Below are 56,607 nucleotides of genomic sequence, written 5' to 3'. Positions count from 1 at the left end.
GCCGCGAGGGCCCGGTCAGTCCCGAGCGGCTCGGCCGAGCGACTGAAGCCGGTCCAACGCTCCCTGCAGAATAAAGGCTGCCGCCGCCGAATCGATCTTGCCGGCGCGCTTCTTGCGCGAGAAATCCATCTCGATCAGCGTCCGTTCCGCGGCGACCGTCGACAGTCGCTCGTCCCATAGCACGAAGGGCAGGTCGGACAAGGTCGCCATATTGCGCGCGAAGGCGCGCGATTTCTGCGCGCGCGGCCCTTCGGATCCGTCCATGTTGACGGGAAGGCCAAGCACGACCGCGCCGACATTGTCCTTCTCGAGCTGCGCAAGCAGCTGGGCGGCGTCGATCGAGAACTTCCTGCGCAGGATGACCGGGCGCGGATGAGCGAAGGACAGGCCCCGGTCCGACACCGCCACACCGATCGTCTTGTCGCCGAGATCGAGGCCGGCGAGCGTGCGGCCGCCCGCGAGCCGTGCCGGCAATTCCTCGATGCCGATGATGCTCAATGGCTCTCCCTGGTCTTCCGCTGCGCGGCTTTTTGATAGGCCGCTGGACTTTCAATTTGCCGTCGGCGTTCTATCCTTTGACAATGAGAAAAGGAACGCATTCATGAAACTGACCTGGTACGGCCATTCGGCATTCCGCATCGAGACCAAGGACGCCGCCATCCTCATCGACCCGTATCTGGTCGGCAATCCGTCCTGGAAGAGCGGTTGGGAGGGGCCGGCGGAGGGAGTGACGCATGTTCTCCTGACCCACGGCCACAACGACCATGTCAGCGGTTCGATCGAGGTGCTGAAGAAGAGCGGCGCCATGCTGATCGCCAATTTCGAGGTCTGCATGTATCTCGTCGGCCAGGGCGTCAGCGACAAGAAGATCAATCCCGGCAATATCGGCGGCACCGTCGATTGCGGTCCCTTCACCACCACTTTCGTCCAGGCGCTGCACTCTTCCTCGTTCGGCGGCCAGGGCGGCACCAACACCTATCTCGGCAATCCGGGCGGACTCGTGCTGCATTTCCCGCAGGACAAGACGCTCTACCACATGGGCGACACCGACATCTTTTCCGACATGGGGCTGATCAACGAGCTGCACGAGCCGAAGATCGGCATCGTGCCGATCGGCGACCGCTTCACCATGGGGGGCGCTGTAGCGGCCCTTGCCTGCCGCCGCTTTTTCAGCTTCGACACGGTCGTTCCCTGCCATTTCGGCACCTTTCCGATCATCGACCAGACCGCCGACAAGTTCGTGGCCGGCATGGAAGGATCCGGCGTCAAGGTGGCGTTGCCGGAGATCGGCAAGCCGATCACGATCTGAGCCGGGGCTCCCCTAAAGCGCGTCGCGATCTTTCAGATTCGCTCCATGCTCTGCGAGCTTTTGATTTTACGCATGTCTTTGTTCCGAAACCGGTTCCCACTTTCGGGAGACATGCTCCAGGCGGCGCCGGAGCTATCCGCAGTCGATTGGGTTCAACATGATCGATGTTGCGCCGCAAGCGCGGCGCCGCTATAGCCCGCACTGGTTTTCCCGAGGCGATAGATATGTCCGTTGATCTTCAGACCGTGAAGCGCGTCGCGCACCTTGCCCGCATTGCGGTGAGCGAGGAGGATGCCGAACGCATGACCGGCGAGCTGAACGCCATCCTCGGCTTCGTCGAGCAACTGAACGAGGTCGACGTGACCGGCGTCGAGCCAATGACCTCGGTCACGCCGATGGAGATGAAGAAGCGCCAGGACATCGTCGCCGACGGTAACAAGGCGGCCGACATTGTCGCCAACGCGCCGGCCACGGACGAGAACTTCTTCCTCGTTCCCAAGGTTGTGGAGTAGGCCACGATGGCCGTTGAGATCGCCGTCGAGACGCCCTTGCAGGACGACGTGCGTGCGCTCATCGCGGAGCTCAACGCAACGCTGCTCGAGCTGACGCCGCCTGAACATTGCTACCATCTGACCGTCGAGCAGATGGCCGGCAAGGACACTACCGTGTTCATTGCTCGCGAAAATGGCCTTGCCGTCGGCTGCGGCGCACTGAAACGCCACGACGGCGAGGTCGGCGAGGTCAAGCGCATGTACACGCGGCCCTCGCATCGCGGCCAGAAGATCGGCGCGCAGATCGTCCAACGGGTCGAGGCGCTGGCGCGGCAGGAGGGGCTGACACGCCTGGTTCTCGAAACCGGCGACCGCCATCCCGCCGCCTGGACCGTCTATGAGCGCGCCGGATTCTCGCGTTGCGGACCGGTGCTGGATTATCCCGACTCCACGTGGTCGGTGTTTTACGAAAAGAGCCTTGCCTGATGAGCGACCTCACACATCTCACCATTTCCGAGGCCCGCGCCAAGCTGCGCGGCAAGGAAATCTCTGCCGCCGAGATCACGGAAGCCTACCTCTCGGCGATCGAGCGCGCCAATCCAGTGCTCAATGCCTATGTCACCGTCACCGCCGACAAGGCGCGCGATATGGCCAAGGCGTCCGACGCCAAGCTTGCCCTGGGCGAGGGCGGGGCGCTCGAAGGCATTCCGCTCGGCATCAAGGACCTGTTCGCCACCGAAGGCGTTCACACCCAGGCCTGCAGCCACGTGCTGGACGGCTTCAAGCCGCGCTACGAATCGACCGTCACCGCCAATCTCTGGGCTGACGGCGCCGTCATGCTCGGCAAGCTCAACATGGACGAGTTCGCCATGGGCTCGTCCAACGAGACGTCCTATTACGGCCCGGTCATCAACCCCTGGCGGCGTTCGCGCCTCGACACTGTGGTAATGCCGACGACGCATCAGGGTGACGGCGGCTTCGTCTCGGCCGGCGGCGCAAAGACCGCGCGTACCTTGGACAATGCCCAACTAGTGCCCGGTGGCTCTTCTGGCGGATCGGCTTCGGCTGTCGCGGCCTTCCTCTGCGCCGGCGCCACCGCGACCGATACCGGCGGCTCGATCCGCCAGCCCGCCGCCTTCACCGGCACGGTCGGCATCAAGCCGACCTACGGCCGCTGCTCGCGCTGGGGCGTGGTTGCTTTCGCTTCCTCGCTCGACCAGGCCGGGCCGATTGCGCGCGACGTGCGCGACGCCGCGATCCTGTTGAAGTCGATGGCGTCGTCCGACCCGAAGGACACGACCTCGGTCGACCGGCCGGTGCCGGATTACGAAGCGGTGATCGGCAAGCCGATCAGGGGCATGAAGGTCGGCATTCCGAAGGAATACCGCGTCGACGGCATGCCGGAAGACATCGAGGCGCTGTGGCAGAAGGGTATTGCCTGGCTGAAGGACGCCGGCGCGGATATCGTGGACATCTCGCTGCCGCATACCAAATACGCGCTGCCGGCCTATTACATCGTGGCGCCCGCCGAAGCCTCGTCCAACCTCGCCCGCTATGACGGCGTGCGCTACGGGTTGCGCGTGCCCGGCAAGGACATCGTCGATATGTATGAGAAGACACGCGCCGCCGGTTTCGGCCGCGAGGTCAAGCGCCGCATCATGATCGGCACCTATGTGCTGTCGGCCGGTTATTACGACGCCTACTACCTGCAGGCGCAGAAGGTGCGCACGCTGATCAAGCGCGACTTCGAGAATGTCTTTGCCGCCGGCGTCGACGTCATCCTGACGCCTGCGACGCCGTCGGCCGCTTTCGGCGTCGCCGACGAGGACATGGCCTCCGATCCGGTGAAAATGTATCTCAACGACATCTTCACCGTGACTGTGAACATGGCCGGCCTGCCCGGCATTTCGGTGCCCGCCGGCCTCGACGGCAAGGGTCTGCCGCTCGGCCTGCAGCTCATAGGACGGCCGTTCGATGAGGAAACGCTGTTCCAGACCGCGCATGTCATCGAGCAGGCGGCGGGCAGGTTCCAGCCGGAAAAGTGGTGGTAGGATCATCCCTCATCTGAAAGGGGGTGAGGGATGTTCTACTATCGTTCCAAGATCCTCTGGTTCTTCATCCAGCCGCTCAACCTGGCGATCTTCCTGCTGCTTGCCGGCTTGCTGGCGGCGCTCTTCGGCCGCCGGCGGCTCGCTGCCAGCGGCAGTGTGCTCGCCTTCCTGATCCTTGCCCTTTCGGCCTGGACCTCGCTTGGCGCGATGATGCTCAATCCATTGGAAGAGCGCTTCCCCAAGCCGCCGATGCCGCAGAAGGTGGACGGCATCGTCGTGCTCGGCGGCGGCTTCGAGGGCGCCATCAACCTCGCGCGCGGCGGCTACGAGCTGAACAGCGGCGGCGACCGCATGGTAGAGACGGCGATCCTCGCCCGGCGCTTCCCACAAGCGAAGGTGGTCGTCTCCGGCGGCAATGGCGAGCTTTTCCTCGACGGCGAGGGCGATGCCGACACCGCGCCGCGGTTGCTCACCGCCCTGGGTGTTTCAGCGGATCGCCTGGTTCTCGAGAACAAGTCGCGCAACACCTATGAGAATGCCGTCTTCTCCCGGCGGCTGGTTGAACCGAAGCCCGCCGAGACATGGCTGCTGGTGACGTCTGCCTTCCATATGCCGCGCGCCAAGGCACTGTTCGACAAGGCGGGCTTCCCGACGGTTCCGTGGCCGGTTGACTACCGCACATCAGGCCGCGAAGGCATCGGCTTTTACCGCGACAACCCGGCCGACGCGCTGCAGGCGACGACAATGGCGATCCGCGAATGGATCGGGCTTTTCGCCTATTGGCTTTCAGGCCGCATCGATCAGCCTTTCCCGGCACCGGGCGGCTGACCGAGCACCGCTTGCCGCGCCGCCGAGAAGAACTGGCGCCGAACCAGCACGGCAAGCAGCACCAGCGTCGAAAGCACGAACACCACCGGGTCGACGAACCAGCCGAGATAGCCGATCGAGAAGAAGACGGCTCGCAGGCCGGAATTGAAGTGCTTACCGGCAAGCACGTTCATGCGGGTCGCGCGCCACACTGCCGCCTCGCTGACGGGATTGCGCGAGGCTGCGCCGTGCGGGATCGGCACGGCGCCGATGAGGATCGAGCAGTAGTTGAACAGCCGATAGGCCCAGCCGAACTTGAAGAAGGCGAAGGCGAGGATCAGCACCAGGCCGAACACCTTGGTCTGGAAGGCTTCGCGCGACGAGGCCGCGCCAAACGGCAGGTCGGCCAGCACCTGGAGCACGCGATCGGAAGCGCCGAGCAGGGCGAAGCAGCCGCCGAGCGCGATCAGCGAGCTCGAAGCGAAGAAGGCGGTGCCTTGCTGCAGGCCGTTCATGATGGCGGTGTCGACGATGCGCACCTCGCGCTCCGCCATGTTGCGCATCCAGGCCTCGCGCTGGGCGTTCATCGCGGTCGTCAGCGACACGCGGCTGACGAGCTTGCCGTCCGAGGCGAGCGTGTGCAGCACCCAGACGACCAGGAAGAAGGCCAGCGCCACCAGATCGGCCGCCGAAAGATGGATGGAATCGCCCATGCCTGCCTTTTACCACGGCCCGGGTGGCGCTTCGACGCATCTCGATGTCGCTGGCGGAGCAAACAAGGTCGGCTGACGCTGCGACGCGACACGCAAAACAGCGGAAACATCGTAGCAAATTCCTATATGTAGATTTTCGGCAGGCTTCAGGAGACGACAGCCCCGTGTTCCTTTCGGTTTTTGACCTGTTCAAGATCGGCATCGGCCCATCGAGCTCGCATACGATGGGGCCGATGACGGCCGCGCGCCGCTTCCTCGACGAGATCTTCGCCGGCGACTGGCCGCGCCCTGCCGGCGTCAAGGTCGATCGAATCGGCGCCAGCCTGCACGGCTCGCTCGCCTATACCGGCATCGGCCACGGCTCGGACCGCGCCGTCATCCTCGGCCTTGCCGGCGAGCTGCCGCAGACGGTCGATCCGGATGCGGCGGATGGCATCGTTGCCCGAATCGGAGCGGAGAAGCGAATTTCGCCGCCCGGACATCCGACCTATCGCTTCGATCCCGCCAGCGACCTCGTCCTCGACCGCAAAACGCCGCTGACCGGCCACGCCAACGGCATGGCGTTCTATGCCTATGACGCATCCGACAGGCTGCTGCTGAAGCGCATCTATTATTCGATCGGCGGCGGCTTCGTCGTTTCCGAGGAAGAATTGCAACGCATGAAGGCCAAGGGTTCCGTGACGACGGAAGGCAAGAAGGTGCCGTACCCCTTCAAGAACGCCGTCGAGATGCTGAAGATGGCGGCCAAGAGCGGGCTTTCGATCGCCGAGATGAAGCGCGCCAACGAGGAAAAGCACATGTCGCGCGAAGAGCTCGACGCCGGCCTCGACGCGATCTGGAGCGCCATGAAGGGCTGCATCGATCGTGGCCTATCGCAGGACGGCGTCATGCCGGGCGGGCTGAAAGTACGTCGCCGCGCGCGCCAGTTGCACGACAAGCTGCAGGAACAGTGGCAGCAGAACCGGCCCAATCCCTTGCTCGCCAATGACTGGCTGTCGATCTACGCCATGGCGGTCAACGAGGAGAACGCCGCCGGCGGACGCGTGGTGACGGCCCCGACCAACGGTGCCGCCGGAACGCTGCCGGCGGTGCTGCGCTACTGGCTGCATTTTCATCCGGAAGCCGACCAGCCGAGCATCCGCGACTTCCTGCTGACGGCTGCGGCCGTCGGCGGCATCATCAAGTCCAACGCCTCGATTTCCGGCGCCGAGGTCGGCTGCCAGGGCGAAGTGGGCTCCGCCTCGGCGATGGCGGCGGCGGGCCTTTGCGCCGTCATGGGCGGCACGCCGGAGCAGGTCGAGAATGCCGCCGAGATCGCGCTGGAGCACCATCTCGGCATGACCTGCGATCCGGTCGGCGGCCTCGTGCAGGTGCCGTGCATCGAGCGCAATGCGCTCGGCGCGGTCAAAGCGGTCACCGCCGCCTCGCTCGCCATCAAGGGCGACGGCACGCATTTCGTGCCGCTCGATGCTGCGATCGAAACCATGCGCCAGACCGGCCTCGACATGAACGAGAAGTACAAGGAAACCAGCCTCGGCGGGTTGGCCGTCAACGTCGTCGAGTGCTGAAGATGCTACGTTTTTCTCACCAGTGCATTCGGGTTGCCGAGGCAATCGAGACGGCCGCCCTGGCCTCATAATCGGGCAGGCATCGGCCTGTGCATAACCTCGCCCGGCGTTGAACGCCTTGGTGGCAATCGCTAGATTGCAGGCATGTCTCTCAATCTCATCAAGCTCTGTGTCGGCTGCGGCAGCGTCGAGGATCTGGAAGAGTGGATTGCCTTCCGTCTCGACGAGCGCCGCCGCGCCGGCGAGCCGGCCGAGCACTGGCACACCACGCGCATGGTGCCGACGCGCGGCGACGAGATCACCGACGGCGGCTCGCTTTATTGGGTGATCAAGGGCAACGTGCAGTGTCGGCAGCTGATCACCGAGATCCGGCCTTTCGTCGACGGCGAGGGCATCGGCCGCTGCCATCTGGTCCTCGATCCCGAAGTGGTGCGCACCGATTGGCAGCCGCGCCGCGCCTTCCAGGGCTGGCGCTATCTCAAGCCTTCCGACGCTCCGGCCGATCTCGGAAAGGGCAAGGCCGCTCTGGCCGAGATGCCGCCGAAACTGCGAATGGAGCTTGCCGAGCTCGGCCTGCTCTAACTCAGCACCGCACTGTCACTTGGCCACTGGCCTCTCTGCTCGTCCAATGTGGGACTTGCAAGCACGGCAACTGCACCCCATCCTGATTACAGGCGCAATCATCCGGATGATGCAAACCGATGGGCGTGATCATCGCGTTGGCGGCCCTGCTGCTGGTGCTTTTCGGCGCCGCCACAATCTTCGTGCGCGCCGACGCCGCCAGGATGGCGGACAATCTCAGGACGCTTGGACCTGCGCTGCTGGGCCTGATCGGCGCGGCGATGCTCGTGGTCGGCCGCAGCGGCATCGGCGGCCTGCTGATGGTAGCGGCGGCTGGCTGGTATGCCTGGATGAGGGCGAGACGGCCGCCGGCGAAAACTGTCGAGGCCAGGCGCCCGACCGTGCGCACCGCTGCTCTCGAAATGGACCTCGACAACGGCAGCGGCAAGCTCGATGGGTTCGTTCTGGCCGGCCGCTATGAAGGCAAGATGCTCGGCGCAATGGGGATCGCGGACCTGCAGCAGCTCTATGCCGAGCTGCGCCCCGACCCGGAGAGCCGCCAGCTCTTAGAGACGTATCTTGACGGCCGTTTTCCCGTCTGGCGCAAGGACGCGCAGCCGGACAGTGGCGAAGGGCTGGGTGTTGCGCCAGGTGCGGGCGCCATGACTAAGGAGGAGGCCTACAAGATCCTTGGTCTTGAAGCGGGGGCTGCCGCGGCGGATATCCGCAAGGCGCACCGCCGCCTGATGCAGCGCCTGAACGCCGATGTCGGCGGCACCTCTGTCCTGGCGGCGCGAATCAATGAAGCCAAGGACGTCTTGCTCTCCAATCACGACTAGTCTCCTTCGACGCTGAACCTTCCGGGAGATTTCAAAAGCCGCCTATTGCTGGACGGCGTAGCACGAGATTTTCTTTCGCTTCAGGGCATCGCAGGCCTTCCAGGCGGCGTCCTTCGACCCAAACCCGCCGAAGCGGGCGCGGTAGTAAGTGACGCCGCCCTTATCGAACGCGACCGTGAAGCCCTCGGCGTCCGCCAGGACCTTCGGGGCCTGCTTGCTCGTCTTGTCGAGGAGGGCCTGAGCTCCCGACTGCGTGGGCGAGGAGGCGACCTGCACCACCCATCCAGAAGGCACCGACGAGGTCTTGACCGGATCGACGGCCGGCGCAGCGGCCGGAGCCGGCTCGGCGTAGGCGGCGACGGTCTGGGATGTGGTTTCGGTCTGTGGCGGGGTCTCGGTCTGTGATGTTGTTTCCTGTGGCACGGGCGCCGGAGCCATGGCGGCCACCGCAACCGTCTTCACCTTCCTGACCTGGATCACCGGCTTGGTCTCCTCGGCGACCGGAGCGCTGTCGTCGGCCGAGGCGACGGCGGTATCGTCGACAGCCGGCTTTTCATCCGGGGTCGGGGCGTCATGCTTCGGCAGGAAGACCTTTGCCAAGGAGATCGGGCTATCGCCGCCCGCCTTGGCGATCAGATTGCCGCCGCCGCGGGTCGAGGTGCGCGGCAGATAGGTGTTGATCAGCGAGGCCATCTGGTTGTCGCGGCTGCGGCCGGAAGCGCCGCCCATCACCACGGCGACGAGACGACGGTCGCCATCGGCGACGGAGGAAACCAGGTTGTAGCCGGAAGCGCGCGTGTAGCCAGTCTTGATGCCGTCGACGCCCTTGATGCGGCCGAGCAGGCGGTTATGGCCGTTGATGCGTTGGCGGCCGTAAAGGAATGAGCGCTGCGAGAAATAGCCGTAATACTGCGGGAAATGCTCGCGGAGCGCGATGCCGAGCATCGCCATGTCATGCGCGGTGGTGAACTGACCGGGGTCCGGCAGGCCGTTGGCGTTGCGGAAGACGGTGCCGTTCATGCCGAGCTGGCGCGCCTTGGCCGTCATCATGCGGGCGAAATTGTCTTCACTGCCGCCGAGCAGTTCGCCCAGCGCGGCCGCCGAGTCGTTGGCCGACTTCGTCACCATCGACAGGATCGCGGTCTCGACCGACACCGAGCCGCCGGCGCGAACGCCGAGCTTGGTCGCCGGCATTGCCGCCGCATGGGCCGAAAACGGTACCGGCGTGTTCTTGCTGATCCTGCCCTTCGCCAGCGCCTCGAAGGTGAGGTAGAGCGTCATCATCTTGGTGAGCGAGGCGGGATAGCGCCGGCCGTTGGCGTCGGCGGAATAGAGAACCTTGCCGGTCTTGGCATCGACGACGATGGCCGCGGACTTCGCGGCAAAAGCCGAGGCGACATCGGCGGCGGCAATCGTCACCGCGAGCGCGGCGATCATGATTGCCTTGAAAGTGAATGAAGATCTGGAGACGAAGCCCGACAACGCCTGACGCACCGCTATTTACCCTGAATTTTCGTTGCCCCGGAGGCGGCTGAGGGAGTGCCTGCCTCACTTCCGGCCAAGCTATCGCGGTCAGCGTTACCAATCCGTTTATGGTAACCGCGCCGTTCACCATTTTCCGGCGATTTGAGCCTCTGTTTATTCGAATTTTAGCCGCTGCTGCTGTCCAGACCCCTTGCGGCTCAAGGGAGTCTTGACTTTTGTGCAGTGCACAATATATTGAGGTGCATTGCACAAGGGCGCCCGGGGCTAATGGGCGTTTCAAACCAAGGGAAGTGTGAAATGACCCAGACCTATGAGGACTTCACGAAATTCGGCAAGGAGTTTGCCGACACCGGGCTGAAGAGCTTCGCCTCGCTCACCAAGGGCGCGCAGGCGATCGCCACCGAGGCCGGCGAATACACCAAGAAGAGCTTCGAGGCCGGCAGCGCCGCCTTCGAGAAGCTGTTCTCGGCCAAGTCGATCGAGAAGGCCATCGAGATCCAGACCGACTACGCCAAGCAGAGCTACGAGAGCTTCGTGGCCGAGGCCAGCAAGATCGGCAACCTCTATGCCGAGCTCGCCAAGGAAGCCTACAAGCCCTTCGAATCGGTCGTCGCCAAGGCGAAGTAATTTCGTCGGATCACATCCGACACGGCCAGCCGGCCTGCAGAAAGGACCCGGTCGCGCAAGCGCGGCCGGGTTTTTTCATGCGCGGCCGCAACCGCCCGGGCTTTGCCGCATTCACGATTGAGAAATTCGCTGAAGTTTGGCCACCTAGCCATATTGTCAGCTAAACAGAAGGGCTTAAAATCGTTCATCGAAGACCTACATGTTGAACTCGCATGAGGATTCGAAAAGGCAGGACTACGTGACGATCGGTTTGACTGCCACGGCGGGCGTGGTGCGAATGCAAAGTGACGGCGACCGAAACGACCCCGGTCGCGGCACCGCGGTCATCACGCGCACCAAAACCAAGACCAAGAAGCCCAGCCTCTACAGGGTCCTCATCCTCAACGACGACTACACTCCAATGGAGTTCGTGGTTCACGTCCTGGAGCGCTTTTTCCAGAAGGATCGCGAGGCCGCCACACGCATCATGCTGCATGTTCACAATCATGGAGTGGGCGAGTGCGGGGTGTACACATTCGAGGTGGCCGAGACCAAAGTGTCTCAGGTCATGGATTTCGCCCGACAGAATCAGCATCCGCTGCAATGCGTGATGGAGAAGAAGTGAGGTAACATGCCGGCTTTCTCCCAAGGCCTGGAAAAGGCGCTACATCAGGCGCTGACATTCGCCAACGAACGACACCATGAATATGCAACGCTCGAACACCTGCTGCTCGCGCTGATCGACGACACCGAGGCGGCCGCCGTCATGCGCGCCTGCAATGTCGACCTCGACGAGCTCAAGCACACCGTCCTCACCTATATCGACACCGAGCTCGACAACCTCGTTACCGGTTACGACGAGGATTCCAAGCCGACCGCCGGGTTTCAGCGCGTCATCCAGCGCGCCGTCATCCATGTGCAGTCGTCCGGCCGCGAGGAGGTCTCCGGCGCCAACGTGCTCGTCGCCATCTTCGCCGAGCGCGAGAGCCACGCCGCCTATTTCCTGCAGGAACAGCAGATGACCCGCTACGACGCGGTCAACTACATCTCGCACGGCATTGCCAAGCGCCCCGGCGCTTCGGAGACGCGCACCCCGCGCGGCGCCGAGGACGAGCAGGGCGGCCAGAACGGCGCCGAGCCGCAGGAGGACGGCGGCAAGAAGAAGCCGCAGGACGCGCTGACGGCCTACTGCATCAACCTCAACAACAAGGCCAAGGCCGGCAAGATCGATCCGCTGATCGGCCGCGAGAGCGAGATCAACCGCACCATCCAGGTGCTGTGCCGCCGCTCCAAGAACAATCCGCTTTATGTCGGCGACCCCGGCGTCGGTAAGACGGCGATCGCCGAGGGTCTGGCCAAGCGCATCGTCGAAGGCGATGTGCCCGAAGTGCTGCAGGACGCCACCATCTTCGCGCTCGACATGGGCACGCTTCTCGCCGGCACCCGCTATCGCGGCGACTTCGAGGAACGGCTGAAGCAGGTGGTCAAGGAGCTCGAAGACTATCCCGGCGCGGTGCTGTTCATCGACGAGATCCACACCGTGATCGGGGCAGGGGCCACGTCCGGCGGCGCCATGGATGCGTCGAACCTTTTGAAGCCGGCGCTCTCGTCGGGCGCGATCCGCTGCATCGGCTCGACCACCTACAAGGAGTTCCGCCAGTTCTTCGAGAAGGACCGCGCGCTGGTGCGGCGCTTCCAGAAGATCGACGTCAACGAGCCGACCATCGCGGACGCCATCGAGATCATGAAGGGTCTGAAGCCCTATTTCGAGGAGTTCCACAAGGTCCGCTACACGAGCGAGGCGATCAAGGCCTCGGTCGAGCTGTCGGCCCGCTACATCAGCGACCGCAAGCTGCCGGACAAGGCGATCGATGTGATCGACGAGACCGGCGCCTCGCAGATGCTGGTGCCGGAAGCCAAGCGCAAGAAGACGATCGGCATCAAGGAGATCGAGGCGACGATTGCCACCATGGCGCGCATCCCGCCGAAGACGGTTTCGGCCGACGACGAGAAGGTGCTGCAGGGCCTCGATGTCGAGCTGAAGCGCGTCGTCTACGGTCAGGACACCGCGATCACCGCGCTGACCTCGGCGATCAAGCTGGCGCGCGCCGGCCTGCGCGAGCCGGAGAAGCCGATCGGCTCCTACCTGTTCTCGGGCCCGACCGGCGTCGGCAAGACGGAAGTCGCCAAGCAGCTTGCCGCCTCGCTCGGCGTCGAGCTGATCCGCTTCGACATGTCGGAATATATGGAACGCCACACCGTCTCGCGGCTGATCGGCGCGCCTCCCGGCTATGTCGGCTTCGACCAGGGCGGCCTGCTGACCGATGGTGTCGACCAGCATCCGCACTGCGTGCTCTTGCTCGACGAGGTCGAGAAGGCGCATCCGGACCTGTTCAACATCCTGTTGCAGGTGATGGACCACGGCAAGCTGACTGACCACAACGGCAAGCAGATCGACTTCCGCAATGTCATCTTGATCATGACCACCAATGCGGGCGCGTCGGACGCGCAGCGCGCGGCGATCGGCTTCGGCTCGACCAAGCGCGAGGGCGACGATGTCGAAGCGATCAACCGGCTGTTTACGCCGGAGTTCCGCAACCGTCTCGATGCGATCATCCCGTTCAGCTCGCTGCCGGTGCCGGTGATCCATCAGGTGGTGCAGAAGTTCGTCATGCAACTGGAGGCCCAGCTCTCCGAGCGTGGCGTCACCTTCGATCTGTCGTCGGATGCGATCGCCTGGCTGGCAGACAAGGGCTATGACGAGCGCATGGGCGCGCGTCCGCTCGGTCGCGTCATCCAGGAGCACATCAAGAAGCCGCTGGCCGACGAGGTGCTGTTCGGCAAGCTGAAGAAGGGCGGCACGGTGCGCGTCACCGTCGAGAGGAAGGAAACCGGCGAGACCGGCCTGAAGCTCGAATCGCTCGCCGACGAAGCTCCGGTGAAGCCGAAGAAGGAAGAGCCGGAAGACGCTCCGAAGTCGAGGAAGGCGGCGGCGAAGAAGCCCGCCGCCAAGAAGGCGGCGGCGCACAAGCCGGAGCCGAAGGGCAAGGACGGCGGCAAGCGCAGCCTGGTGCCGCAACTGCCCCGCAAAAGCTGATCGGCCCCTGCCTGGAATTGCAAAAAAGCCCCGGCAACGGGGCTTTTTCATTGGAAGAGAGATAGAGCCTGTTCCATCCCGATGAAATCGGGATGGGCTCTATCCCTTTGTTTGAGCATGATCTTTTCCGAAAACCGGATTCCACTTTTCGGGATCATGCTCTAGATTTGCTTTGCGCAATTGCGGACGGAAAACCGCCACGCACCTTTCCTGGAATTGCTTTGGCGCATGACTGCTGGACAAATCGTCATTCTCAACGGCGCGCCGCGATCCGGAAAGTCGAGCATCGCCGCCGCCATTCAGGAGATGTTCGATGGCGTTTGGGTCAATCTCGGCGTCGACGCCTATGCGCAAGTCACGCCGCCGCGATTGCGTCCGGGCATTGGCCTGCGCCCCGGCGGAGAGCGTCCCGACCTCGAGACCCATGTACCGCGTCTCTACGCCGCGCTCCACGAATCCATCGCTGCCAACAGCCGGCTGGGGCTGAGTGTCGTCGCCGATGTCGGTCACCACGATGCCTATTCGAGGCCGCTCGGCATCCTTTCCGAATGCGCCCGGCGCCTTGCAGGCCTGCCGGTGCTATTCGTCGGCGTTCGCTGCCCGATCGAAGTGATCATGCAAAGGCGCAACGCCGGTGCGGCGGACGGAACATATGTGACCGGATCGGACGAGGATCCGATGCCGCGGCCTGTGCGCCTGTGGCAGGGAGAGGTGCACAAGCCCGGCATCTACGACCTGGAAATCGACACGTCGCGGCTGAGCCCTGACGATTGCGCCGAAGCGATCCGGCAGCGGCTGATTACCGGACCGGAGCCGACGACCTTCGCCACGCTGGCGCAGTTGCAGGCCGGCTGAGCCCGCGGTGCGGATCAGCTTCCGAGCGCCGCCCGGATCTTGGCTGCGTTTTCGGCCAGCACCTCCGGCTTCTCCATCTGTCCGGAATGCGGCTTGAGCGGCACGCCCTCGAAGCGCGGGATGACGTGGACATGGAGGTGGAAGACGGTCTGCCCGGAAGCCGGCTCGTTGAACTGCATCAGGGTGACGCCGTCGGCGTTGAAGGCTTTCTTCACGGCCACCGCTATCTTCTGCACCACGGCAAACAGCGGACCGAAGGTTGCCGGGTCGGCGTCGAGGATATTGCGCGACGGCGCCCTCGGCATCACGAGCGTGTGGCCGACCCCCTGCGGCATCACATCCATGAAGGCAACAACCGCGTCGTCCTCATAGACTCGCTGCGACGGAATCTCGCCGCGCAGGATTTTGGCGAAGATGTTGCCGGGATCGTAGGCTTCGGCCATGGCGGGCACTCCGGATTGCACTCATCACCCGATGTAGCGAAGCCGCCTGTGAGCGGCAAGGTGCTCAAACGGATCGCTTGCGATATATGCCTCGGCGCGAAATGCGGGTCGGTCACCGCGTCTATGTCGACAAAAGGCAGGCCGCCGCGACGGTCCGGCGCCGAGCACGGAAGCGACGAAGGCCGAAAGATGCGCTCGGGCCTGCGTCAGCAATTGGAACTTGAAACCCGATGCGCCGCCCTCGAGCGGAAGACGATCAGGTAGCGGTCGGCCATGGCCGCAATGATCGCAGGATACGCCGACCTATTCCTTGAGATCCTTGCGGAAAGGCGTGTGCTCTTCGAGATACTCGCCCATCCGCTCCACCTCGCGTCGCTCGCGGCGCAGATAGTCGGCGACAGCATTGCGCAGGCCGGCGTGCGCAATGTAGTGCGCCGAATGCATGGTCACCGGCTGATAGCCGCGCGCCAGCTTGTGCTCGCCTTGCGCGCCCGCTTCCACCACCTTCAGCTTGCGCTCGATCGCGAAGTCGATCGCCTGGTGATAGCAAACCTCGAAATGCAAGAAAGGGTGGTCCTCGATGCAGCCCCAGTTGCGGCCATAGAGCGCGTCCGACCCGATGAAGTTGATGGCGCCCGCAATGTAGCGACCATTGCGTCTGGCCATCACCAGCAGGATATCGTCGGCCATGCGCTCGCCGATCAGCGAGAAGAACTGGCGGTTCAGGTAAGGACGACCCCATTTCCTGCCGCCGGTATCCATGTAGAAGGCGAAGAAATCGTCCCAGGCGCGTTCGGTGATATCCTTGCCGGTCAGCCAGTCGATGCTGATGCCGTCCGCCAACGCCTCGCGCCGCTCCTTCTTCATCGCCTTGCGCTTGCGCGAGGCAAGCGTGGCGAGGAAGTCGTCATAGCTGGAGAAGCCTTCGTTGAAGAAATGGAACTGCTGATCAGTGCGGTGCAGGAAACCCGCCGCCTCCAGCGTGGCGATATCGGTGTCGGTCGCGAAGGTGACATGCGCGGAGGAAACGCCAAGCTTGTCGGTCACCATCTTGAGACCGGCGGCGAGGCCGGCCTTAACCGCGCCGGCGTCCTCGCCTTTGCCGACCAGCAGGCGGGGGCCGGTAACCGGCGTGAACGGCACCGAGCATTGCAGCTTGGGGTAATAGCGTCCGCCGGCGCGTTCGAACGCGTCCGACCAGCCGTGATCGAAAACATACTCGCCCTGGCTGTGCGATTTGAGATAGCAGGGCACTGCACCCAGCAGCCTGCCTTGCGCATCCTCGAGCCTCAGGTGATGGCCCTGCCAGCCGGTGCGCCGCACGGCGCAGCCGGAGTCTTCAAGCGCGCTTAGAAAAGCGAATGAAACGAGCGGGTTGTAGCCGCTTTCTTCATCGCCGCGCGTGGTTCCGGCGAAGCCGTTCCATTCCTCGCAGGTGAACGCGCCTATGCCCGCCGCGACGCGGATCGCATAGGCCGCGTTCGTTTCCCGTCCATCCTCGTTTTCACCCTGATCCATGCGGCTTATTTAAGCGTCCTCAGGGCAGCTACAAGTCACGTTTCGGACACCGCCTCAGGCGACCTTGACCAGATCGGGCTCGAAGCCCTCGAAGGTCATCTGGTCGGCATATTTGAAGGTGAGGTCGACCGCGGGCTGATCCTGAACGGTCCAGGTGATGACCGGCATCTTGAGCTTTTCGCGCACGAAGCTGACGAACGGGTTGGGCAAATCGCCAGCGGCATAGGACGTGAAGGCAAGGTCATGCGCCAGCATGGCGAAATGCGCTTCGATCAGCTGGTTGTCCTTGCCATAGGCGGTCAGCCCGCCAGGGATGCCGGGCGCATCCTTGGCGAAGTCGCGGATCAGCCAGTGGTCGAACGACATGATCGCCACCTTGCCCTTGTAGCGCTTGAGCAGCCTGCCGACGCCCGCCACCAGCCCTTTGTCATGGCCGGGAATGCCTTTCAGCTCGACCACCAGCGGCACACGGCCGTCGATCAGGTCGAGCGCTTGCTGCAGCGTCGGCAGATGGTCCTTGGTGCCGCCTACCTTAAGCGCCGTGAGCTCGGCCGCGGTGCGCTGCCAGACGAAGCCGTTCTCGCCGGTCAGGCGCTTCAGATCGCCGTCATGAATGATCACCGGAACTCCGTCGGACGAGATGTGCACGTCGCATTCGATCGCGTAGCCGCGCTCGACCGCCGCCGCGAAGGCCGACAGCGTGTTCTCCCAGCGCGTCTTGTTCATATCATGAAGGCCGCGATGGGCGACCGGGCGGGCAATCAGCCAGGAAAGATCGGTCATGTCAGGCCCGTTCACTCGACTTCGAAGATCGCTTCGATTTCGACCGCGGCGTTGAGCGGCAGCGAGGTGGTGCCGACGGCGGAACGGGCATGCTTGCCGCGTTCGCCGAGCACGGCGACCAGGAAATCGGAAGCGCCGTTGGCGACCAGGTGCTGCTCGACAAAGTCCGGCGCCGAGGCGACGAAGACGGTGATCTTGACCAGCCGGCGGATTTTTTCGAGATCGCCGAGTGCTGCCTTGGCCTGCGCCAGGATGTTGATGGCGCAGAATTTCGCGCCTTCCTTGCCCGCAGCGGTGTCGATGTCACGGCCGAGTAGCCCGCTCGCCTGCAGCTTGCCGTCCTTGAGCGGCAGCTGGCCGGCGGTGAATAGCGTGTTGCCGGTCCGGCAGTAGGGCACATAGTTGGCGGCGGGTGCGGCGGCGCCCGGAAGGGTGACGCCGAGATCGCTTAGCCGCTTTTCGATTGTTTCGCTCATTGGTTTTCCCTATTGCTGGAAGGCGCCGCGTTGGCCGGGCCGAAATTGCTATTTTTGCCTCGCTTCCGCCATGACTTTTTTTAAGCTGGACCATCTTTCCCTGCGGCCTGCCATCGGCCGTGACGATCGGAGAACTTCATGCGCGTGACGCGCCTTTTCCTTACCGCCGCTCTCCTGTCGACGGCCATCCCGATGGCTCCGGCCTTTGCCGTGCCCGCGCTGCAGGCGCACCGCGCCGTCTATGACCTTACTCTCAACAAGGCGTCCGACCGCTCCGGCATCACCGGCATTTCCGGCCGGATGGTGTATGAGTTCAACGGCTCGCCCTGCGAAGGCTACACGGTCAAGTTCCGCTTCGTCACCCAGATCGTCACCAACGACAACACCAGGCTGACCGACCAGCAGACGACGACGTTCGAGGACGCCGAAGGCAAGACCTTCTCCTTCGTGACGAAATCCTTCGTCGACCAGAACCTTGACAAGGAGGTCAAGGGTATGGCGACCAGGGAGCCCAAGGGCCTCAAGGTCGACATCGACAAGCCCGAGAGGAGCACGCTGGAGCTCACCGCCACGCAGTTCCCCACGCAACATCTCGTCGAGCTGATTGGCAAGGCCGAAAAGGGCGAGAGCTTCTATCAGACCAATCTGTTCGACGGCTCCGAGGATGCCAACAAGGTGATGACGACCACCGTGGTCGTCGGCAAGAAGACCGAGGCCGACAAGTCGGACCCAGAGGCGCCGGCGCTCGCCAAGCTCGCCACCGAGAAATACTGGCCGGTCGACATCGCCTATTTCGACGATACCGACAAAAGCGGCGAGGAAGTGCCGGAATACCGGATCAGCTTCAAGCTGCATGAGAACGGCATCACCCGCGATCTCGTCATGGACTATGGCGACTTCTCGATGACCGGCAAGCTGGTGAACCTGTCGCTGTTCGACCAGGCCAAGCCTTGCCCGGCTTCGAAATAGTAGCGGGTTAACCACGACGCAGTCTGTCCGGGCAGCCTGACTTGAAGGCGCCGCAATCCAGTCCCAGCTTTCCCTGAGTTATTTCGGGGGAGATAGCTTGGGCAGGATCGACGTGTTCGTGGCGCCGCGACCCAATCCGGCGCTGATCAAGGCAATGACGGTCGTCAACCGGATCGTCATGCTGCACGGGGTTCCAGGCTTTCGCGACCTGCTGCCCTTCAATCGTCTCGCCGGCCTGCGCGGCGTTTCCAATGTCCGCCATATCGACTTTCCCGCCGCCGACCAGCGACGGCTGAAGGCCTGCTGCGGCGCGGGACAGGCGACATTCATCGCGCCCAACCATCCCGAATTCTTCACCGACTGGATGATCGATAAGGAGATCGTCTCGCGCGTCAGTCCGCTTGCCGCCTCATGGGCAACGCATGGCGTGGTGAACGGCCTCGGCCGGCTGATGCAGAAATTCTGGCTTGCCAACAACCTGATCGCGCAGATCCCCGGCAACAGTGAAGCCGCCAAGGCGCATTCGGTCGACTGGGCGCTCCAAGGCCATGGTGTGCTGCTCCACCCGGAAGGCGGCGTCGGCTGGCATGGCAATTATGTCGGGCCATTGCTTCCCGGCGCGGTGGAGATGGGTCTCGAGGCGCTGAAGCGCGGGCGCGAGACGAACAAGGATTTTAGGGCCTGGGTCGTTCCGGTCGTGTGGAAGCTCGCCTTCACCGGCAATATCGAGCGGGCGCTCGCCAAGGAATGCGCCTATGTCGAGAGAAGCCTCAAGATTGACAGCTCGGTCGCGAGTTCGCTGCCGGAACGCGTTTACCGCATCTATTCGATCTTGCTGTCCCGCGACGAGCAGGCCTGCGGCCTAACGGCAGAGGAGGGCGCTCCTTATGCCGTACGCCAGAAACGCATGCTGGCCGAGCTTGGCCATCGGCTTGCCGAAGGCATTGCGGCCGATGCCGGCCTCGACCTGGGCGAGATGCTGCGGCGCTCACGCCGCTGGCTGCGCGAGGCCAGCGCTGGTGCCGAGGAGCCGAAGCGCGTGCGAAAACTGGCGGAAACGATTCAGCGCATCCAGCGCGTCGGCCCTTGGGCCTTTGCCAATCAGGCGATCACGCAGGAGGAGATCGCCGAGCATCTGAAGCGCATCCGCAACGACTATTGCAAAGGCACATTGCGCGACACGTTCAATCGCTTCATCCCGCAGCCAGCGGGACCGCGCCGCGCTCATATCCGCGTGCCCGAGCCCCTGGGGCTCAATGCCTATGACGGTTCGGTCGACGAGGCGCTCGCCGTGCTGCGGTCACGCATGCAGGACGCCGTGACGAGGATCGTGACCGAAATCGAAGCCGCCGGCGGCTTCATTTCCTATCCGAATCCCTTCTATCATCGCTGACTTGAGGTTGGCCTGGAGACCGTAGACGGGCCGCCCATGTCGGTTGGAGTGCGGCAAGCCCGATGGCTGTCTATGTCGATGCGGCGATCTGGAAATGGGCCGGCCATCGCTGGTGCCATCTGCTCGCCGACGACACCGACGAGTTGCACCGCTTCGCCGCCGAGCTTGGCGTCAAGCGCTCGTCCTATCAGGGACCGCCCAAGACTTCGGCGCCGCATTATGACATAACCGGCTTCGAGCGCGACCGAGCCGTGCGGCTCGGCGCCATCGAATGCAGCCGCGAGGAGATCGTCGCGATCTTCCGCCGCGTGCGGGTGCCGAACGGGAAAATAAGACCATGACGCTAACGGCATTTGTGGCTTACTGCGGGGCGATAACGCTCGCCGCCGCCACGCCTGGCCCCGCCATGTTCACCGTCATCACCAATGGAGTCTCGCGTGGGTTCGTCCGCGCCTTGACGGCCGGCGTCGGCGTCGCCGCCGGCGACGCGGTGCTGGTGACGCTGGCGCTGTTGGGTCTCGTGGCACTGGCACAGACCTTCGAATGGGTATTCCTTGCGCTGAAATATGCGGGCGCCGCCTATCTGGTCTTTCTCGGCATCAGGATGTGGCGGTCGGCCGCTGCCCATGAAGACGGGGTGCGCACGGCCCAGGCAGGGCTCTTCCGATCGTTTTTCCTCGGGGCCTCGATCGCGCTCGGTAATCCAAAGGCGATCCTTTTCCATGCCTCGATTATGCCGCTGATCCTCGACCTCGACGCCATGACCTTTGCCGACGGGCTGCTGGTGGTCATGGTCGTGATCGGCGTCAACATCGTCACCATGGGGATCTACGCGGCACTTGCCGGGCGGGCTTCGGGCTGGTTCGGGAATCCGCGGCGTATGCGCTTGATGAATAGGTTCGCCGGCGGCGCGATGATCGGCACCGGTGCGCTGATCGTCGCACGCTGACCAGCAAGGCACCGGGGCGCTTGCCTTTATGGCGCTTCCCCTCTATATGCGCGCTCATTCCACACACGGACTTTGGTGTCTGCCCGGGAGAAATCCGGCTGAAACCTCCGGTGGCATCAGGACATCCGTCCGAAATGCCTGTGTCCGTGGAGGCCAACCGGAAAGGAACTAAGAATGGCTCTGCCTGATTTCAGCATGCGCCAGCTTTTGGAAGCTGGTGTTCACTTCGGCCACCAGACCCACCGCTGGAACCCGAAGATGGCGCCCTACATCTACGGCGCCCGCAACAACATCCACATCATCGACCTGTCGCAGACGGTGCCGCTGCTGCACCAGGCCCTTAAGCAGGTTTCCGACACCGTCGCCAGGGGCGGCCGCGTGCTGTTCGTCGGCACCAAGCGCCAAGCTTCGGACATCGTCGCCGACGCCGCGCAGCGTTCGGCCCAGTACTATGTCAACTCGCGTTGGCTGGGCGGCATGCTGACCAACTGGAAGACGATCTCGAACTCGATCCAGCGCCTGCGCAAGCTCGACGAGACGCTCGCCGGCGAGGCCCAGGGCCTCACCAAAAAGGAGCGCCTCAACCTCGACCGCGAGCGCGAGAAGCTCAACAAGGCGCTTGGCGGCATCAAGGACATGGGCTCGACGCCGGACCTGATGTTCGTCATCGACACCAACAAGGAAGCGATCGCCATCCTCGAGGCCAAGCGCCTGGGCATCCCGGTCGTCGCCATCATCGATTCGAACTGCGACCCGGACAAGATCGACTTCCCGATCCCCGGCAATGACGACGCGGCCCGCGCCATCCAGCTCTACTGCGATCTGATCGCCAAGGCTGCCATCGACGGCATCGCCCGTCAGCAGGGCGCGCTGGGCATGGATATCGGCGCGTCGACCGAGGCTCCGGTCGAACCGGCGCTCGACACCCCGGCTGCCGAGGCTCCGGAAGCTTGAGAAGCGAAGGCCGGTTGCGGCCTTCATCTTTCCAATAAGTTGGCGCGCTAAAGCGCTTTTGCCGGGCGCATCATCGGGATTCGATGGTGCGTCGGCGCATTTGAAACAAAGAGGCGACAATGAGCATTTCGGCTGCACAGGTCAAAGAACTCCGCGACTTGACCGGCGCGGGCATGATGGACTGCAAGGCGGCGTTGAACGAAACCAACGGCGACATGGAAGCGGCAGTCGACTGGCTGCGCAAGAAGGGTATCTCCAAGGCCGACAAGAAGGCAGGCCGCACCGCGGCCGAGGGCCTGATCGGCGTCGATTCCGGCGTTCGCGAAGCTGCCGTCGTCGAGGTCAATTCCGAGACCGACTTCGTCGCCCGCAATGCCGCCTTCCAGGAAATCGTCGCCAACGTCGCCAAGGTCGCGCTCGCCTACGGCACGACCGAGGCTGTTGCCGCGGCCAAGTATCCGGGCTCCGACAAGTCGGTCACCGACACCATCAAGGACGCGGTCGGCACCATCGGCGAGAACATGGGCTTCCGCCGTTCGGCGAAGCTCACCGTCCCGCATGGCGCGGTGGCGACCTATGTGCACAATGCCGTCGCCGACGGCCTCGGCAAGCTCGGCGTGCTCGTCGCGATCGAGACCACCGGCAATGAGCATGCAGCGAACGCGTTCGGCCGTCAGGTCGCCATGCATGTCGCGGCGACCAATCCAGTCGCGCTGACCGCCGAGGAAGTCGACCCGGCGCTGGTCGAGCGCGAGAAGGCGATCTTCTCCGATCAGGCGCGCCAGTCCGGCAAGCCGGAAGCGATCATCGAGAAGATGGTCGAGGGCCGCCTGCGCAAGTTCTACGAAGAGGTGGTGCTTCTGAAGCAGGCCTTCGTGCTCAATCCCGACATCACCGTCGAGAAGGCGCTGAAGGATGCCGAGAAGGAGATCGGCGCTCCGGCCAAGATCAGCGCTTACCTGCGCTTCGCGCTCGGCGAAGGCATCGAGAAGGAAACGACCGATTTCGCGGCGGAAGTCGCGGCCGCGGTCAAGAAATAGCCCGAAGCAACAAGTAAGGCTAAAGAGCTCAGGCAACTCGGCCGGGTGTCCGCATGGATGCCCGGCCGATCTCTTGAGCGGTATCGATAAAAGCCCGCAGCTTCGGCGCCATCAACGCCCGGCGTGGGAAGTAGAGGAAGAGGCCCGGCTCCTCGATCGCCGTCTTCGGCAGGATCTGGACGAGACGGCCAGCGGCAAGATCGGCACGCACCAGCGGCTCGAACACATAGGCGAGACCGACGCCTGCCAGCGCAAGATCGATCGCCGCAAGCGAATCGGTGACGACGGCCGTGCCGCGCGTCTCGACCACCATATCCCTGCCGTTTTCGTTCAAATCCCAGCGATAGAGCCCGCCCGAGCGGACGAGCCGGTAGCCGATGCAATTGTGGTTGCTAAGGTCGGCCACGTCGCGCGGCCGGCCGTGTTTTCCGATATAGGCGAGCGAGGCGACGACCACGGCCTTGAAAGGTGGCGTGAGCCTCACGGCGACCATGTCCTGCGCGATCATCTCGCCAAGCCTGATGCCGGCATCAAAACCCTCCCCGACGATATCGACCAGGGCCTGGTCGGCGAAGACCTCGACCGTTACGTCCGGATAGCGCTCGGCCATCGCCGCGACCACGGGTGTCACCGCCAAGGGGATCGCGATGTTGGAGGCGTTGATCCTGAGCAACCCTGAGGGCCGGCCCTTGACGCCGCGGATGCGGTCCATCCGCTCGGCGATGTCCTGAAGGGCAGGGGCGGCTGTCTCCACCAGGGCCTTGCCGGCTTCCGTCAGCGAGACGCTGCGCGTCGTGCGCGCAAATAGCGGCTGGCCGATGCGCTCCTCCACCAGCCGCACCGCATGGCTGACGGCCGACGGGCTCATGCCGAGCTCGGCAGCGGCAAGCGCGAAGCCGCCGCGCCTGGCAACAGCGACGATCACCGGCAGATGTGTGAGCAGATCTCGATCCATTCATGAATGATATCGCATGGTCCTTGCGAACAATGCAATCTTATCGATGCCGGCGCGGTGCTCCACATTAATCGCCAACACATCGGCGATGGGGCCGATGCTCGAGGAGAAGAAACGTGAATGCTTTGAGACATGTGACCTTCGCGGCAGGACTGGCATTGGCGCCGGTCGATGCCGGCGGGGCCGAACCAGCGGATTGGAAGGTGCTTGCTGATGAGCGAGCCGTCATCCGCATTGCCGATGCCATCGACCGCGCCGTCGATGCGCAGGATTGGAAGCTGGCGCGCAGCTATTTCGCCGACCGCGTCACCGTCGATTTCAGCACCCTTTCCGGGCAGCCACCGGCCACCATCGCCTCTGACGACCTGATCGGCACCTGGGCGGCGAACCTGAAGGGCAGCAAGACCAGCCTGCACCTGCGCACCAATCACCAGGTCGTCATCGAGGCCGATACGGCGACCGTCCGTTCCAACGGCTACGCCTGGAACCGGATGGAGGGCAATGGCGACCCGCTCTGGGAGGTCTGGGGCACCTATGAGCACCACCTCATCCGCTCCGGCGCCGGCTGGAAGGTCGATGGCTTCACCTTCCGCATGACGCATGAGCGCGGCAATCCGTGGGTCAAGACGACCCCCGGCCAATAAGCAGACAAGATCGGAGAACATCATGACCATGAGCTACTACACGCTCGGCAACAGCGGCCTGCGCGTCAGCCGGCTGGCGCTTGGCACCATGACCTTCGGCACTGAATGGGGCTGGGGCGCGGACCGGGATACCGCCCGCGCGATGTTCGATGCTTATGTCGAAGCCGGCGGCAATTTCTTCGACACCGCTGACCTCTACACCGGCGGCACTGCCGAAACCTGGCTCGGCGAGTTCGTTGCCGAGCGGGGCTTGCGCGACAAGGCGGTGATCGCCACCAAATTCACGATGAACAAGGAGCCCGGCAATCCGAATGCCGGTGGCAACGGCCGCAAGAACATCATGCGCGCCGTGGACGCTTCGCTGAAACGGCTCGGCACCGATTATATCGACCTCTATCTCATGCATGTGTGGGACAGGCTGACGCCGGCCGAGGAGGTGCTGCGCACGCTGGACGACCTGGTGCGCGCGGGCAAGGTGCGCCATATCGGCCTCTCCGACGTGCCGGCCTGGTATGCCGGCCGGGCGCAGGCGATCGCCGAATTGCGCGGCTATGAGCCGGTCTCGGCCCTGCAGCTCGAATATTCGCTGGCCGAACGCTCGATCGAGCATGAATTCGCGCCTTTCGCCGCACGGCATGGCGCCGGCATCATGGTGTGGAGCCCGCTGGCCAGCGGGCTGCTCAGCGGCAAATACCGCCCGACGCAGGCCGGCAATGCCGGCCGGCTCGACGGTTTCCGCAACACCACGCATCCGGGTTTCCAGAAATTCAGCGACCGCAACTGGGCGATCGTGACGGAGCTCGAAAAGGTGGCTTCCGAACTCGACCGCAGCATGGCCCAAGTGGCGCTGAATTGGGTGGCGACGCAGCCTGGTGTGGCCACAGTCATCCTAGGCGCGACGAAGCTCGCCCAGTTGCAGGACAATCTCGCGGTGCTCGACTTTTCAATCCCTGCCGAACTCCGCAAGCGACTCGATTCGGTGAGTCTCGCGCCGGCGCCGTTCCCGCATTCCTTTTTTGGACCCGAGATCCAGGTCAGGGTGGCCGGCGGCGTCGTGACCGGCGACAAGCCCTCCGGCTATTCGCTGCCGGTCCTGGTCGAAGGCGAGGCGGTGAGCATCAGCAGCAACTGATCGAAAAAGCCTGGAATTTTGCGCACGGGCGCGGCGTGACATCGCCGCGCCCTTCGTGTATCGGGTCGAACCACCGTGCCAGCGCCGCCAGGCGAAGCGGGGCGCCGTTCGCCTCCAGATTTGCCCGCGCCGAGATTTTCGAGGAACCAGATGACGGTGAAGCCCCTCTATCGACGTGTCTTGCTGAAGGCTTCGGGCGAAGCGCTGATGGGAGAACAGCATTTCGGCATCGACGTCTCGGTCGTCGACCGCATCGCCGCTGACATTGCCGAGGCGAGGGCGCTGGGCATCGAGGTCGGCGTTGTCATCGGCGGCGGCAACATCTTCCGCGGCGTGGCCGTGGCCTCCAAGGGCGGCGACCGCGTCACCGGAGACCACATGGGTATGCTCGCCACCGTCATCAACTCGCTGGCGCTGCGCACCTCGCTCAACAAGATCGGCGTCGACGCCGTGGTGCTTTCGGCCATCGCCATGCCCGAGCTCTGCGAGAGCTTCTCGCAGCGCCAGGCGACCGCCTATATGAACCAGGGCAAGGTGGTGATCTTCGCCGGCGGCACCGGCAATCCGTTCTTCACCACCGATTCGGCCGCTGCGCTGCGCGCCGCCGAGATCGGCGCCGACGCGCTCTTCAAGGGCACCCAGGTCGACGGCGTCTATTCGGCCGACCCAAAGAAGGATCCGAACGCGGTGCGTTTCGATCGCATAAGCCATGCCGAAGTCATCAAGCGCGGGCTTACGATCATGGACACGGCAGCGATTGCACTTGCGCGCGAAAACAACATTCCGATAATCGTCTATTCGATCCACGAAAAGGGTGGTTTCGGCGAAATCCTGAGAGGCGGCGGCCATTGCACGGTCGTCGCTGACAACTGATCGGATCAGAACCGGCTAAACTAGCGGTTCCGAATGGGAACCCGAACACAACAGTGAACCCGGCGAACGGGTCGAGGAGATGATCATGAGTGGCGAGTACGACGACCTCAAGCGGCGCATGGACGGGGCCATCGCGGCCTTCAAGCACGACCTCGCTTCGCTGCGCACCGGCCGCGCGTCCAGCAACCTGCTCGACGCAGTCCAGGTCCATGCCTATGGCACGACGATGCCGATCAATCAGGTGGCCAACGTAACGGTTCCGGAGCCGCGCATGATTTCGGTATCGGTCTGGGACAAGTCCATGGTCAGCGCCGTCGACCGCGCCATTCGCGAAGCCAATCTCGGCTTCAATCCGATTGTCGACGGCACCAATCTCAGGATTCCGCTACCCGAGCTCAACGAGCAGCGCCGCAAGGAACTGGTCAAGATCTCGCATGGCTATGCCGAGAATGCTCGCGTCGCGGTGCGCCATGTCCGCCGCGACGGGATGGATTTCCTAAAAAAGGCGGAAAAGGACGGTACACTCAGCGAAGACGATCATCGCAAGCGCTCCGACCAGGTTCAGAAGCTGACCGACGAGATGATTAGTACCATCGATCACCTGCTTTCCGATAAGGAAGCTGAAATCATGCAGGTTTAGGGTCGGTTCCTCCGGCCCGAAAGCGAGACCATGGCAACGCCCGCGCATGTCGCGATCATCATGGATGGAAACGGACGCTGGGCCAAGGCGCGCGGCTTGCCGCGGCTTGCCGGCCACCGCGCCGGTGTCGAGGCCTTGCGCAAGACGGTGCGCGCCGCGCCCGAGCTCGGCATCTCGTTCCTGACGGTCTATGCCTTCTCCTCGGAAAACTGGTCGCGGCCGAAATCCGAGGTTAGCGACCTGATGGGTTTGTTGAAACTCTTCATCCGCCGCGATCTCGCCGAATTGCACCAGAACGGCGTGCGGGTGAGGGTGATCGGCGACAGGGAAGGGCTGCAGCCGGACATCAGAGGCCTGCTGCAGGAAGCCGAATCGCTGACCGCCGGCAACGAGGCGCTGACGCTCGTCATCGCCTTCAACTATGGCGGCCGCGACGAGATCGTGCGCACCGCCCGCAAGCTCGCCGATGCCGTGGCGCGCGGCGAAATGACAAGCGACGCCATCACGATGGAGAGCTTTGCGGCCCATCTTGATACCGACGGCTTTCCCGATCCCGACCTGGTGATCCGCACCAGCGGCGAGCTCAGGCTGTCGAACTTCCTTTTGTGGCAGGCGGCCTATAGCGAGCTCGTGTTCCTGCCCTGCTTCTGGCCGGATTTTAGCCGAGAGCATCTGGCCGACGCCCTGCGAGACTTTGCAGGCCGTGAACGCCGCTTCGGCGGGCTCGCCGCCCGCGACGTCGCCTTGTAGCGCCGCCACAAATGAGCAACCTGCAGCAGCGCGTCATCTCGGCCATCGTGATGGCTGCGGTTACGCTTGCGCTCACCTGGCTCGGCGGGCTGCCGTTCCGCCTGTTCTGCGCGGCGATCGCAGCAGCGATCTTCTACGAATGGACGCGCATGTGCCGCTCTGCAGGCGGCGCTGCGTCCGGCTTTCTGCCGGAAGCGCTGGTCGCAGTTTTCATCGTCGCGTTGATAACCGGGCTGCCGGCGCTCTGGCTGTTGCTCCTGGTCGCAGTTCTTACCGCGATCGCGGCACCGGCCGCACGCATGCAAGGGGCCGAGCAATGGGAGGCGTCGGGACTGGCTTATGCTGCTCTGTCCGGCCTTTCGCTTGCCTATCTGCGCGATGACAACCATTCCGGCCTGATTGCCATCCTCTTTCTGTTCGCGGTAGTCTGGGCGACCGACATAGCGGCCTATTTCGTCGGCCGTGCGGTCGGCGGCCCGAAGCTCGCGCCATCCATCTCGCCCGGTAAGACGCAAAGCGGGGCGCTTGGCGGTGCCGTCGGCGGCGTTGTCGCCGGGTTGCTGCTGGCGATCGTGACCGGAGCCGGCAATCTCTTAATGCTTGGGCTTGTCGCATTGGCGCTCTCGGTCGTCTCCCAGATCGGCGATCTGTTCGAATCCTGGGTCAAGCGCCGGCATGGCTGCAAAGATTCGAGCAATCTGATTCCCGGCCATGGCGGCGTCATGGACAGAGTCGACGGGCTTGTCGCGGCAGCCTTCACCCTGTACGTCATTGGTTGGATTGCGGCGGGCGCCGACCATCCGGCAATGGGGCTGTTTCCGAACTGAGTGGCGTCGCCGCGGGCGAAAAACGAAGCGCGCCACGGATTCGCCCGGATTGATGCCACAGTCGCGGCCGAGTGTCGCGCTGGGCGAATTTGAGGGCATGACTTGAACGAGATTCTTCACTCTGTCTTCAGCACTCAAGGGTTTGTCCTTGGCACCCTCGTGCCGTTCCTGTTCGTGCTCACCGCCGTGGTGTTCGTGCATGAGATGGGCCACTATCTCATCGGCCGCTGGTGCGGCATCGGCGTGAAGGCCTTTTCCATCGGTTTCGGGCCCGAGCTCTTCGGTTTCAACGACCGCCACGGCACGCGCTGGAAGCTTTGCGCCATCCCGCTCGGCGGCTATGTGAAATTCGTCGGCGACATGAGCGCGACATCGAGCCAGCCGAGCGCCGAAGAGATCGAATCGCTGACCGAGGCCGAGCGCGAGGTCGCTTTCCACACCCAGCCGATCTGGAAGCGCGCGGCGACCGTCGTTGCCGGACCGCTGTTCAATTTCCTGCTGACGATCGCCGTCTTTGCGGTGCTGTTTTCGCTCTACGGCCGTCCGGTCATGGAGCCGATGGTGGCCGAAGTGGTTGCCGGCAGCCCGGCCGCCAAAGCGGGTATCCAGCCCGGCGACCGATTCGTCAGCGTCGACGGCAGCAAGGTAGAGACCTTCGCCGACGTCCAGCGTCTTGTCTCGGGCCGCGCGGGCGACGCCATGACCTTCACCATGCTGCGCGACGGCAAGGAAATCACCGTCACGGCGACGCCGCAGCCGATGGAGCAGCAGGACGCGCTGGGCAACAAGGTCAAGGTCGCGGTCATCGGCGTCGCCAACAACGCCGAGCTCGGGCAGCCGCGGCTGGTCTCCTACACGCCTCCCGGCGCGCTGGCGGCAGCCGTCGAGGAAACCGGGCATGTCATCGAGCGCACCGGCCAGTTCCTGCAGCGCTTTGTCGTCGGACGCGAGGACAAATGCCAACTGGGCGGACCGATCAAGATCGCAAAAATGTCGGGTCAGGCGGCCAAGCTCGGTTTCGAATGGCTTGTGCAGCTTGTTGCATTCCTGTCAGTCGGGATAGGGATTCTCAATCTTCTGCCGATTCCCCCTCTCGACGGCGGCCATCTCTTGTTCTACGGCGTCGAGGCCGTCATAAGGCGGCCGGTATCGGAGCGGATGATGGAGATGGCCTATCGGGCTGGGCTCTTTCTGGTGCTCGGATTTATGGGTTTCGTTTTTTGGAATGATCTGTTTGGGTGCTGAAATCATGAAGGAATTTGGCTTCAGCCCCGGCTCCGTTGAGATGCCGTTTACCATGCGTGGGGATATGCGTGACACGAAAGCCACGCAACAGGGTTAAGTAAATACAAATTAACCCGGAGCCTTGCGTGTAGGGGAAATCCGGTTAATACGGTAAGGGAAAATACCGCACGTCCGGTTTTCTCGCCGTGGGGACTACGAGAAAAAGGTACAAAAGCCCGATGAAGGCAGCATCCAAGTTTCTGAGCGCCGCGTCCGCGGCGGCTTTGTCCGCCGCCCTGGTTTTGCCAGGCGCGCTCGCAGTGCAGTTCGTTGCCACATCGGTAGCCGAAGCAGCAGTCGTCAGCAGGGTCGAGGTCAGCGGTAACCAGCGCGTCGACGCCGACACCATCCGCAACTACATTTCCATCAAGCCCGGCAAGGCCTTTTCCAGCTCCGATATCGACAACGCGGTCAAGGCGCTGTTCGGCACCGGGCTGTTCTCGGACGTGCAGATCAACCAGGTCGGCTCGACCCTGGTCGTCAAGGTTTCCGAGTACAAGGTCGTCAACCAGGTCCTGTTCCAGGGCAACAAGAAGCTGAAGGACAACGCGCTTCAGGCCGCTATCCAGCTGAAGCCGCGCGCGACTTTCTCGCAGCAGGCGCTCGATGCCGACGTCGAGGCAGTGAAGGCTGCTTACCGGCGCATCGGCCGCGACGACGCCGCCGTGACCACGCAGATCATGGATCTCGGCGACAATCGCGTGAACGTGGTCTTCAACATCAACGAAGGCGCACGCACGCAGATCGCGGCGATCAATTTCGTCGGCAATAGCGCCTTCTCCAGCCGCCGCCTGTCGGATGTGATCAACACCAAGCGTTCGTCCTGGCTTTCCTTCGTGCTGCGCGACGACGTCTATGACGAGGACAAGCTGCGCGCCGACCAGGAGCTGCTGCGCCGGTTCTATTACAATCACGGCTATGCCGACTTCCAGGTGGTCTCGGCCGTTGGCGAGCTGGATGAAGCCACCAACAAATACACGGTCACGATCACCGTGCAGGAAGGCGAGCGTTATACTTTCGGCGACATCAGCGTCGAGAGCACCATCCCCGAGGTCGACTCCAAATCGCTGGAATCGGTGGTCGAGACCCACAAGGGCGATGTCTACAACGCCAAGGACGTCGAGGATTCGATCGTCGCACTGACCGAAAAGGTCGCGGGGTCGGGCTATGCCTTTGCCCAGGTGACGCCGCGCGGCGACCGCAATTTCGAAAATCACACGATCTCGGTCGTCTACACCATCGACCAGGGCACCAAGGCCTATATCGAGCGCATCGAAATCCGCGGCAACGACCGCACGCGCGACTACGTCATCCGCCGCGAATTCGATGTCAGCGAGGGCGACGCGTTCAACCAGGTTCTCATCCAGCGCGCGAAGAAGCGGCTGGAAGCGCTGGATTACTTTCAAAAAGTTGACATTTCGACTGTTCCTGGGTCGGCCCCTGATCAAGTCGTCCTGGTGGTTGACGTGGTCGAAAAGTCGACCGGCGAGTTCTCGATCGGCGCCGGCTATTCGACGGGCGGCGACACGCCAGGCCCGTCGGTCGAAGGCTCGATCACCGAGCGCAACTTCCTCGGCCGCGGCCAGTACATCAAGCTGGCGGCTGGCGGCGGCAGGCATTCGCGCGACTACAGCGTCTCCTTCACCGAGCCGTATTTCCTCGGCCGGCGCATCTCAGCAGGCTTCGATATCTACAAGTCGACGCGCGAGTACAGCCACTACGACACTGACGTCACCGGCGGGACCATCCGCTTTGGCTTGCCGATCACCGACAGCATCTCGACGCAGCTGGCGTACAACATCTCGCAGGAGAAGTATTCCATTGCGGATGGTTGCTTGACCAACGGAACATTCACCCAAGGTAGCCCGTGCACCATCTCCGATGCGGTCCTTGCTGGTATCGCCGAAAGTCCATGGCTCAAGTCGTCGGTCAGCCTCGGTCTGGTTTACAATACTATCGATGACATGAAGAACCCGCACGAAGGGTTATACGTAACCGGTACTACCGAGTTCGCCGGTCTCGGTGGCGATGCCAAGTGGGTGAAATTGACCGGGCGCGCAAGCGTCTACCAGACCCTTTCCGAGCAGCTCGACCTTGTCGGCTTGGTGTCGGGGGGCGGGGGTTACATTACCGGCTACGGCAGTGGCGACCTGCGCATCTTTGACTACTTCCAGAGCAACGAACGCATGATCCGCGGCTTTGAATATGGCGGTATCGGTCCTGTAGCTACTGGAACCAGTGGCGACCATCTCGGCGGTACGACCTATTTCAATGCCTCTGCTGAAGCCCAGTTCCCGCTGCCGGTCATTCCGGAGAGTTTCGGGCTGCGTGGTGCTGTCTTCGCGGATGCTGCAACGCTCTACGGCAACTCGCTCGCCGGCGTCGATACGTCCACAACCGGCATGCAGTGGCGCGCTTCGGTCGGTGTGGGCCTGATGTGGGCTTCGCCGTTCGGCCCGATCCGCATCGACTATGCGATCCCGGTCAAGAAGGAGCCGACCGACAAGACGCAGGAATTCAACTTCGGCATTGCAACTCGTTTCTAATCCGCGGGTTACGATGTTTCCGGGCCGTCTGACGGCCCGGAAAGGACTGATCCGACCTAGCTGGATATTGTTTCTGGAATGACCGATCCGGTGTTCTTCGCGCCTTCACGCCGCTATACGGCCGGCGAGGTCGCGAATCTGACCGGCGCCAATCTCGTTGATTCATCACAGGCTGATGTTGCGATCGAAGCGTTGGCGCCCGCCAATGAGGGCCGCGACGGGGCGCTCGTCTTTGTCGATGGCAAGCGCAATTTCGCGCTGATGCAGTCGCTCAAGGCGGCGGCTGTGCTGTGTCCAGCCGATTTTGCCAGCAGAGCGCCGCAGGGCGTCGCGGTGCTGGCTCATCCGCGGCCGCAGCAGGCCTTCGCGATGGTCGGGCGGCTTTTGTTTCCGCAAGCCTCTACCCCAGGGCCGATGACCGGGGAAACGGGCGTTTCGCCGCAAGCGCATGTCGATCCGTCCGCGCATGTCGAAGCCGGCGCGATCGTGGAAGCCGGCGCCGTGATCGGTCCCGGCGTCTCCATTGGCACCGGCACCGTCGTTGCGCCCCACGCCGTCATCGGCCGCTCCTGCAAGATCGGCCGCGACGGTTACGTCGGCCCGGGCGCCAGCATCCAATACGCGCTAATCGGCAACCGCGTCATCATCCATGGTGGTGCCAGGATCGGCCAGGACGGCTTCGGCTTCGTGGCCGGCGCCAAAGGCCCCGAGCGCGTGCCGCAGATCGGCCGCGTCATCATCCAGGACGATGTCGAGATCGGCTCGAACACCACGGTCGATCGCGGCGCGATGTCCGACACGGTCATCGGCCAAGGCACCAAGATCGACAATCTGGTGCAGATCGCCCACAATGTTCGCATCGGCCGCAATTGCATTATAGCCGGGCTTTCGGGTATTTCCGGTTCCGTCGTCGTCGGCGACAACGTCACCATGGGCGGCGGTGTCGGCCTGGCCGATCATTTGACCATCGGCCCAGGGGCCAAGCTTGCAGCGAGAAGCGGATTCATGAGCAACGTGCCGGCGGGCGAAGTCTGGGCAGGCTATCCGGCACAGCCGATGGCCGAAGCCTTGCGCGAGATCGCTTGGCTGCGCAAGGTCGCCAAGAGCCGCAAGCAGGGCGACGGAAATGGCTGATATGGTTACGACGACACTCGAGGCGGTCGACATAATGGGGCTTATGAAGCTCCTGCCGCACCGCTATCCGTTCCTGCTGATTGACCGCATCGTCGAGATCGACGGCGACGACTCCGCTGTCGGCATCAAGAACGTGACCATCAACGAACCGCATTTCCAGGGCCATTTCCCGCAGCAGCCGGTGATGCCGGGCGTGCTCATCATAGAGGCCATGGCGCAGACCGCGGGCGCGATTTGCATCCGCAGCCTCAATACGGAAAAGCCGTCGCTGGTCTATTTCATGACCATCGACAACGCGAAGTTCCGCAAGCCGGTCGTTCCAGGCGACCAGCTCAGGATCCATGTCAAGAAGATCAAGAAGCGCGGCAACCTGTTGAAATTCGGCTGCGAGGCCATGGTTGACGGGGCAAAGGCGGCCGAAGCCGAGGTTTCGGCCATGATGGTCACCGGCTGACGGTTCGAAATGCTGATGAAAATTGAGACATCAATCCATCCTTCCTCGATCGTCGAAGAAGGTGCCCAGCTTGGCGAAGGCGTCCGCATCGGGCCTTTCTGCCATGTCGGCCCCGACGCCGTCATCGGCGATCGCGTCGAGCTGGTCAGCCATGTCTCGGTGATGGGCGCGACCACCGTCGGCGCCTCGACCAAGGTCTATCCGATGGCGACGCTGGGCGCGCCGCCGCAGAACACCAAGCACAAGGGCGGGCGCACCACGCTGGTCATCGGCGAGAATTGCACCATCCGTGAAGGCGTCACCATGCATGTCGGCACGGATTCCAGCCGGGGCGAGACGACGGTCGGCGACAACGGCAATTTCCTGGCCTACGCCCACATCGCCCATGACTGCATCGTCGGCAAGAATGCCACCTTCGCCAACGGGGCGACGCTCGGCGGACATTGCGAGATCGGCGACAACGTCTATATAGGCGGTCTCACCGCTGTTCATCAGTTCGTCCGTATCGGCGACAATGCCTTCATCGGCGGCTGCTCGGCCGTCGTCGGCGACGTCATTCCCTACGCGATCGCCGTCGGCAATCGCGCCAAGCTGCGCGGCCTCAACATCATCGGCCTGAAGCGCTCCGGTCTGCCGCGCGCCGAAATCTATTTGCTGCGCAGGGCTTACAGGACGATCTTCGACCACTCCCGCACCGTCGGGGAGAATGTCGAGATCGCCAAGGCGGAATTCGCCTCGTCGCCAACGGCCATGAAGATGATCGACTTCATCACCAGTCGCGGCAAGCGGCACTATGCCGTCCCGCCGCTCAAGGGCGGTGGCGGCGATGACGATAGCGATGACGAGGGCTGAGCTCGCCAGATCAGCGCTTGCACTCGGGCCGGGTTCCAGGGTCGGCATCATCGCCGGTGGCGGCAGCCTGCCTGTCGAGGTCGCAGACGGGCTTGCCGCACAGGGCTATGCGCCGTTCATTCTGTTGATGGAAGGTGAGGCTGACCGCAAGCAGCAGCTCGGCCGATACGAGCATGTCACCATGGCGCTCGAGCAGATCGGCTCGTTGGTGTCGACGCTGAAACGCCACGGCGTCACCCATCTGGTCCTTGCCGGCGAGATCAAGCGCAGGCCAAGGCTAAGCAACATGCGACCCAGTCTCGGATTGCTGGTGATCATACCGTCGGTGGTGGTCGCTCTGGCGCGAGGCGATGATGGACTCCTGAAGGTTCTGACGCGAGGCCTCGAAAAGCGCGGCATCAAAGTGGTGGGCGCGCATGAGGTCGTTCCTGAGCTCACTGCCGGCCAGGGCACGTTGACTGCAGGGGCTCCGAAGCAATCGGACTGGCGCGATATCGAGGCGGGCCGGGCGGCGGCCAAGGCGATCGGCGCGCTCGATATCGGCCAGGCGGCAATTGCGATCGGAGGGCGGGTGATCGCGTTGGAGGGCATCGAAGGCACAAAGGGCCTGCTCGAAAGAGCGCGCGAATTGCGCGGACACGGCAGGCTCGCCGGCAAGACGCGCGGTGTCCTCGTCAAATGCGCCAAGCCGGATCAGGAATTGCGCGCCGACTTACCCTCGATCGGCCCGCAGACGGTCGAGGCGGCGCATGCCGCAGGGCTTGCCGGCATAGCCGTAGAGGCCGGCCGCTCGCTCATTCTCGAAGGTCCGACGACGCTGGCGCGAGCTAATGCGCTTGGCCTGTTTATCGTCGGGTTTCCCGCGACGGAGCCGGCCGATGGCCGGTGACAGGCCGCTCAAGATCGCCATTGTCGCCGGCGAGGAGTCGGGCGACCAGCTCGGCGCCGACATCGTTCGCGCGCTCGAGAAGACCACCGGCCGCAAGATCGAGCTTATCGGCATCGGCGGGCGGCATCTGCAGGAATTGGGGCTGAGACCACTCTTCGACGGCAGCGAGATCGCGCTGATGGGATTCAGCGCTGTTTTGCGCGATCTGCCGCGGCTGATGCGTCGCATCGGCCAGACGGCCGCGACCATCGCGGGTGAGCGGCCGGACTGCCTGATCACCATCGACAGCCCTGACTTTTCGTTGCGGGTCGCCAAAAAGGTCCGTGCCGCCGCGCCCGCCATTCCGATCGTCCATTACGTCTGCCCAAGCGTGTGGGCATGGCGACCGGGCAGGGCGGCGGCGATGAAGCCCTACGTCGACCACATCCTGTGCATCCTGCCTTTCGAGGTGAAGGCGCTTGCGCGCCTTGACGGGCCGCCCGGCACTTATGTCGGCCACCGGCTGACGCAGGATGTCAGCGTGCTCGACGCCGCCAAGGTGCAAAGTCTACCGCGCGACCTGTCGGAAGATCGCGTCAAGACGCTGCTTGTGCTGCCTGGGTCGCGCCGCGGTGAGGTGCGCCGGCTGATCGAGCCGTTCGGCAAGGCGGTGTCGGTTCTGCGCCAGCGCGGCCACCGGTTGCGCCTGCTGCTGCCGACGGTGCCGCATGTCACCGACCTCGTGAAAACGTCGGTCGCGAGTTGGGACGAGAAGCCCGAGATCATCGCCGATCCGGAGCGCAAATGGCAGGCTTTCGGCAAGGCCGATGCGGCCTTGATCGCCTCGGGAACGGTTTCGCTGGAGCTCGCGCTTTGCGGCGTCCCGATGGTCTCCACCTACAAGCTCGATCCGATCGCGAGGCAATTGCTGCAGCATATGGTGACGGCGTGGTCGGCGCTGCTGCCCAACCTGATCGCCGACCGCGCGCTGGTGCCGGAGTTCTACGATCAGTATGTCAGGCCGGAGAACCTGGCGCGTCAGTTGGAAGCGCTGTTTGCCGATACCGGCATGCGTGCCTGGCAAAAGGCCGGCTTCGCCGAGATCTCCAGGCGGATGGCAACGGAGAAACCCTCCGGCGAGATCGCCGCGGAGGTGGTGATGGGATGCATTAGGAGAGCGAATAGGGAGTAGCGAATAGCGAATAGATCGCTCGGCGCTTCGCGGCTTTGTTTCCCTATTCGCTACTCGCTATTTCGCTATTCGCCCAAATCACCTTTTCGCAATCGGTACGTAGTCGCGTTCCGGGGCACCGGTGTAGAGCTGGCGCGGGCGGCCGATCTTCTGGTGCGGATCCTCGATCATTTCCTTCCACTGCGCGATCCAGCCGACGGTGCGGGCGACGGCGAACAGAACGGTGAACATGGTGGTGGGGAAGCCCAGCGCCTTCAGCGTGATGCCGGAATAGAAGTCGACGTTCGGATAGAGCTTCTTGGCGATGAAATATTCGTCCGTGAGCGCGATCTTCTCCAGCTCCATCGCGATGTCCAGCATCGGATCGTCCTTGATGCCGAGCTCGCCCAGCACCTCATGCGCGGTCTTCTGCATGATCTTGGCGCGCGGATCGTAGTTCTTGTAGACGCGGTGGCCGAAGCCCATCAGCCGGAACGGATCGTTCTTGTCCTTGGCGCGGGCGATGAATTCCGGAATGTGATCGACATGGCCGATCTCGCTCAGCATGTTGAGGGCTGCTTCATTGGCGCCGCCATGTGCCGGGCCCCAGAGGCAGGCGATGCCGGCGGCAATGCAGGCAAACGGGTTGGCGCCCGAGGAGCCGGCAAGGCGCACCGTCGAGGTCGAGGCGTTCTGCTCATGGTCGGCGTGCAGGATGAAGATGCGCTCCATGGCGCGCGCCAGCACCGGATTGATCTTGTATTCCTCGCACGGCACGGCGAAGCACATATGCAGGAAGTTCGCCGCGAAGCTGAGATCGTTCTTCGGATAAATGAAGGGCTGGCCGATGTGGTATTTATAGGCCATCGCAGCGATCGTCGGCATCTTGGCGATCAGGCGCATCGAGGCGACCATGCGCTGGTAAGGATCAGAGATGTCGGTCGAGTCGTGGTAGAAGGCCGACAGCGCGCCGACCACGCCGCACATCACGGCCATTGGGTGCGCGTCGCGGCGGAAGCCGGTGAAGAAGCGCGACATCTGCTCGTGCACCATGGTGTGGCGCGTCACGCGGTAGTCGAAGTCGTCCTTCTGCGCCTTGGTCGGCAATTCGCCGTAGAGCAGCAGGTAGCAGACCTCGAGGAAGTCGCCGTGCTCGGCAAGCTGGTCGATCGGATAGCCGCGATGCAAAAGGATACCGGCGTCGCCGTCGATGAAGGTGATCGCCGACTCGCAGCTCGCCGTCGATGTGAAGCCGGGGTCGTAGGTGAAGGCGCCGGTGGTGCTGTAGAGCGAACCGATGTCGATGACATCAGGCCCGACCGAACCGCTTCGCACCTTGAATTCGTGGGTCTTGCCGGCGAGTTCGAGCCTGGCGGTCGACTCGCGTTTCTCGCTGCCCGTTTCCATTTTTGTCGCAGCTTCGCTCATTCTCAAGCTCCTTTATGTTTCCTCATGCCGGCAAGGCAATTCCTGCAAACGACACGTCGAAATCACCGGAATGCGCGAACTTGCCACCGCATATTAGGGGGTGCGTGCCAGATTGGGCCAAGGCCTAATGTTGCACTGCGAAACACGCCTTTCAATGCCAATCTTCTTGGGCCAGTTCGCTCCTAATCGATTTGGTCTCCAATCCGCGCTAGACTTTCGTCGCGCCCCAGCACGGTAAGCACATCGAACACGCCGGGCGATGTGCTCCGGCCGGTAAGCGCGGCTCTCAGCGGTTGGGCCACGGCGCCGAGCTTGTGACCACCAGTCTGCGCAAAGTCACGAATGGCGGCTTCTGCGGCTGCGGCGCTCCATTCGCCAGTAATCGCCGCGAGCGCGGCATGGGCACCGCGCAGAATGGCGCGCGCGTCCCCACCGAGCAGCGCCGCGGCCTTCTCATCGAGTTGCAAGGGCCGCTCCGCGAACAGGAAGGCCGCTCCGTCGACGAGCTCGACGAGCGTCTTTGCCCGCTCCTTGAGGCCGGGCATGGCGGCAAGCAGCTGCGCCTTGCGCTTGTCGTCGAGCCTTGCCGCGAGCGCCGGTCCGCCTTCGAGATGGGGCAAGGTGGCGACGAATATGTCGAAGAGGGCCTTGTCATCCATCTTGCGCATATGGACGCCGTTCAGCGCCTCGAGCTTGGCGAAGTCGAAGCGGGCGGCGCCCTTGTTGACGTCGCCGATATCGAACCAGGCGATCATGTCCCTGATCGACATCACCTCGTCGTCGCCGTGGCTCCAGCCGAGCCTGGCCAGATAGTTGAGCAGGGCCTCGGGCAGATAGCCCATGGCGCGATAGGCCTCGACCCCGAGCGCGCCGTGGCGCTTCGACAGCTTGGCGCCGTCGGCGCCGTGGATCAGCGGGATGTGCGACATCGACGGCACGGTCCAGCCCATGGCGTTGTAGATCACGGTCTGGCGCGCGGCATTGGTCAGATGGTCGTCGCCGCGGATGATGTGGGTGACGCCCATGTCGTGGTCGTCGACGACGACGGCATGCATATAGGTCGGATTGCCGTCCGAGCGCAGGATGATGAAGTCGTCGAGATCCTTGTTCGGGAAGCGCACCTCGCCCTGCACGCGGTCATGCACGATCGTCTCGCCCTCGGTCGGCGCCTTGATGCGGATGGCGCCCTTGATGCCGGGAGGCGCCTCGGAAGGGTCGCGGTCGCGCCATTGGCCGTTGTAGCGCGGCGGCAGGCCCCTGGCGCGTGCCGCCTCGCGCATCGCCTCGAGCTCGGCAGGCGTCTCGAAGCTGTAATAGGCCTTGCCCAGGCGCACGAGCTCCTCGGCCACCTCGCGGTGGCGCGGCGCGCGCTCGAACTGCGATACGGCCTCGCCGTCCCACGAGAGGCCGAGCCAGGTCAGCCCGTCCAGAATGGCGGCCGTCGCAGCCTCGGTGGAGCGCTCGCGATCGGTGTCCTCGATGCGCAGCAGCATCGTGCCGCCCGTGTGCTTGGCATAAAGCCAGTTGAACAGCGCCGTGCGCGCGCCGCCGATATGCAGGAAGCCGGTGGGCGAGGGGGCAAAACGGGTGACGACCTTGTCGGACATGGAACTCTCGGAAGAAGCACTGAAGCAGGCGTGGTTGCGCGGACTTTCGCGGTTCATGTAGCATAGGAGGTCTGGGGCGCAAGGGGCAGACCCGATGGCTGGACGTGGCCGGGGCGCGGAGGAGGGCGAGGGGACGACAGCTGGCGTCAGCGAGCGCCTGCTGTTTGCCGGCACCGTGCCTGCCGAAGCGACACCGGTCCCGCTCCCGGCGCCGCGTCCGGCTACAGAGATTCTGGAGCCTGGCGGCGGGGCCTCTCGCACGCTCTCTCCGCCAGCAACCATCGATCGGATCCGCAGGCAGGTGCGCCGCGCTTCGCTTCCCGCGTTTGGCCGAAGCGTCGCTGCAGCCGCTGCCACCGAGCTTGACCGCGGCATCGGCTTCCTGCTGGTGCCGGTTTTCCTGGCAGCGGGCGTCATCCTCTATTTTTCCCTGAGCACCGAGCCGGATCTCTACAGGCCGCTTGCGGCTGTTGCGCTGATCGCCGTCTGTGCGGCGGTTTCGCGCTCATGGCCGAAGACGCACCTCCTCTTCATGGCGGCGCTGTTTTGCGCGCTGGGCTTTGTCGCTGCGAAGGTCGAGACCTGGCGCGCCGCAACACCGATGCTCGGCTCCGAGATCCAGACACGGCTGATGGGCCGTGTCGTCATCGCCGAGGAAATGGCCAATGACCGTATCAGGCTGACCATCGACCTCATCTCGACCGCGCACCCTAAGCTGCGCTACGCCCCGGATCGCGTCAGGCTCTCGGCGCGCAGGATCCCACCCGACTTGGAGGCAGGATCGCTGGTGACAGGCTATGCGCGGCTCTTGCCGCCGACCGGCCCGGTCCGCCCCGACAGCTACGACTTCTCCTTCGACAGCTATTTTTCCGGCATCGGCGCCAGCGGGTTTTTCCTCGGCGATCCGAAAGTCGTTTCGGCAACCGACCCGCCCGCCGGCGCAGGCCTAGCCTCCGCCGTCGAGAACGCTCGCGAAAATATCGCAGATCATATCAGAAGCACGGTCGGCGGTCCGGAAGGGGAGATCGCGGCTGCGCTGATCGTCGGTGTTCGCGCGGGCATTCCCGAGGACATCAACGAGGCGATGCGGCGGACCGGTATCTACCACATCATCTCGATTTCCGGCCTGCACATGGCGCTGGTCGCCGGCACGATCATGCTTTTGCTGCGCGGCGCCTTCGCGCTGTTTCCGGATTTCTCCTCGCGCCGCCCGGTGAAAAAATACGCCGCGGCAATCGCGCTGGTGTCGATCGCCGCTTATCTCGTCATTTCCGGCGTCGTGGTCGCGGCCGAGCGGAGTCTCATCATGCTCGCGGTCATGTTGATCGCCGTGCTCTTCGACCGGGCGGCGCTGACGATGCGCAATCTGGCGATTTCGGCCATCGCCGTCATCCTGGTGTCGCCGCATGAAGTGGTCGGCCCGAGCTTCCAGATGTCGTTTGCCGCCACGGCAGCGCTCGTCGGCGCCTATGCCGGCTGGGCCGAATACCGCACCGGCAAAGTGAGGGTGCCGCCGCCGAAGCGTTCGTTCCTGCGGTTCCTGTCGCGAAAGCTGGCGGTCGGAGCGGGTGGCGCCGCCATGACCTCGATCATCGCCGGAAGCGCTACGGCATTGTTTGCCATCTGGCACTTCCAGCGCGTCTCGCCGCTCAGCCTGCTGGCCAATCTCGCGATCATGCCGATCGTCACGGTCGTGATGTTCCTTGCCGTCGCCAGCGCCGTCATGATGCCGTTCGGCTTCGACTGGCCTTTCCTCTATTTGATGGGCAAGGGGCTGACGGCGATGATCGCGATCTCGGGGTGGATTTCGGAACGCTCGCCGGTCGATGCCGTCGGGCTGATCTCGATCCAGTCGGTGCTGCTTACGACAATCGCGCTGGTCATTGCGACCATGGCCACCACCTGGCTCAGGCTGGCGGCCGTTCCCTTCGCGTTGGCCGGCCTGCTGACGATCCCGCAGGTGCGCACGCCGGACGTCCTGATTTCCGAGGATGCGCATCTGGTGGCGATGCCGATCGGCGGCGGCGAACTCGCCATCAACCGCGCGCGCTCCAACGAATTCACAACCGACAACTGGAAACGGCGCTGAAGGCCGAGACAATCGTGCCGCCCGAGACATTCGTCAGCGGGGAGATAACCGATCCCGTCGGCCTGCCGCCAGGCTCGCCTTTCTACTGTACCGGCGACCTCTGCATTGGCCGGCATCCATCCGGCGCGCTCGTCGCGCTAGCCGAGAACCGCGACAGCGCCCGGCCGGCCTGCGGCTTCGCCGATCTCATCGTCATCAACGACGCCATGGCCTACAACCCTTGCCGCGATCCACGCGTCCTCGTCGTCACCAAGCGGCAGCTCGCGCGTGACGGCAGTGCCGCCGTCTTCTTCGACCCGCAATCGGCGACAGCGCGGCCAGCCATTCACTATGCCGTCCAACAGCCTTACCGTCCCTGGCACGAGCAACGACGGTATTCGCGCGAGGCGAGGGGGCTGGCACCCTACAAGCAGCCTGAAACGCCAGAAGCCAAGCCTCAACCGGCTCAGTAGCGGTTCAGCCATGCTGAACCGCTACTGAGTGTTTGTCTTGACGCAATTCCGGACGGAAAACCGCTGCGCACTTTCCTGGAATTGCTCAGTAGCGCCGGATGAGCCCGACGAGCTTGCCCTGAACCTTGACGCGATCTGGGCCGAAGATGCGGGTCTCATAGGCCGGATTGGCGGCTTCCAACGCGATCGAGGCGCCCTTGCGGCGGAAGCGCTTCAGTGTCGCCTCCTCGTCATCGACCAGCGCCACCACGATCTCACCCGGGCTCGCGGTGTTGGCATTGCGGATGATCACGGTGTCGCCGTCGAAGATGCCCGCCTCGATCATCGAGTCGCCCTTGACCTCCAGCGCATAGTGCTCGCCGCCCGTGATCATGTCCGGCGGCACCGTGATCGAATGCGTCTGGTGCTGGATGGCGTCGATCGGCACACCGGCGGCGATGCGGCCCATCACCGGAATGGACACGGCCGAAACGGCATCGTCGTCATTGCTGGGCGCCGGCGTGCGCGAAGGCGCCGCAGGCTTGATCTGTCGGCCGAGATTGCCTTGTCCGAGACTTCCCTGGATGACGCTCGGCGAAAACTTCCTCGCCGCGTTGAGGCCGGGCGCGATGGAATCGGGCAGGCGCAGCACCTCGAGGGCGCGCGCCCGGTTCGGCAGCCGGCGAATAAAGCCGCGCTCCTCCAGTGCCGTGATCAGGCGGTGGATGCCCGACTTCGAGGCAAGGTCGAGCGCTTCCTTCATCTCGTCGAAAGACGGCGGAATGCCGCTTTCCTTGAGCCGTTCGTGGATGAACATCAGAAGTTCATGTTGCTTGCGTGTCAGCATGGCAGCCCCCAACGGGTTCCAAAACCAGAATCAGAAAACAAACCCAGAACAAACACTATCTGTTCCAGTTGTGTTCCGCAACCGTTTAAAGTTTAGTGAATGTGTTGACGTTTTGTTCAGCGTAACATCAGAACGCTGCATTCGGCGCCGGCTTCCGCGGCCGGCGCGTAGGGCTCGCGCACGATCAGGCCGTTGGCGTCGGCCAGCATCCGCAGCATCGAGGAATCCTGGATGCCGAACGGCGTTGCGACCAGCGCCCCGGCATCCTCGCGCACGACGGCGCGCACATAGTCCTGCCTGATGTCGTTAGCGTGCATCGCGGAACCCAGCCATGCCGTGCGAATGTCCTGCCGGTAGGGACGACCGCCGAGCCGCGCCAGGAGCGGCTTCAGGAACAGTTGCGAGCAAACCAGGCTCGCCACCGGATTGCCGGGCAGGCCGACGCAGCGGATGTCGCCGAGCCGGCCAAACATCAGCGGCTTGCCGGGGCGCATGGCGATCTTCCAGAAATCGAGCTGCATGCCTTCGCCGGTCAGCACGTCGTGGATCAGGTCATGGTCGCCCACCGAGGCGCCGCCAAGCGTGACGATGACGTCGGCGCCGGCCTTGACCGCTTTCTTCACCAAAGCCGCGATTGCGTCCTTGCGGTCGGCGGCAATGCCGAGGTCGAGCGCGCGCGCGCCGACCGACTGCGCCACGGCGGCGACGCCATAGGCGTTGGACGAAATAATCTGGTCGGGACCGAGCGCGCTGCCCGGCGGCAACAACTCGTCGCCCGTGGCGATGATCGCGACGAACGGCTGCCGCACCACATTGAGGCTCGGATGGTTGGCCGACGCCGCCAGCGAAAGCGCTGCCGGATCGAGGTCGCGACCTTTATGGAGGAGCACGTCACCCTCGCCGAAGTCGAGTCCGCGGCGACGGACGTTGCGTGCCTGCGCGGTCGGCTCGATCACTTCGATGCTGCCGCCGCCGAGGTCGCGGACATTCTCCTGGATGACGACGGTGTCGGCACCTTCGGGGAGCGGCGCGCCGGTGAAGATGCGCACGGCCTCGCCCTTGCCGACGGAACCAGTAAAGCCGCGCCCGGCAGGCGCCATGCCGATGACGGAGAGCCGCGCCGGCATTGACACTACGTCCGTGTAGCGTACGGCATAGCCGTCCATGGCCGAAGCGTTGAAGGGCGGCTGGGTGCGCAGCGCCGCCACCGGTTCGGCCAGCACGCGGCCGGCCGCATCGGCGAGCGGAACGCTTTCGCTGGGCAGCGCCGCAGCACCTTCCAGCAGGCGTTCGAGCGCCTCGGCGACCGGAAGCAACGCCATCTCAAGAACCTGCCTTGTAGTCGCCCGACTTGCCGCCGGTCTTCTCGACCAGCCTGATGCCGGAAATCACCATGGCGCGATCTGCCGCCTTCGCCATGTCGTAAATGGTGAGACAGGCGACCGAGGCGGCGGTCAGCGCTTCCATCTCCACCCCCGTCTTGCCGTTGACGCGGGTAAGCGCGGTCACTTTGAGGCCGGGGAGCGCGCGGTCGGGCTCGATTTCGACGGCAACCTTGGTGAGAAGCAGCGGGTGGCAGAGCGGGATCAGTTCATGCGTCTTCTTGGCCGCCATGATGCCGGCGATGCGTGCGGCCCCCAGCACGTCGCCTTTCTTGGCGTCGCCGGCCAGGATCATGTCCAGAGTTTCCGGGCGCATGGTGACGAAACCTTCGGCGATTGCCGTGCGCGTCGTCTCGGCCTTGTCGCCGACATCGACCATGTTGGCTTCGCCCTTGGCGCCGATATGGGTGAGGGCGGGCATCAGACGGCCTCGGCCGGCGCATTACCCGTCAGCAGAAGCGAGGTCGCGGCTGCCACGTCGGCCTGCCGCATCAGGCTCTCGCCGACGAGGAAGGTGCCGATCCTGCTCTTTTCCAGCCGGCGGCAATCCTGATGCGTGAAGATGCCGCTCTCGCTGACGAGCAGCCGGTCAGACGGCACCATGGCCGCAAGCCGCTCGGAAACGTCGAGGCTGGTCTCGAAGGTTCTCAGATCGCGGTTGTTGATGCCGATCAGCCGCGACGTGAGCTGGAGCGCGCGCTCCATTTCCTTCTCGTCATGCACCTCGACCAGCGCGTCCATGCCGAGCTCGAAAGCCGTCGCTTCGAGCTCGCTGGCTAAAACGTCGTCGACGCTTGCCATGATGATCAGGATCGCGTCCGCGCCCCAGGCGCGGGCTTCATAAACCTGGTACGGGTCGAAGAGGAAATCCTTGCGCAAAGCGGGCAGGCCGACCGCGGCGCGCGCGGCGGTCAGGAACGCGGGCGCGCCCTGGAAGGACGGAGCGTCGGTCAGCACCGAAAGGCAGGCAGCACCCCCTTGCTGATAGGCCCTGGCAAGCGCCGGCGGATCGAAGTCGGCGCGGATCAGCCCCTTGGAAGGGCTCGCCTTCTTGATCTCGGCAATCAGCGCGAAGCCGCCGGCCTTCCGCTTGGCCTCGAGCGCGGCGAGGAAGCCGCGCGGCGGCTCGGCATCCTTCGCCCTGGCCTTGATCTCGGCAAGCGGCACGCTGAGCTTCGCCGCGGCGATCTCTTGGCGCTTATAGGCTTCGATCTTGCGCAGGATATCGGACAAGGTTCTAACCGTTCGAGATTTCGATGAGCCTGTCGAGCACTGCGAGCGCCCGGCCGCTGTCGATGGCTTGCGCGGCGGCTTCAATGCCGTCAGCAAGCGTCGTCGCCTTGCCCGCCACCACCAGCCCGGCGCCGGCATTCATCAGCACGGTGTCGCGATAGGCACCTGCCGCGCCGCCCAGCATATCGCGCAATGCCTTGGCATTGTAGTCCGCGTCGCCGCCACGCAGCTCTTCCTTGTCGTGCCGCTTCAGCCCGACCGCCTCCGGGGTGAGCGTGAAGCTGCGGATCTCGCCGCCTGCGAGTTCCGCCACCTGCGTTTCGCCGGTGGTGGTGATTTCGTCGTAGCCGTCGCCGTGCACCACCCAGACATGGTCTGCGCCGAGCGTCTTCAGCGTCTCTGCCACCGGCATGATCCACTCCGGCAGGAAGACGCCGACCATCTGGCGGCTGACGCCGGCCGGGTTCGACAGCGGGCCGAGCAGATTGAAGATGGTGCGTGTGCCGAGCTCGCCCCTGATCGGGCCGACATGCTTCATCGCCGGATGATGCGCCGGCGCGAACATGAAGCCGACGCCGGCCTCGTGGATGCAGCGGCCGATCGTCTCCGGCGGAATGTCGATCTTGACGCCAAGCGCCATCAGCACGTCGGCGGAACCGGTCAGCGAGGACAGGCCGCGATTGCCGTGCTTGGCGACCGGAACCCCCGCCGCAGCGACGACGAAAGCCGAAGCGGTCGAGATGTTGACGCTGTGCGAATTGTCGCCGCCGGTGCCGACGATGTCGATCGCGCCCTGCGGAGCTTCGACGCGCAGCATCTTGGCGCGCATCGTGGCGACCGCGCCGGAAATCTCGCTCACCGCCTCGCCGCGCACGCGCAGCGCCATCAGGAAGCCGCCGATCTGGCCCGGCGTCGCATCGCCCGACATGATGATGTCGAAAGCCTCGCGCGCCTCCTCGAAGGAGAGCGCGGTGCCGGTGGCGATCTTGGCTATGTGTGTCTTAAGAGCGCTCATCGTGTCTGTGCCTGGGAAACGGCGGCCGGATCGATGCGAACGTCATATTGCGACTGCAACTGCGCCACCAGCTGGTCGAGCAGGTCGTCGGACATGCCGGCGCTGAAGGATTTCTGCGCGTCTTCCGGAACCGAGCTGCCATCGGCGCCAGCCGGTTCGAAGACCTCGGCGACCTTGAACAGGATCTGGCCGTCACCGGTGGGCGAGGGAATCAGGCCCGTGCCGCCTTCGCCGACGCCGAACATGGCGGCAGCGCCTTCCTTGCCGAAATCGGCATCGTCGGCCTCGCGCTTCAGACCGCGCTTGGTCTGCTTCTCAAGCTTCAGTTCGCCGGCGATGACGTCGAGCGTCGCGCCGGCCTTCAGGCGCTTTTCCAGTTCCTGCGCCTTGGCGTCGAGCCGCTTGTCGGTCTCCGCGGTGGTCCAGTCGGCCGCCACCTTCTGGCGGACTTCGTCCAGCGTGCGGTCGCGCGCCAGCGTGATCGACTTGACTTCGTAGAACACGAAGCCGTTGTCGGCGGTGGTCAGGCCTTCATTTTCGGTGTTCGGCTCGGCGTCGAAGACGGCCTTGATGAGGTCCGCCGATTGCGGCAGGTCGTTGACGACCGTGCCGTCAGGACGCTGGCCGGTGCGATCGATGGCGTCGATGGTGACGACCTTGAGCTTCAGCTTGTCGGCCGCCTGGGCAAGCGAGGCGCCGGAAGCGCGGGTGTCCTCGTAGCTGTCATGCACGTCGAGCAGGACGCGGCTTGCCTCGCCGAGCGCAAGGTCCTTGCGGATCTGGTCGGACACTTCCGAAAGCGGCTTCACCACCTGCGGCTTGATATCGGTGACGCGCAGCAGCACCGGGCCGAAGGCACCCTGAACCACCGGGCTGACCTCGTTGACGTTGAGCGAGAAGGCCGCATCGGCCACCGCCTTGTCGGCGATCTTGTCCTTGGCCAGCGTGCCGAGCACGGTGTCGGCCTGCGTCTTGCCCTCGGCGGCGACGATCTTGTCGAAGGTGGCGCCGGCCTTCAGTGAATCATATGCCGCCTTGGCCGCGTCCGGCGTCTTGAATACCAGCTGCTCGATGGTGCGCATTTCAGGCGTGGTGTAGCGCACCTTGTTCTTGTTGTAATCGTCGGCGATCTGCTGATCAGTCACCGCCGTCGGATCCATGATGTCCTGCGGCTCCAGCCGGACATAGGAGAACTTGCGGTATTCCGGCGCGGCGTAGTTCTTCTTGTTGGCCTCGAAATAGGTTTTCAGTGCGCTGTCGGACGGCGGCTCGATCGGCTGCGCCAGCGTCTTCGGCAGAACGAGATAGTCGATCGTGCGGTCCTCGCCGCGATAGAGCGCGACCGCCTTCAGGAAGGTCTGCGGCGCCTTGAGGCCATCGGAAATCGCCTCGACGATCTGCTGGCGCACCGCCACCTGCGAGCGGTTCTTGAGATAGTCCTCGGGGCGCATGCCCACCTGGCGCAGCAGATATTCGAAGGTCCTGCGGTCGAACTGGCCGCTCGGGCCCTTGAAGGCCGGATCCTCGCGCGTCAGCTCGGCCAGCCGGTCCTTGGAGAGGCCCAGCCCGAGCTTGCGGGCCTGCTCGTCGAGCACGGCACCCGAAACGAGTTGCGCCAGCACCTGGTTGTCGATGCCCAGCAGCTTCGCCTGTTCATGCGTGATGCGCTGGCCATATTGCTGCGAGAGCATATTGATCTGGCGATCGTAGGCGAGGCGGTACTCGTTGATCGAAACCGTCGTGCCGCCGGCGGTGATCACGGAATGATGCCCGGCCAGACTTCCCGACAGGCGCCCGGAAATACCCCAGACGGCAAAGCTCACCACCAGCAAGGACAGCAACGCCTTCGCGACCCAGGTGCTCGCCGCGCTTCTCAATATACTAAGCATGCTTACTTCCGATTTTTGCGCATTTTCGCATGCGCCGAGTCTGAAACAAGCGCAATAGCGTCCTTCCGGTCCACTGTCGATTGCTTTGTGGCCTGATTTTGGTAGTGAGGGCGCTGCCTTATGTCGCCTGGAGAACCGACCCCATGACCCCTGGAATCCGTCCGCTCGTCGCCGGCAACTGGAAAATGAACGGCACCAGCGCGTCGCTCAACGAGTTGAGGATGATCGGCAACGGCTTCATGAGCGGGCTCGATGCGGAGACGGAAGCCCTGGTCTGCGTGCCGGCGACCCTGCTTCACCAGGCCGCCGAGATCCTTTCGCGCACGCCGGTGCGGGCCGGCGGCGAGGATTGCCATCCCAAGGAGAGCGGCGCCTATACGGGCGAGATTTCGGCCGAGATGCTGAAGGATGCGGGCGCCAGCCACGTCATCGTCGGCCATTCGGAACGCCGCGAGCAATGCGGCGACAACGACTCGATCGTCCACGCCAAGGCGTCGGCCGCCTGGCGGGCGGGGCTGGTGGCCATCATCTGCATCGGCGAAAAGCGGGCCGAGCGCGAGGCAGGCGCGACGCTCGACGTCCTGTCGCGTCAGCTCGACGGGTCCGTGCCGCCGAGCGCCACCGCCGCCAACACCATCATCGCCTATGAGCCCGTCTGGGCGATCGGCACCGGCCTGACGCCGACCGCCGCCGACGTCGCCGAGGCGCACGCGCATATCCGCGGCAAGCTGACCGCGCTGCTCGGCGATGCCGCGGCCAGGATGCGCATTCTCTATGGCGGTTCGGTCAAACCCTCCAATGCCGTGGAACTGCTCGGCGTCGAGAACGTCGATGGCGCGCTGGTCGGCGGCGCCAGCCTCAAGGCAGCCGACTTCCTCGCCATCGCCGAAGCCTATATGAATATGTCATAGCCGCGGGCGCTCCGCGCGCGGCGGCGAGGCGCGGCCAAATCGTTGCAATGGCCGGATAGCTTCCCATATTCCCGGCCACGGGCTTGGAAATGCCATCAAAGCATTGTAAGGAGCCGCCTCCAAATCACCGGTCGTATGCGCGGCCGCGCAGGGCCTCGCCAGGATAAATTATGGAAACCGTACTGATCGTCATCCACCTCATGGTCGTGCTCGCCCTTGTCGGCGTGGTGCTGCTGCAGCGCTCCGAAGGCGGCGGTCTCGGCATTGGCGGCGGTTCCGGTTTCATGACGGCGCGAGGTGCCGCCAATGCGCTCACACGTGCAACGGCAATCCTGGCCGCGGCTTTCTTCGTGACCTCGCTCGCCCTGTCCATCATCGCCCGCTACGGCGAGAAGCCGATCGACATTCTCGACCGCACGCCTGCCTCGACCAATGCCGGCAAGGGCGTGCTCAACCAGCTGCCGGGCGCGAACGGTCCGGTCGGCAGCTCGCAGCCGGCGGCGCCGTCTGGCGGCGCGACGACCACGACGCCGCTTTCGAACGGCGCCACCACGACGGCTCCGGCCACTGCCCCCGCCACGCCGGCGCCGGCGAATCCGACTGCACCGCCGGCCACGAACGGCGTCACCTTGCCGGTTACCCCGCAGGTTCCGAACCAGTAGCCGGGCAAGCATTGCTGCCGCGATCTGTTGTTCTTTGAACACAGTCGCGGCAAATGCTGCTTGATCACGAAGATTCAACCAAGCTTAGCGCCTTGCTCAGCTTGAGACGGCGCTGGCTAATCGATTATAGATTGCACGCGGCACTTTTCGGCGTCCTTGGGGGGCGCCGGGCGACGCCGTGGGCAACTAGCATAGAAAATCGGATCTTCGCCATGCAGCTTCGCAGCTTCATCCTTTTGGGATTCTGTGCCGTATTCGGCATGGGGTCCGCGGCCTTTGCCTCACCGGCAAACCTGGCCGCTTCGCCGTCGGTAGAGAAGACCGACGCAATTCCCGTCGCCACCACCAAGAGCGACGCATCGCAGCTGAAGCTTCTCAAGAAGAAGAAAAACCCGACCTCTGACGACCTTGCGCAGATCAGCAAGCTCGAGGCCAAGATCGCGGCCGACAAGGAAGCGGCCAAGGAAAAGGCCCTCGAAGCCCGCAAGCTGGCGATGCGCGAGGCGGCCAAGGCCAAGGCGGATGCGGCGCGCCAGGAATGGCTGTCCAAGAAGGGTTCGGCAGCGGAAGTGGCCGACGCCAGGCCTGCTAAGAAGATCACCAAGATCCTCGCGCCGCTCGACCCCGTGGCTCCGATCGCGCCGATCCAGACCGAGGAGGCAATTCCGGCCGAGGCGATGAACATCACCGCCACCGGCAACAATGGTGAGCTGCGCAGCGAGCAGCCTGGGCAGAAGCAGACGAGCAGCGGCGGGCTGTTTGCGGGCCTGTTCGGCGGTTCCTCGGTGTCCTCGATCAACTACCTGCCCGAGACCCGCGCGCTCGATTCGGCGCTCGCCAAGAAGGACGCCAAGCGGCCGTTCAAGGTGAACCCGGAATTCGTGCCGCAGGACGTTACCTTCACCGGCTATGAGCCGGGCACGATCGTTATCGACACCACCGCACGCCGCCTCTATCTCGTCGAATCCTTTTCCACCGCACGCCGCTATGCCATCGCGGTGGGGCGCGAGGGCCTGCAGTTCAAGGGCACGGTTGCCGTCGGCGACAAGCAGGAATGGCCGCGCTGGATCCCGACGCTCGACATGCAGAAACGCGAGCCGAAGCATTATGGCCAGTACAAGGACGGCATGCCCGGCGGCGGCGAAAACCCGCTCGGCGCGCGCGCCATCTACCTCTATGACGGCAAGAAGGACACGCATCTGCGTATCCACGGCACCATTGCGCCGCAGTCGATCGGAACCAGTGCCTCCAATGGCTGCTTCCGCATGATCAACGAGCACGTCATGGACCTCTACAATCGCGTCAAGATCGGCACCAAGGTCGTTATTATCTAACGACAAGGTCGTTATCTCTAACGACCCAAGTCGTCATCATGCCGAAAGGGCCGGCGCTGCCGGCCCTTTCGTTTTGAGTTTTGTTTTGACGCATGTCGTTCTCCCAAAGCCGCTTAGCGCTTTGGGCGACATGCTTCGCAAAGGCCCCGCCGCGGGCACCGGCGCCATTTCGAGAAAAAGCCTTCGCGGCGGTTTTTTCTCTGGCGGAATCAATCAGGCCGCGTTAAGCGATGACTCCCATGGCGCGATATGTATTCATCACAGGCGGCGTGGTTTCCTCACTCGGAAAAGGCATCGCTGCAGCAGCTCTTGGGGCTCTCCTGCAGGCGCGAGGCTATCGCGCACGGATCAAAAAGCTCGATCCTTACCTCAATGTCGATCCCGGAACGATGTCGCCGTACCAGCATGGCGAAGTGTTCGTCACCGACGACGGCGCCGAGACAGATCTCGATCTCGGCCACTATGAGCGCTTCACCGGCCGGTCAGCGAACCAACAGGACAACATCACCACCGGCCGCATCTACAAGAACATCATCGAGCGCGAGCGGCGCGGCGACTATCTCGGCGCGACCGTGCAGGTGATCCCGCACGTCACCGACGAGATCAAGCACTTCGTCCTCGACGGCAATGACGACTACGACTTCGTGCTGTGCGAGATCGGCGGCACCGTCGGCGACATCGAGGCGATGCCGTTCCTGGAAGCGATACGCCAGCTCGGCAACGACCTGCCGCGCAACAATGCGGTCTATGTGCATCTCACCCTGATGCCTTATATCCCGACCGCCGGCGAGTTGAAGACCAAGCCGACGCAGCATTCGGTCAAGGAACTGCGCGGCATCGGCATCGCGCCCGACATTCTTCTGGTGCGCGCCGACCGGCCGATCCCCAAGGAGGAGCGCCGCAAACTGTCACTGTTTTGCAATGTGCGCGAAAGCGCCGTCATCCAGGCGCTCGACGTGCCGCATATCTATGACGTGCCGATGGCCTATCACAAGGAAGGCCTCGACTCGGAAGTGCTCGCCGCCTTCGGCATCGATCCGGCGCCGAAGCCGCGCATGGAGCCCTGGCAGGCGCTCTCCAACCGCATCCATAATCCGGAAGGCGAGGTGACGATCGCCGTCGTCGGCAAGTACACCGGGCTGAAGGACGCCTACAAATCGCTGATCGAGGCGCTTTCGCATGGCGGCCTTGCCAACCGCGTCAAAGTCAAGCTCGACTGGATCGAGAGCGAGATCTTCGAGAAGGAAGATCCGACGCCGTGGTTGGAGAAGGTGCACGGCATTCTCGTTCCCGGCGGTTTCGGCGAACGCGGCTCCGAGGGCAAGATCCTGGCGGCGAAATTCGCGCGCGAGCGCAAGGTGCCTTATTTCGGCATCTGCTTCGGCATGCAGATGGCCTGCATCGAGGCGGCGCGATCGCTGGCAGGTGTCGAGCATGCCTCTTCGACCGAGTTCGGTCCGACCGACGAGCCGGTTGTCGGCTTGATGACCGAATGGCTGAAGGGCAACATGCTGGAGAAGCGCAAGGCAAGCGGCGACCTTGGCGGCACCATGCGGCTGGGCGCCTATCAGGCCGAGCTCGCCAAGGGCTCGAAGATCGCTGAAATCTACGGCGATACGCAGATTTCCGAGCGCCATCGTCACCGCTACGAGGTCAATATCGATTACAAGCAGCGGCTTGAAGAGTGCGGCCTGGTCTTTGCCGGCATGTCGCCCGACGGCGTGCTGCCCGAGACGGTCGAATATCCCGACCATCCCTGGTTCATCGGCGTGCAGTACCATCCGGAACTGAAAAGCAGGCCGCTCGATCCGCATCCGCTGTTCGCGAGCTTCATCGAGGCGGCGATGGAGCAGAGCCGCCTGGTCTGAGCGACCGGCCATGCAGACTTACGTCGCGTTGCTTTATAGCATCATCCTGGGCGAGGGGCGTCGCGTCGTCATGTCCGACCTCAAGGCAATGGCGGAGGGGCTTGGGCTAACGAATGTCCGCACGCTGGTGGCGACGGGCAACCTGGTTTTCGAGGCACGGACGGCCGAGGTTTCCGATCTGGAACAGCGGCTGGAAATGGCTTTCGAAAAGAGCTTCGGCCGCCATGTCGACATCATCGTGCGTAGCGCCGACGATTGGCTGAAGCTTGCGGCCGGCAATCCGTTCCCGGACGAATCGGCGGAAGCCGGCGACCAGGTCGCGGTGCGGGTGATGCGCCGGCCGGCGCCTGAAGAAGCCGTAGCGGCTCTTTCAGCCTATACCGCCGAGGACGAGAAGGTGGTTTGGGTCGGCGGCGACATCTGGATCGTCTTTTCACGCGAGCGGCCGAGCTCGCGGTTGCTTGCAGCAGCCAATCACAAGCGCATGGGCATCGGCACCTCGCGCAATTGGAACACGGTGCGGAAACTGGCAGAGATGGTGGGCAGTAGGCAGTAGGCAAGTAGGGAAGCTATTCCCTAGTTCCTATTGCCTACTGCCTCATTTTCAGGCCTTCGCCGTCCTCGCCTCAGCACCGAGCGCCATGGTGCGCAGCACATAGTAGACGGCGCCCGCGATCGCCACGCCGAAGAACCAGCCGTAGACGCCCCACCACGATGGCAGCCAGTTGGTGAAGTTGGGCAGGATCGAGGAGAAGATCGCGCCGATGCCGGCGGCGATGAAGGCGTTGACGTGCCAGCCGCCCTGGAAGCGGAACTCGCCGTCTTCGCGGTAGAGCGCCTCGACGTCCACCTCGCTTTTCCGGATCAGATAGTAGTCGACCATCATCACCCCGAAGATCGGTCCCATCGTCGCGCCGATAATGTTGACGAAGGAGGCGGCGCTGCCTTCCCAAGGCGCGAAGGGGTAGAGCACCAGCGCGATCAGCGCCGCGATGTAGCCGCCCTTCTTGAAGTCGATCTGGCGCGGGAAGACGTTGGAGAAGTCAAAGGCCGGCGAGACGAAATTCGCCACCACGTTGATGCCGAGCGTCGCCACGGCAAAGGTCAGCGCCGCAAGGGCCGCCAGGAACCAGCTGTCGAACTTGGCCGAGATCTGGTCGGGATGCAGCAGCACCTCGTGATAGACATCGTAGGCGGCGATCGTGGTGACGCCGGCGACCAGGGAGAACAGGATCAGGTTGACCGGCAGGCCCCAGATATTGCCCTTGCGCAGCGCCGCGTTGTCGGGCGCGTAACGGGCGAAGTCGCAGAAGTTGAGGTAGAGCGCCGAGAAATAGGTCACCCAGATCGCCGCCACCGCAAACAGCGCGGTCCATGATCCCGGCTCGCCGGGCACGCCGGCATCCTTGGTCTTGTCGAGCAGCACGTCCATCGGGATGTCGCTGGTGAAGGCGAAGGTCCCCGCTTTCAGGCAGAGATAGATCGCCAGGATCAGCATCATCACCCACACGGCCGGGCCCGCCCAGTCCTGGAAGCGGCGCACCGTTTCCATACCCTTCTGGATGATCAACAACTGCAGCGCCCAGATGACGACGAAGCAGATCACCTCGAGGCCGGAATGGCCGAGGAAATGCGAGCTCCTGTTGAAATCGTCGAACCATTGCAGCCGCGTCAGCAGCGCGACGATCGCGCCCGATGCAGCGGCCGTCTGCGCGCCGTACCAGAAGCAGGCGACCACGGCGCGCACCAGCGCCGGAACGTTGGCGCCCCATATGCCGAAGGAGGCGCGGGCGAGCACGGGGTAGGGCACACCGGTCTTCACGCCGGCATAGCCGACGAGGTTCATCAGGCCGTAAATGATCAGCGAGCCGATGCCGATGGCAATGATGAAGTTGACGAAGCCGCCGCAGAACAGGAACAGACTTGCGGCGAGATAATAGCCCCAGAGGCTGTGGACGTCGGACGTCCAGACGTTGAAGATCGAAAACGGCCCCCAGTTCCTGACCGTTGCCGGAGCCAGATCCTCGTTGTAGAGGCCGGGCGATGCGCCTTGTATGGTCATTGCAAATGTTCCCCTTTTTGCAAAAACGCGCCCTCACGCGTTAACCATCGAGGGTAAGCCTGACGCAGGGGAACCGGCAAGCAACCCATTTGCCGGCTTTCGCCTTAAAGACATTCAATGAGAATCGGCCTTATCGCTTGCTCTGAGCTTCCATCATTGCTTGAGTCGCTTGAGTCGGAGCGGGCGTTTTCGCCGCATACTGGCGGTTCCAAAATTTCAAGCGGCAATCAAATTTGTTTGGAACTAATCCACAGGATATGCGTTTATGCCGGTTCGACCGCAATGCGGTCGGCCGGGAGGATAACAATGGATCGCTTGCATTTCTTTACCCCAGTGCGGATCGCGCGTGGGCAGGGATACCCCTTGGAGGAAGTCGATAGCGTCTCCGAAGCGATGGTATTCCTGCGGAAGTGGCCTACGGGAAGACGCGGCCCGGTTTATCAGTGCGCCCTGAATTGCTGCTCGGCAGCGATGGCGGGCAAGATGTCGGCTGAGGAAGCGAGAAAGGCCTTCGTCGGCTTTGCCCGCATCACCCGGCTGCTCGACGACGACATGGCGCTGCCTCTGGGCGGCATGTCCATGGACAATGTCCACGCCTTGAGGCGGTAACACCGTCCCCGATCTGCGGCAGTTCCTGGCTGCCGGACACTGCGCCGACGAGGCGTTGGCCGTATGGCCGACGTCATCCGGTGTTTTTTGCGTCATCTCTCCCTGAAAGCCTCCGAGCCCACCTTGGCGAGCGGCGAAAGCAGGTAATCGATCACGCGGCGGCTGTCGGTTTTGATTTCCACGGTCACCGTCATGCCCGAAGT

55 protein-coding genes and 1 pseudogene (1 of these 56 only partly in view) are annotated in these 56,607 nt (G+C 63.8%); 39 read left to right on the top strand and 17 right to left on the bottom strand.

All coding sequences use genetic code 11. From position 1 onward, the window contains the following. On the top strand, positions 1-74 hold the final stretch of the coding sequence (locus RFN28_RS04750) for a DUF6105 family protein (RefSeq protein ID WP_320286223.1). It extends 268 nt beyond the left edge of the window; 74 of the gene's 342 nt are visible here — the last part of the coding sequence; its start codon lies off the left edge, out of view; the stop codon is at positions 72-74. Here the strand turns inward: RFN28_RS04750 and ruvX are convergent. After that, entirely contained in the window at positions 16-498 is a 483-nt protein-coding gene (ruvX, locus tag RFN28_RS04745; protein WP_320286222.1) for a Holliday junction resolvase RuvX, read from the bottom strand. The genes RFN28_RS04750 and ruvX overlap by 59 nt on opposite strands. Before the next feature lie 103 nt (positions 499-601). Here ruvX and RFN28_RS04740 point away from each other — a divergent pair, with 103 nt between their 5' ends. The 5 genes from RFN28_RS04740 (at position 602) to RFN28_RS04720 (ending at position 4,679) form a co-directional block, all read left to right on the top strand. Next, positions 602-1,309: a metal-dependent hydrolase gene (locus RFN28_RS04740; RefSeq protein WP_320286221.1), complete on the top strand. Its 708-nt coding sequence runs from the start codon at positions 602-604 to the stop codon at positions 1,307-1,309. Between the two features lie 224 nt (positions 1,310-1,533). After that, positions 1,534-1,821, top strand: coding sequence for an Asp-tRNA(Asn)/Glu-tRNA(Gln) amidotransferase subunit GatC (gatC, locus tag RFN28_RS04735; protein ID WP_320286220.1), 288 nt, complete (start codon positions 1,534-1,536; stop codon positions 1,819-1,821). Positions 1,822-1,827: 6 nt separating this feature from the next. Further along, positions 1,828-2,286 carry a GNAT family N-acetyltransferase gene (locus tag RFN28_RS04730; RefSeq protein ID WP_320286219.1) on the top strand — a complete coding sequence of 153 codons (459 nt, stop codon included), beginning with the start codon at positions 1,828-1,830 and terminating at the stop codon, positions 2,284-2,286. Next, a complete protein-coding gene (locus tag RFN28_RS04725) occupies positions 2,286-3,851 on the top strand; it encodes an amidase (RefSeq protein WP_320286218.1) in 1,566 nt (521 codons plus the stop codon). The genes RFN28_RS04730 and RFN28_RS04725 overlap by 1 nt, the downstream gene beginning before the upstream one ends. Before the next feature lie 30 nt (positions 3,852-3,881). Then, positions 3,882-4,679 (top strand): YdcF family protein, encoded by a 798-nt coding sequence (locus RFN28_RS04720; RefSeq protein ID WP_320286217.1) that lies wholly within the window; start codon positions 3,882-3,884, stop codon positions 4,677-4,679. On the opposite strand, the gene RFN28_RS04715 is transcribed toward RFN28_RS04720, so the two are convergent. After that, positions 4,652-5,371 carry a DUF599 domain-containing protein gene (locus RFN28_RS04715; RefSeq protein WP_320286216.1) on the bottom strand — a complete coding sequence of 240 codons (720 nt, stop codon included), beginning with the start codon at positions 5,369-5,371 and terminating at the stop codon, positions 4,652-4,654. The genes RFN28_RS04720 and RFN28_RS04715 overlap by 28 nt on opposite strands. A 164-nt stretch (positions 5,372-5,535) precedes the next feature. Here RFN28_RS04715 and RFN28_RS04710 point away from each other — a divergent pair, with 164 nt between their 5' ends. The 3 genes from RFN28_RS04710 (at position 5,536) to RFN28_RS04700 (ending at position 8,339) form a co-directional block, all read left to right on the top strand. After that, positions 5,536-6,939 (top strand): L-serine ammonia-lyase, encoded by a 1,404-nt coding sequence (locus RFN28_RS04710; protein ID WP_320286215.1) that lies wholly within the window; start codon positions 5,536-5,538, stop codon positions 6,937-6,939. A gap of 144 nt (positions 6,940-7,083) precedes the next feature. Then, positions 7,084-7,521: a DUF1489 family protein gene (locus tag RFN28_RS04705; RefSeq protein WP_320286214.1), complete on the top strand. Its 438-nt coding sequence runs from the start codon at positions 7,084-7,086 to the stop codon at positions 7,519-7,521. Positions 7,522-7,640: 119 nt separating this feature from the next. Next, positions 7,641-8,339, top strand: a complete 699-nt coding sequence (locus tag RFN28_RS04700) for a J domain-containing protein (protein ID WP_320286213.1) — start codon at positions 7,641-7,643, stop codon at positions 8,337-8,339. A gap of 42 nt (positions 8,340-8,381) precedes the next feature. On the opposite strand, the gene RFN28_RS04695 is transcribed toward RFN28_RS04700, so the two are convergent. Next, positions 8,382-9,833: an SPOR domain-containing protein gene (locus RFN28_RS04695; RefSeq protein ID WP_320286212.1), complete on the bottom strand. Its 1,452-nt coding sequence runs from the start codon at positions 9,831-9,833 to the stop codon at positions 8,382-8,384. A 288-nt stretch (positions 9,834-10,121) separates the two neighbouring features. Between RFN28_RS04695 and RFN28_RS04690 the strand changes: the two genes are divergently transcribed. From RFN28_RS04690 to RFN28_RS04675, 4 genes are all read left to right on the top strand, one after another. After that, on the top strand, positions 10,122-10,451 hold the full coding sequence (locus RFN28_RS04690; RefSeq protein ID WP_320286211.1) for a phasin family protein: 330 nt from the start codon (positions 10,122-10,124) through the stop codon (positions 10,449-10,451). A 277-nt stretch (positions 10,452-10,728) separates the two neighbouring features. Next, on the top strand, positions 10,729-11,055 hold the full coding sequence (clpS, locus tag RFN28_RS04685) for an ATP-dependent Clp protease adapter ClpS (RefSeq protein ID WP_040972327.1): 327 nt from the start codon (positions 10,729-10,731) through the stop codon (positions 11,053-11,055). Between the two features lie 6 nt (positions 11,056-11,061). Continuing rightward, complete coding sequence (clpA, locus tag RFN28_RS04680) at positions 11,062-13,527, top strand: ATP-dependent Clp protease ATP-binding subunit ClpA (protein WP_320286210.1); 2,466 nt, start codon at positions 11,062-11,064, stop codon at positions 13,525-13,527. Between the two features lie 228 nt (positions 13,528-13,755). Then, on the top strand, positions 13,756-14,382 hold the full coding sequence (locus RFN28_RS04675; RefSeq protein ID WP_320286209.1) for a chloramphenicol phosphotransferase CPT family protein: 627 nt from the start codon (positions 13,756-13,758) through the stop codon (positions 14,380-14,382). Between the two features lie 14 nt (positions 14,383-14,396). Here the strand turns inward: RFN28_RS04675 and RFN28_RS04670 are convergent, their stop codons facing one another. From RFN28_RS04670 to RFN28_RS04655, 4 genes are all read right to left on the bottom strand, one after another. Then, on the bottom strand, positions 14,397-14,825 hold the full coding sequence (locus RFN28_RS04670; RefSeq protein ID WP_320286208.1) for an HIT family protein: 429 nt from the start codon (positions 14,823-14,825) through the stop codon (positions 14,397-14,399). 303 nt (positions 14,826-15,128) lie between these two features. After that, complete coding sequence (locus tag RFN28_RS04665; RefSeq protein ID WP_320286207.1) at positions 15,129-16,343, bottom strand: GNAT family N-acetyltransferase; 1,215 nt, start codon at positions 16,341-16,343, stop codon at positions 15,129-15,131. Positions 16,344-16,397: 54 nt separating this feature from the next. Then, positions 16,398-17,126, bottom strand: a complete 729-nt coding sequence (locus tag RFN28_RS04660) for a glycerophosphodiester phosphodiesterase (protein WP_320286206.1) — start codon at positions 17,124-17,126, stop codon at positions 16,398-16,400. Between the two features lie 11 nt (positions 17,127-17,137). After that, positions 17,138-17,602: a RidA family protein gene (locus tag RFN28_RS04655; RefSeq protein WP_320286205.1), complete on the bottom strand. Its 465-nt coding sequence runs from the start codon at positions 17,600-17,602 to the stop codon at positions 17,138-17,140. A 138-nt stretch (positions 17,603-17,740) separates the two neighbouring features. Between RFN28_RS04655 and RFN28_RS04650 the strand changes: the two genes are divergently transcribed. The 6 genes from RFN28_RS04650 (at position 17,741) to tsf (ending at position 22,907) form a co-directional block, all read left to right on the top strand. Next, positions 17,741-18,571 (top strand): cell envelope integrity EipB family protein, encoded by an 831-nt coding sequence (locus RFN28_RS04650; RefSeq protein ID WP_320286204.1) that lies wholly within the window; start codon positions 17,741-17,743, stop codon positions 18,569-18,571. A gap of 97 nt (positions 18,572-18,668) precedes the next feature. Next, positions 18,669-19,964 carry a lysophospholipid acyltransferase family protein gene (locus RFN28_RS04645; RefSeq protein ID WP_320286203.1) on the top strand — a complete coding sequence of 432 codons (1,296 nt, stop codon included), beginning with the start codon at positions 18,669-18,671 and terminating at the stop codon, positions 19,962-19,964. Positions 19,965-20,026: 62 nt separating this feature from the next. Further along, positions 20,027-20,305, top strand: coding sequence for a DUF4031 domain-containing protein (locus tag RFN28_RS04640; RefSeq protein ID WP_320286202.1), 279 nt, complete (start codon positions 20,027-20,029; stop codon positions 20,303-20,305). Continuing rightward, positions 20,302-20,913 carry a LysE family translocator gene (locus tag RFN28_RS04635; protein WP_320286201.1) on the top strand — a complete coding sequence of 204 codons (612 nt, stop codon included), beginning with the start codon at positions 20,302-20,304 and terminating at the stop codon, positions 20,911-20,913. Before RFN28_RS04640 ends, RFN28_RS04635 begins: the two co-directional genes overlap by 4 nt. Positions 20,914-21,087: 174 nt before the next feature. Further along, positions 21,088-21,867: a 30S ribosomal protein S2 gene (rpsB, locus tag RFN28_RS04630; protein ID WP_320286200.1), complete on the top strand. Its 780-nt coding sequence runs from the start codon at positions 21,088-21,090 to the stop codon at positions 21,865-21,867. 119 nt (positions 21,868-21,986) lie between these two features. Beyond that, a complete protein-coding gene (gene tsf, locus RFN28_RS04625; RefSeq protein ID WP_320286199.1) occupies positions 21,987-22,907 on the top strand; it encodes a translation elongation factor Ts in 921 nt (306 codons plus the stop codon). A gap of 28 nt (positions 22,908-22,935) precedes the next feature. Here the strand turns inward: tsf and RFN28_RS04620 are convergent, their stop codons facing one another. Continuing rightward, complete coding sequence (locus RFN28_RS04620; protein ID WP_320286198.1) at positions 22,936-23,862, bottom strand: LysR family transcriptional regulator; 927 nt, start codon at positions 23,860-23,862, stop codon at positions 22,936-22,938. A gap of 116 nt (positions 23,863-23,978) precedes the next feature. Here RFN28_RS04620 and RFN28_RS04615 point away from each other — a divergent pair, with 116 nt between their 5' ends. The 13 genes from RFN28_RS04615 to lpxB all read left to right on the top strand — a co-directional run bounded on the left by RFN28_RS04615 (position 23,979) and on the right by lpxB (position 37,058). Beyond that, complete coding sequence (locus RFN28_RS04615) at positions 23,979-24,506, top strand: nuclear transport factor 2 family protein (RefSeq protein WP_320286197.1); 528 nt, start codon at positions 23,979-23,981, stop codon at positions 24,504-24,506. A 22-nt stretch (positions 24,507-24,528) separates the two neighbouring features. Further along, positions 24,529-25,638: an aldo/keto reductase gene (locus RFN28_RS04610; protein ID WP_320286196.1), complete on the top strand. Its 1,110-nt coding sequence runs from the start codon at positions 24,529-24,531 to the stop codon at positions 25,636-25,638. 150 nt (positions 25,639-25,788) lie between these two features. Next, positions 25,789-26,511: a UMP kinase gene (gene pyrH, locus RFN28_RS04605; RefSeq protein WP_040971675.1), complete on the top strand. Its 723-nt coding sequence runs from the start codon at positions 25,789-25,791 to the stop codon at positions 26,509-26,511. Positions 26,512-26,596: 85 nt separating this feature from the next. Then, positions 26,597-27,151 (top strand): ribosome recycling factor, encoded by a 555-nt coding sequence (frr, locus tag RFN28_RS04600; protein WP_082044360.1) that lies wholly within the window; start codon positions 26,597-26,599, stop codon positions 27,149-27,151. Between the two features lie 30 nt (positions 27,152-27,181). Continuing rightward, positions 27,182-27,901, top strand: a complete 720-nt coding sequence (locus RFN28_RS04595; protein ID WP_320286195.1) for an isoprenyl transferase — start codon at positions 27,182-27,184, stop codon at positions 27,899-27,901. Positions 27,902-27,912: 11 nt separating this feature from the next. Continuing rightward, positions 27,913-28,728 (top strand): phosphatidate cytidylyltransferase, encoded by an 816-nt coding sequence (locus RFN28_RS04590; RefSeq protein WP_320286194.1) that lies wholly within the window; start codon positions 27,913-27,915, stop codon positions 28,726-28,728. Between the two features lie 102 nt (positions 28,729-28,830). Further along, a complete protein-coding gene (rseP, locus tag RFN28_RS04585; RefSeq protein ID WP_320286193.1) occupies positions 28,831-29,973 on the top strand; it encodes an RIP metalloprotease RseP in 1,143 nt (380 codons plus the stop codon). A 218-nt stretch (positions 29,974-30,191) separates the two neighbouring features. Beyond that, positions 30,192-32,558: an outer membrane protein assembly factor BamA gene (gene bamA / locus RFN28_RS04580; protein WP_320286192.1), complete on the top strand. Its 2,367-nt coding sequence runs from the start codon at positions 30,192-30,194 to the stop codon at positions 32,556-32,558. 78 nt (positions 32,559-32,636) lie between these two features. After that, positions 32,637-33,692, top strand: coding sequence for a UDP-3-O-(3-hydroxymyristoyl)glucosamine N-acyltransferase (lpxD, locus tag RFN28_RS04575; RefSeq protein ID WP_320286191.1), 1,056 nt, complete (start codon positions 32,637-32,639; stop codon positions 33,690-33,692). Further along, entirely contained in the window at positions 33,685-34,146 is a 462-nt protein-coding gene (fabZ, locus tag RFN28_RS04570; protein ID WP_320286190.1) for a 3-hydroxyacyl-ACP dehydratase FabZ, read from the top strand. Before lpxD ends, fabZ begins: the two co-directional genes overlap by 8 nt. Positions 34,147-34,161: 15 nt before the next feature. Further along, positions 34,162-34,998, top strand: a complete 837-nt coding sequence (gene lpxA, locus RFN28_RS04565) for an acyl-ACP--UDP-N-acetylglucosamine O-acyltransferase (protein ID WP_320286189.1) — start codon at positions 34,162-34,164, stop codon at positions 34,996-34,998. Continuing rightward, positions 34,973-35,887: an LpxI family protein gene (locus RFN28_RS04560; RefSeq protein WP_320286188.1), complete on the top strand. Its 915-nt coding sequence runs from the start codon at positions 34,973-34,975 to the stop codon at positions 35,885-35,887. The genes lpxA and RFN28_RS04560 overlap by 26 nt, the downstream gene beginning before the upstream one ends. Next, positions 35,877-37,058, top strand: a complete 1,182-nt coding sequence (lpxB, locus tag RFN28_RS04555; protein WP_320286187.1) for a lipid-A-disaccharide synthase — start codon at positions 35,877-35,879, stop codon at positions 37,056-37,058. The genes RFN28_RS04560 and lpxB overlap by 11 nt, the downstream gene beginning before the upstream one ends. Positions 37,059-37,136: 78 nt before the next feature. On the opposite strand, the gene gltA is transcribed toward lpxB, so the two are convergent. Next, positions 37,137-38,465, bottom strand: coding sequence for a citrate synthase (gltA, locus tag RFN28_RS04550; protein ID WP_320286186.1), 1,329 nt, complete (start codon positions 38,463-38,465; stop codon positions 37,137-37,139). 182 nt (positions 38,466-38,647) lie between these two features. Continuing rightward, positions 38,648-40,072, bottom strand: coding sequence for a glutamate--tRNA ligase (gltX, locus tag RFN28_RS04545; RefSeq protein ID WP_320286185.1), 1,425 nt, complete (start codon positions 40,070-40,072; stop codon positions 38,648-38,650). 94 nt (positions 40,073-40,166) lie between these two features. On the opposite strand from gltX, the pseudogene RFN28_RS04540 reads away from it, so the two are divergent. After that, positions 40,167-42,613, top strand: a pseudogene (locus RFN28_RS04540) (ComEC/Rec2 family competence protein). Between the two features lie 85 nt (positions 42,614-42,698). Here the strand turns inward: RFN28_RS04540 and lexA are convergent. The 6 genes from lexA to RFN28_RS04510 form a co-directional block, all read right to left on the bottom strand. Next, positions 42,699-43,439: a transcriptional repressor LexA gene (gene lexA, locus RFN28_RS04535; RefSeq protein ID WP_320286184.1), complete on the bottom strand. Its 741-nt coding sequence runs from the start codon at positions 43,437-43,439 to the stop codon at positions 42,699-42,701. Between the two features lie 116 nt (positions 43,440-43,555). Further along, positions 43,556-44,761, bottom strand: a complete 1,206-nt coding sequence (locus RFN28_RS04530) for a molybdopterin molybdotransferase MoeA (RefSeq protein ID WP_320286183.1) — start codon at positions 44,759-44,761, stop codon at positions 43,556-43,558. Between the two features lies 1 nt (position 44,762). Then, complete coding sequence (moaC, locus tag RFN28_RS04525) at positions 44,763-45,245, bottom strand: cyclic pyranopterin monophosphate synthase MoaC (RefSeq protein ID WP_320286386.1); 483 nt, start codon at positions 45,243-45,245, stop codon at positions 44,763-44,765. Further along, positions 45,242-46,054, bottom strand: a complete 813-nt coding sequence (trpC, locus tag RFN28_RS04520) for an indole-3-glycerol phosphate synthase TrpC (RefSeq protein WP_320286182.1) — start codon at positions 46,052-46,054, stop codon at positions 45,242-45,244. The genes moaC and trpC overlap by 4 nt, the downstream gene beginning before the upstream one ends. A gap of 4 nt (positions 46,055-46,058) precedes the next feature. Continuing rightward, a complete protein-coding gene (gene trpD / locus RFN28_RS04515) occupies positions 46,059-47,069 on the bottom strand; it encodes an anthranilate phosphoribosyltransferase (RefSeq protein ID WP_320286181.1) in 1,011 nt (336 codons plus the stop codon). Beyond that, entirely contained in the window at positions 47,066-48,958 is a 1,893-nt protein-coding gene (locus tag RFN28_RS04510) for a SurA N-terminal domain-containing protein (RefSeq protein WP_320286180.1), read from the bottom strand. The genes trpD and RFN28_RS04510 overlap by 4 nt, the downstream gene beginning before the upstream one ends. A 143-nt stretch (positions 48,959-49,101) precedes the next feature. On the opposite strand from RFN28_RS04510, the gene tpiA reads away from it, so the two are divergent. From tpiA to RFN28_RS04485, 5 genes are all read left to right on the top strand, one after another. Then, on the top strand, positions 49,102-49,869 hold the full coding sequence (gene tpiA / locus RFN28_RS04505) for a triose-phosphate isomerase (RefSeq protein ID WP_320286179.1): 768 nt from the start codon (positions 49,102-49,104) through the stop codon (positions 49,867-49,869). A 170-nt stretch (positions 49,870-50,039) separates the two neighbouring features. Further along, positions 50,040-50,531 carry a preprotein translocase subunit SecG gene (gene secG, locus RFN28_RS04500; protein WP_320286178.1) on the top strand — a complete coding sequence of 164 codons (492 nt, stop codon included), beginning with the start codon at positions 50,040-50,042 and terminating at the stop codon, positions 50,529-50,531. 212 nt (positions 50,532-50,743) lie between these two features. Next, positions 50,744-51,865, top strand: a complete 1,122-nt coding sequence (locus RFN28_RS04495; protein WP_320286177.1) for a L,D-transpeptidase — start codon at positions 50,744-50,746, stop codon at positions 51,863-51,865. A 230-nt stretch (positions 51,866-52,095) separates the two neighbouring features. Next, a complete protein-coding gene (gene pyrG / locus RFN28_RS04490) occupies positions 52,096-53,733 on the top strand; it encodes a CTP synthase (RefSeq protein WP_320286176.1) in 1,638 nt (545 codons plus the stop codon). A 10-nt stretch (positions 53,734-53,743) separates the two neighbouring features. Further along, the gene (locus RFN28_RS04485) at positions 53,744-54,289 is read left to right on the top strand and encodes a DUF1697 domain-containing protein (protein WP_320286175.1); all 546 of its coding nucleotides are present in this window, start codon (positions 53,744-53,746) and stop codon (positions 54,287-54,289) included. A gap of 48 nt (positions 54,290-54,337) precedes the next feature. Here RFN28_RS04485 and RFN28_RS04480 read toward each other — a convergent pair whose 3' ends face one another. Next, on the bottom strand, positions 54,338-55,795 hold the full coding sequence (locus tag RFN28_RS04480) for an NCS1 family nucleobase:cation symporter-1 (protein WP_320286174.1): 1,458 nt from the start codon (positions 55,793-55,795) through the stop codon (positions 54,338-54,340). Between the two features lie 306 nt (positions 55,796-56,101). Here RFN28_RS04480 and RFN28_RS04475 point away from each other — a divergent pair, with 306 nt between their 5' ends. Continuing rightward, positions 56,102-56,404, top strand: a complete 303-nt coding sequence (locus RFN28_RS04475) for a DUF982 domain-containing protein (protein WP_040971694.1) — start codon at positions 56,102-56,104, stop codon at positions 56,402-56,404. The last annotated feature ends 203 nt before the right edge of the window (positions 56,405-56,607 follow it).

The sequence above is a fragment of the Mesorhizobium album genome (assembly GCF_033977205.1).
GTDB lineage: Bacteria > Pseudomonadota > Alphaproteobacteria > Rhizobiales > Rhizobiaceae > Mesorhizobium > Mesorhizobium album.
This window is presented reverse-complemented; position numbering and strand designations above follow the sequence as displayed.

Coding starts and splice junctions, on each gene's coding strand:
- gltX (WP_320286185.1), bottom strand. CDS start 40,072: ATGTCCGACAAGGTCGTCACCCGTTTTGCCCCCTCGCCCACCGGCTTC.
- RFN28_RS04720 (WP_320286217.1), top strand. CDS start 3,882: ATGTTCTACTATCGTTCCAAGATCCTCTGGTTCTTCATCCAGCCGCTC.
- RFN28_RS04690 (WP_320286211.1), top strand. CDS start 10,122: ATGACCCAGACCTATGAGGACTTCACGAAATTCGGCAAGGAGTTTGCC.
- RFN28_RS04725 (WP_320286218.1), top strand. CDS start 2,286: ATGAGCGACCTCACACATCTCACCATTTCCGAGGCCCGCGCCAAGCTG.
- gltA (WP_320286186.1), bottom strand. CDS start 38,465: ATGAGCGAAGCTGCGACAAAAATGGAAACGGGCAGCGAGAAACGCGAG.
- RFN28_RS04530 (WP_320286183.1), bottom strand. CDS start 44,761: ATGGCGTTGCTTCCGGTCGCCGAGGCGCTCGAACGCCTGCTGGAAGGT.
- pyrG (WP_320286176.1), top strand. CDS start 52,096: ATGACTCCCATGGCGCGATATGTATTCATCACAGGCGGCGTGGTTTCC.
- RFN28_RS04730 (WP_320286219.1), top strand. CDS start 1,828: ATGGCCGTTGAGATCGCCGTCGAGACGCCCTTGCAGGACGACGTGCGT.
- clpA (WP_320286210.1), top strand. CDS start 11,062: ATGCCGGCTTTCTCCCAAGGCCTGGAAAAGGCGCTACATCAGGCGCTG.
- rpsB (WP_320286200.1), top strand. CDS start 21,088: ATGGCTCTGCCTGATTTCAGCATGCGCCAGCTTTTGGAAGCTGGTGTT.
- RFN28_RS04700 (WP_320286213.1), top strand. CDS start 7,641: ATGGGCGTGATCATCGCGTTGGCGGCCCTGCTGCTGGTGCTTTTCGGC.
- RFN28_RS04480 (WP_320286174.1), bottom strand. CDS start 55,795: ATGACCATACAAGGCGCATCGCCCGGCCTCTACAACGAGGATCTGGCT.
- RFN28_RS04650 (WP_320286204.1), top strand. CDS start 17,741: ATGCGCGTGACGCGCCTTTTCCTTACCGCCGCTCTCCTGTCGACGGCC.
- RFN28_RS04640 (WP_320286202.1), top strand. CDS start 20,027: ATGGCTGTCTATGTCGATGCGGCGATCTGGAAATGGGCCGGCCATCGC.
- gatC (WP_320286220.1), top strand. CDS start 1,534: ATGTCCGTTGATCTTCAGACCGTGAAGCGCGTCGCGCACCTTGCCCGC.
- RFN28_RS04715 (WP_320286216.1), bottom strand. CDS start 5,371: ATGGGCGATTCCATCCATCTTTCGGCGGCCGATCTGGTGGCGCTGGCC.
- RFN28_RS04675 (WP_320286209.1), top strand. CDS start 13,756: ATGACTGCTGGACAAATCGTCATTCTCAACGGCGCGCCGCGATCCGGA.
- lpxB (WP_320286187.1), top strand. CDS start 35,877: ATGGCCGGTGACAGGCCGCTCAAGATCGCCATTGTCGCCGGCGAGGAG.
- lpxD (WP_320286191.1), top strand. CDS start 32,637: ATGACCGATCCGGTGTTCTTCGCGCCTTCACGCCGCTATACGGCCGGC.
- RFN28_RS04510 (WP_320286180.1), bottom strand. CDS start 48,958: ATGCTTAGTATATTGAGAAGCGCGGCGAGCACCTGGGTCGCGAAGGCG.
- tpiA (WP_320286179.1), top strand. CDS start 49,102: ATGACCCCTGGAATCCGTCCGCTCGTCGCCGGCAACTGGAAAATGAAC.
- trpD (WP_320286181.1), bottom strand. CDS start 47,069: ATGAGCGCTCTTAAGACACACATAGCCAAGATCGCCACCGGCACCGCG.
- RFN28_RS04495 (WP_320286177.1), top strand. CDS start 50,744: ATGCAGCTTCGCAGCTTCATCCTTTTGGGATTCTGTGCCGTATTCGGC.
- RFN28_RS04670 (WP_320286208.1), bottom strand. CDS start 14,825: ATGGCCGAAGCCTACGATCCCGGCAACATCTTCGCCAAAATCCTGCGC.
- RFN28_RS04705 (WP_320286214.1), top strand. CDS start 7,084: ATGTCTCTCAATCTCATCAAGCTCTGTGTCGGCTGCGGCAGCGTCGAG.
- RFN28_RS04655 (WP_320286205.1), bottom strand. CDS start 17,602: ATGAGCGAAACAATCGAAAAGCGGCTAAGCGATCTCGGCGTCACCCTT.
- RFN28_RS04595 (WP_320286195.1), top strand. CDS start 27,182: ATGGCAACGCCCGCGCATGTCGCGATCATCATGGATGGAAACGGACGC.
- tsf (WP_320286199.1), top strand. CDS start 21,987: ATGAGCATTTCGGCTGCACAGGTCAAAGAACTCCGCGACTTGACCGGC.
- RFN28_RS04740 (WP_320286221.1), top strand. CDS start 602: ATGAAACTGACCTGGTACGGCCATTCGGCATTCCGCATCGAGACCAAG.
- pyrH (WP_040971675.1), top strand. CDS start 25,789: ATGACGGTGAAGCCCCTCTATCGACGTGTCTTGCTGAAGGCTTCGGGC.
- RFN28_RS04660 (WP_320286206.1), bottom strand. CDS start 17,126: ATGACCGATCTTTCCTGGCTGATTGCCCGCCCGGTCGCCCATCGCGGC.
- RFN28_RS04475 (WP_040971694.1), top strand. CDS start 56,102: ATGGATCGCTTGCATTTCTTTACCCCAGTGCGGATCGCGCGTGGGCAG.
- bamA (WP_320286192.1), top strand. CDS start 30,192: ATGAAGGCAGCATCCAAGTTTCTGAGCGCCGCGTCCGCGGCGGCTTTG.
- RFN28_RS04485 (WP_320286175.1), top strand. CDS start 53,744: ATGCAGACTTACGTCGCGTTGCTTTATAGCATCATCCTGGGCGAGGGG.
- RFN28_RS04610 (WP_320286196.1), top strand. CDS start 24,529: ATGACCATGAGCTACTACACGCTCGGCAACAGCGGCCTGCGCGTCAGC.
- lexA (WP_320286184.1), bottom strand. CDS start 43,439: ATGCTGACACGCAAGCAACATGAACTTCTGATGTTCATCCACGAACGG.
- RFN28_RS04665 (WP_320286207.1), bottom strand. CDS start 16,343: ATGGATCAGGGTGAAAACGAGGATGGACGGGAAACGAACGCGGCCTAT.
- RFN28_RS04635 (WP_320286201.1), top strand. CDS start 20,302: ATGACGCTAACGGCATTTGTGGCTTACTGCGGGGCGATAACGCTCGCC.
- RFN28_RS04560 (WP_320286188.1), top strand. CDS start 34,973: ATGACGATAGCGATGACGAGGGCTGAGCTCGCCAGATCAGCGCTTGCA.
- RFN28_RS04590 (WP_320286194.1), top strand. CDS start 27,913: ATGAGCAACCTGCAGCAGCGCGTCATCTCGGCCATCGTGATGGCTGCG.
- clpS (WP_040972327.1), top strand. CDS start 10,729: ATGCAAAGTGACGGCGACCGAAACGACCCCGGTCGCGGCACCGCGGTC.
- RFN28_RS04620 (WP_320286198.1), bottom strand. CDS start 23,862: ATGGATCGAGATCTGCTCACACATCTGCCGGTGATCGTCGCTGTTGCC.
- fabZ (WP_320286190.1), top strand. CDS start 33,685: ATGGCTGATATGGTTACGACGACACTCGAGGCGGTCGACATAATGGGG.
- secG (WP_320286178.1), top strand. CDS start 50,040: ATGGAAACCGTACTGATCGTCATCCACCTCATGGTCGTGCTCGCCCTT.
- lpxA (WP_320286189.1), top strand. CDS start 34,162: ATGAAAATTGAGACATCAATCCATCCTTCCTCGATCGTCGAAGAAGGT.
- frr (WP_082044360.1), top strand. CDS start 26,597: ATGAGTGGCGAGTACGACGACCTCAAGCGGCGCATGGACGGGGCCATC.